Here is a 57,671-nt window from a genome sequence, read left to right as displayed (position 1 = left end):
GCCACCCCGACGCGCCTGCGCTCGACGACGGCGAAGTGCAGCTGACCTACGCCGAGCTCATCGCCGACGTCGAGGCCAGCGTGGCGTGGCTCGCGGCGCGCGGGATCGGACGCGGCGACCGCATCGGCATCCGCATGCCGTCGGGCAGCTACGCGCTCTACGTCGCCATCCTCTCGGCTCTGGCCGCGGGCGCGGCGTACGTTCCGGTGGACGCCGACGATCCGCAGGAGCGTGCCGACCTGGTCTTCGGCGAGGCCCAGGTGGTCGCCATCATCACCGACGCAGGCCTGGTCCGCGGGCCCGGTTCCTCCCGCGGCTGGCGCGCCGGGCCGCCGATGCCTCGCGACGACGCGTGGATCATCTTCACCTCGGGCTCCACCGGAACCCCCAAGGGCGTCGCCGTCACCCATCGCAACGCCGCGGCCTTCGTCGATGCCGAGGCCGAGGTCTTCCTTGCCGACAACCCGATCGGACCGGGTGATCGCGTACTGGCCGGGTTGTCGGTCGCGTTCGACGCGTCGTGCGAGGAGATGTGGCTGGCCTGGCGGTACGGCGCCTGCCTGGTGCCCGCTCCCCGCTCGCTGGTGCGCAGCGGCATGGATCTGGGCCCGTGGTTGGTGTCGCGCGACGTCACCGTGGTGTCGACGGTGCCGACGCTGGCGGCGCTGTGGCCGGCCGAGGCGCTCGAAGCGGTGCGGCTGCTGATCTTCGGCGGTGAGGCGTGCCCGCCGGAGCTGGCCGAACGGCTCGCGGTCGAGGGTCGCGAGGTGTGGAACACCTACGGCCCTACCGAGGCCACCGTGGTGGCGTGCCTGGCCAAGCTGGAGGGACGAGGCCCGGTCAGCATCGGGCTTCCGCTGCCGGGCTGGGATCTGGCGGTCGTCGACAAGGAGGGCTTGCCCGTCGCGGTCGGTGACGTCGGCGAGCTGGTGATCGGCGGTGTCGGCCTGGCCCGCTACCTCGACCCCGAGAAGGACGCCGAGAAGTACGCGCCGATGCCGACGCTGGGGTGGTCGCGGGCGTACCGCAGCGGCGACCTGGTCCGGCTGGAACGCGACGGCCTCTACTTCCAGGGCCGCGCCGACGACCAGGTCAAGGTCGGCGGCAGGCGCATCGAGCTCGGCGAAGTGGACTCGGCGCTGGTGCACCTGCCCGGAGTCAGCGGCGGCGCGGCGGCCGTGCGCAAGACCGCGAGCGGCACGCCGCTTCTGGTCGGCTACATCGCCAGCGCCGACCCGAACTTCGACCTGGCGGCCGCGCGCGTCGCACTGTCGGAGTCCCTGCCCGCGGCGCTGGTGCCACGCCTGGTGCTGCTGGACGAGCTGCCGACCCGGACGTCGGGCAAGGTCGACCGCAACGCACTGCCGTGGCCGGTCACCGGCGCCGCCGACGACGCCGACAACCCGGACCTCGGTGGGACGACGGGTTGGCTGGCCGGGCTGTGGCGCGACGTCCTCGCCGCGCCCGTCGCCGGACCCGAGGAGGACTTCTTCGCCCTCGGCGGCGGTTCGCTGTCGGCGGCCCAGCTGGTGGCCGCCCTGCGGGCCCGCTACCCGCAGGTGACCGTCGCCGACCTCTACGACCACCCGCGCCTGGGCTCGCTCGCCGGTTATCTCGACGATCTCGACCCGCCCGACGCCGTCGAGACCAGGGTCGTCGAGCCCGTCTCCCGATGGACGCAACTGGCCCAGCTGGCCGCGTCGGTGCCGTTGGCGACGCTGGCGGGCATGCAGTGGGTGGTGTGGCTGGCACTGCTGAACGAGTTCCTCGCCAAGGTCTGGCACCTGCCGTGGGCCGTGCCCGTCAACGGGTGGTTGGTGCTTGCCGGCTTCGGAGTCTTCGTCACGCCCCTCGGCCGGATGGCGATCGCCGTGCTCTGCGCCAGGATGCTGATCGGCAGCCTGGAGCCCGGCACCTACCGTCGCGGCGGGTCGGTACACCTGCGGGTCTGGCTGGCCGAGCGGCTCGGCGAGGCCAGTGGGGCCGAGAACCTCTCTGGCGCACCATGGTTGGTGTACTACGCCCGCGCGTTGGGCAACCAGGTGGGCAAGGGTGTCGACCTGCACTCGGCGCCGCCGGTGACCGGGATGCTGACGCTGGGGCACCGCTGCTCCATCGAACCCGAGGTCGACCTCACCGGGCACTGGATCGACGGCGACCTCTTCCACGTCGGCCCCATCACCGTCGGCAACGACGCCACCGTCGGAGCGCGCACCACGCTGCTTCCGGGCGCGGTGATCGGCAAGAACGCCGACGTGGCGCCGGGCTCCGGCGTGGTCGGCAAGGTCAAGGCCGGGCAGTACTGGAAGGGTTCGCCCGCCGTGAAGTCCGGCAAGGCCCGCCACCCGTGGCCCGACGAGCGCCCGCCCCGCGCTCCGATCTGGGTGGCGATGTACGGCATCACCTCCATCCTGCTCGGCGCCGTGCCGCTGCTGGCCCTCGGCGCCGGCCTCGCGGTGGTGGGCTGGGCCGTGCGCGGCACCGCGACGCTGACCGACGCGATCGTGCCCGCGCTGGCTTGGACGCCCGTCGCCACCCTGGTGGCCGTGGTGCTCTACGCGCTGCTGACGGTGCTCGGCGTCCGCCTGCTGGCGCTCGGACTGCGGGAGGGATACCACCCCGTGCGCAGCCGCGTCGGCTGGCAGCTGTGGGCCACCGAACGCCTGATGGACGCTGCCCGCAACTATCTGTTCCCCATCTACGCCAGCCTGCTGACTCCCCTCTGGCTGCGGCTGCTGGGCGCCAAGATCGGCCGCGACACCGAGATCTCCACGGCGCTGCTGACGCCGAAGTTCACCGTCGTCGAGGACGGCGCCTTCCTGGCCGACGACACCATGGTCGCGTCCTACGAGCTCGGCGGCGGCTGGATCCACGTCGCCACCGCGACGATCGGCAAGCGCGCGTTCCTCGGCAACTCGGGCATCACGCAGCCCGGGCGCCGGGTGCCCACCGACGGGCTGGTGGCCGTGCTCAGCGCGACGCCGCACAAGGCAAAGGCTGGGTCGTCATGGTTGGGCAGCCCGCCGATCCGCCTGCGCCGCCAGCCGACGGCCGCCGACGTACTGCGCACCTTCAACCCGTCGCGCAAGCTCAAGGTCATGCGCGGCATGGTCGAGACGTGCCGGCTGCTGCCGATGATGGTGACGTTCGCCATCGGCATCGCGGTATTGGGTGCGATGCAGGCGGTCGCTCTCGAATTCGGTTGGGTGCTGGCGGGATTGACCGGCGGACTGGTGCTGCTGATCGCCGGCGCGGTCGCCGGCGTCGTCGCCGTGGTGGCCAAGTGGTTGGTGGTGGGCCGCATCCAGGCCGTCGAACATCCGCTGTGGTCGTCGTTCGTATGGCGCAACGAGGTGTCGGACACCTTCGTCGAGACCGTGGCCGCACCGTGGTTCGCCAGAGCGGCGGCCGGCACGCCGGTGATGAACCTGTGGCTGCGGGGGCTCGGCGCGTCGATCGGCCGCGGAGTCTGGTGCGAGACGTACTGGCTACCCGAGGCGGACCTGGTCACCGTGGGTGACGGGGCGACGGTGAGCCGCGGCTGCGTCGTACAGACCCACCTGTTCCACGACCGCATCATGCGACTGGACACCGTCACCATCGAGGAAGGCGCGACGCTCGGACCGCACTGCGTGGCGCTGCCGGCCGCCAAGATCGGCGCCGGCGCGACCGTCGGCCCCGCCTCGCTGGTGATGCGCGGTGACGAGGTGCCGGCATCGTCGCGGTGGCAGGGCAATCCGATCGCGCCGTGGGGGACCCGGCGCAAGAAGCGGGGCGCCGCGCAGAAACCCGGCAAGAACACAGGGGAAAGCGCCGCGTGACGCGTTTGAAGAAGCCAACGAAGGGCACCCCACCGGTCATCGACCCCTACATCCCCAACGTCGGCAACTTCGGTTACCGGGTGTCGCGCTACGAACTCGACCTCGAATACAAGGTCAACATCAACCGGCTCGCCGGCTCGGCCACCATCACCGCCGTGACGCTCGCGTCGCTGAAGACGTTCAGCCTGGACCTTTCGGATGCCCTTGTCGTTGCCAAGGTTTCGGTCAACGGTCACCGTCCCGCCAACTTCTCCCGATCCAGGGGCAAGCTGGACGTCACGCTGTCCTCCGCGCTGCCCGCCGGCGCCGCGCTGAGCATCACCGTGCGCTACGCGGGCAACCCGAGACCGATCCGATCCCTCTGGGGCGAAGTCGGTTTCGAAGAACTCTCCAGCGGCGCCCTGGTGGCCGGCCAGCCCAACGGGGCCTCGTCGTGGTTCCCCTGCGACGACCATCCGAGCAGCAAGGCCAGCTATCAGATCGCCATCGCGTGCGAGAACCCGTATTACGCGCTGGCCAACGGCAAACTGGTCTCGCGCCGGACCAGGGCCGCGATGACGACCTGGACCTACGACCAGCCCGAGCCAACGTCGACCTACCTGGTCACCCTGCAAATCGGCAACTATCAGCAGCAGCGGCTGACCAAGTCGCCGGTGGTGATGAATGCCCTTCTCCCACAACGGTTGCGGCAGAACTTCGAATACGACTTCGGCCGCCAGCCGCAGATGATGAAGCTGTTCGTCAAGCTGTTCGGCCCGTACCCGCTGGCCAACGGCTACACCGTCGTCGTGACCGACGACGACCTCGAGATCCCACTCGAGGCCCAGGGCATCTCGATCTTCGGCGCCAACCACTGCGACGGGGAGCGCAGTGCCGAGCGGCTGATCGCCCACGAACTGGCCCACCAGTGGTTCGGCAACTCGGTGACCGCCCGCCGCTGGCGCGACATCTGGCTGCACGAGGGATTCGCCTGCTATGCAGAGTGGCTGTGGTCCGAGGAGTCCGGCGGGCGCACCGCCGACGACTTGGCCAGGCACTACCACCAGCGGCTGCGCCAGTCGTCGCAGAACCTGCTGCTGTCCGACCCGGGCCCCCGCGACATGTTCGACGACCGCGTCTACAAGCGCGGCGCGCTGACCCTGCACGCGCTGCGGAACTCGCTGGGCGACAAGAACTTCTTTGCGTTGCTCAAGGACTGGACGACGCGGCACCGGCATGCCACGGCCGTCACCGACGACTTCACCGGCTTGGCCGCCAACTACGCCGACGAACCGCTGCGGCCGCTGTGGCGGGCCTGGCTCTATTCGACGGCCGTACCCGACCTGTGACCGACGCGTCGACCGTCCCCAGCCAGGGACCGGTGACCAGGGGCAGCGTCGTCAAGGTCGGCGCGGCGACGGTGGTCAGCGCGCTCTGCGGGTACGCGGTGCTCTACCTCGCCGCCCGCGATCTGGAACCCGCTGGGTTCTCGGTGTTCGCCGTGTTCTGGGGTGCCTTCGGCTTGCTCGCCGGCGCCGCCAACGGACTGTTGCAGGAGTCGACGCGCGAGGTGCGTCAAGCCAGGGCGACGCCCACCGTCGACGGTCCGCGGATCCATCCGATGTGGGTGGCGCTGCTGGTCGGCGTGGTCGCCGCGGTGGTCGTCGTGGGCAGCGCGCCGCTATGGTCGGGCCACGTCTTCGTCGACGCGCGGTGGCTGAGCGTCGGCCTGCTCGGCGCGGGCATCGCCGGGTTCTGCATGCACGCCACCCTGCTCGGGGTGCTGGCCGGGGTGAACGGCTGGAGTCAGTACGGGACGCTGATCATGGGCGACGCCGTCGGCCGGGTGTCGGTGGCCGCGGCCACCTTCCTGGTCGGCTGGGGCCTCGGCGGCTATCTCTGGGCCACCGTCGCCGGGTCGATCGCGTGGCTGGTGCTGCTGCTGGTCTCCCCGACGTCACGATCGGCCGCGCGGCTGCCCACCCCCGGCACCATGCTGACGTTCCTGCGGGGGGCGTCGCACTCCATCGCGGCTGCCGGCGCCAGCGCGATCCTCATCATGGGCTTCCCGGTGCTGCTCAAGGCCACCTCGACGGATCTCGGCGCGGCCGGCGGCGTCGTCATCCTGGCCGTCACCCTGACCCGCGCGCCGCTGCTGGTCCCGCTGACGGCGATGCAGGGCAACCTGATCGCCCACTTCGTGGACCAGCGGAACCGGCCGCTGCGGTCGCTGGTGGCTCCGGTGGCGCTGCTGGCCGTGCTGGGCACCGCGGCCGTCCTCGTCGCGGGACTGCTTGGCCCGTGGCTGCTTCGCACCGCGTTCGGACCCGACTACCAGGCAGGCGGCGGACTCTTGGCGTGGTTCACCGCGGCGGCGGTGATGATCGCCCTGCTGACGCTGACCGGTGCGGCGACCGTCGCCGCTGCCAGGCACCGGGCCTACGCGGCAGGCTGGATCGGCGCGACGTTGGCGTCGACCCTGCTGCTCCTGTTGCCGCTGTCGCTGGACACCCGCACCGTGGTGGCCCTGCTGTGCGGTCCGCTGGTGGGAATCGCCGTCCACGTGGTTGCGCTCACCAGAGTGCCCGCCGCGAGCGTGTAGCTTGATCGGCATCGACGGCAATCACTACCCCCGCCATGACGACGTGTGGATCGTCATCCCCGCCTTCAACGAAGCGACCGTCATCTCCGACGTCGTCGCCGATGTCCGGTCGGTCTTCGACCACGTGGTGGTGGTCGACGACGGCAGCCGCGACGCCACCGCCGAGCGCGCCTGGCAGGCCGGTGCCCACGTCGTCCGTCACCCAGTCAACCTCGGCCAGGGCGCCGCGATCCAGACCGGCGTCGAATACGCCCGCAGTCAACCCGGGGCCGCGGTGTTCGCAACGTTCGACGCCGACGGGCAGCACCGCGTCCAGGACGTGCTGCGGATGATCAAACGCCTGGAGTCCGAGGATCTCGACATCGTCGTCGGCACCCGGTTCGCCGACAGCGCGCCCGTCGACATGCCGCTGCTGCGCCGGCTCCTGTTCCCGTTGCTCGCCAAGCTCAGCCCGGCCAGCCGCAGGCTGGGTCTCACCGATGCCCACAACGGGCTGCGGGTGTTCAACCGCACCGTGGCCGACGGGCTCGAGCTGACGATGAACGGCATGGCCCACGCCAGCGAGATCATCGCCGAGATCGTCGACAATGGCTGGCGGGTGGCCGAGGAACCCGTCGAGATCCTCTACACCGACTACTCCATGTCGAAGGGGCAACCGTTGGTCAACGGTGTCAACATCGTCTTCGACGGACTCCTGCGGAAGAGGATGCGCCGATGAACTGGATCCAGGTGCTGCTGATCGCGGCGGTCGTCACGCTGCTGGTCTACCTGCTACGATCGCGGCGCAGCGCCCAGGCCAAGGCGTGGGTCAAGGTCGGCTACGTGCTGTTCGTGATCGCGGCGGTCTATGCGATCGTCCGGCCCAACGACACCACCATCGTCGCGAACTGGCTGGGTGTGGCTCGCGGCGCCGACCTGCTGGAGTACGCCCTGATCGTGGCGTTCCTGTTCACCACGATCAGCACCTACATGCGGTTCAAGGACCTCGAGCTGAAGTACGCGCGGCTGGCGCGGGCGGTGGCGCTCGAGGGCGCGCGGGTCCCCGAGGCCAGGTAACCCCGCGAGTGTGAATCCGGCGACGGAATGGGGCCGCGAACCGTCGCCAGAGTCACACTCGGCGGTACTAGTCGTGCTCGCGGAAGAACTGCACGGTCTTGGCGATGCCGTCGGTCAGCCCCACCCGCGGTGACCAGCCGAGCACCTCGCCGGCTCGCCCGTTGTCCAGGCAGGAACGCCGCAGATCGCCGAGCCGCGGCGGGTGCATCTCGGGCTCGTCGGGTGCGCCGGCGGCGGCGGCGACGGCGGTGTGAAGCTCCCGCGTCGAGGTCTCCACCCCGGTGCCCACGTTGAAGCGCAGGCCGCTGCCCGCCTCACCGCCGGCGCGCACGAACGCGTCCACCACGTCGTCGACGAAGACGTAGTCGCGGGTGTCGGACCCGTCGCCGAAGATCTTCGTGGGCTTGCCGGCCAGCAGCGCCTTGGCGAAGATCGCGACGACGCCCGCCTCGCCGTGCGGGTCCTGGCGCGGGCCGTAGACGTTGGCCGGGGCGATGTGCGAGCAATCCAGGTCGTACAGGTTGCGGAACATGTTGAGGTACACCTCGCCGCACACCTTGCTCGCCGCATAGGGCGACGACGGGTCGACCGGCACGTCCTCGTTGGTCGGGTAGACCGGCGGCGTGCCGTAGATCGATCCGCCCGAGGAGGTGTGCACGATCTTGCGCACCCCGGCCCGGCGGGCGGCCTCGGCCAGCCGCACGGTCCCCACCACGTTGACGCTGGAGTCGAACTGCGCGTCGTCCACCGAGCGCTTGACCGAGATCTGCGCGGCCAGGTGGAACACCACCTCTGGCCGGGTGTCGGCGAGCAGCCCGATCAGGTCGGCGTCGACGATGTCCGCCTTGGCGAACTCGTAGGTGTCGTGGCGCTCGGCGCCGACGATGTTGACGCTGTTGCCCGAGCTGAGGTCGTCGACGCCGATGACGGTGTGACCGTCGGCCAGCAGCCGATCCACCAGTGTCGATCCGATGAAGCCTGCCGCTCCGGTGACGAGTGTCCGCACGTGGTCACGATACCGACACGTACAGTCGCTCCGGTGATTCGGCGGCTGGGAGCGTGGCGACCTGGGGCGCCCTGGGTGCTGTACGCCGCCGTCGCCCTGATCCTGCTGCAGCTGGCCGTCCGCGGCGTGCTGGCGTTCAGCGGCTACTTCTACTGGGACGACCTGATCCTGATCGCCAGGGCGGGCACGCACGGCCTGCTGTCGCCGGCGTATCTGTTCGACGATCACGACGGGCACGTGATGCCCGCGGCGTTCCTCGTCGCCGGCGCCATCGCCAAGGTCGCTCCGTTCCAGTGGCTCGGCCCGGCCATCAGCCTGATCGTGCTGCAGCTCGTCGCCTCTCTGGCGCTGCTGCGTGCGCTGTACGTGATCCTCGGGTGGCGCCCGGTGCTGCTGATCCCGCTGACCTTCGCGCTGTTCAGCCCGCTGGGTTTGCCGTCGTTCGCCTGGTGGGCGGCGGCGCTGAACGCGTTGCCGATGGTGGCGGCCATGGCGTGGGTGTGCGCCGACGCGATTCTGTTGGTCCGCACCGGCGATCGGCGCTACGCGATCGGGGGCACCGCGGTGTTCGTCGGCGGGTTGCTGTTCTTCGAGAAGGCCGCCGTGATCCCCTTCGTCGCGTTTGCGCTGACGGCGCTGCTGGCCTACGTCGGCGGTGACCGCTCGGCGGTGAAGACGGTGTGGCACCGCGGTCGTCGGTTGTGGATCGCCTCGGCTGCGCTGACGGCCGCGTGGGTGGGGCTCTACCTCCTGGTCGTCGACCAGCGGCGGTGGACGCTGGACCTTCCCATGACCGGTGACCTGCTGGTGCGGTCGGTGACCCACGGCATCGTGCCCGCACTGATCGGGGGGCCCTGGCGGTGGGAGCGCTGGGCGCCGTCCTCACCGTGGGCGCTGCCCCAGTGGCCGGTGATGGTGGTGGGCTGGCTGGTACTGCTGGCGGTGATCGCCGTTACGGTCGCCCGCAAGGAACACGCCCGGCTGCTGTGGTTCGCGGCGGCGGGGTACGTCATCACCTGCCAGGTGCCGATCTACCTGATGCGGTCGTCGCGGTTCACCGCCATCGAGCTCGCGCAGACGCTGCGCTATCTGCCGGATCTGGCCGTGGTGCTGGCGCTGCTGGCGGCCATCGGCCTGTGCGCCCCGAATCGGCCCGCATCGACCCGGTGGGACGCATCCCGGGTCAGGACCGGCGCGGTCCTGGTGACCGCACTGCTATTCCTGGTCAGCTGTGGTTACTCGACGGCGACGTTCGTCAAGAGCTGGCACACCAACCCGACCCGGGCATACGTCGCCAACGTGCTGGCCAGCCTCGCGACGGCGAACGCGGCAACCACGGCGCCACTGCTCGACCAGGAAGTCGATCCCCTGATCCTGCAGCGCTTCGCCTGGCCGGACAATCTCTTCAGCCACGTCTTCGCACTGGTGCGGGATCGACCCGAATTCGCCACCAGCACAACCGATCTGCGCACCTTCGACCGCAAGGGCCATCTCGTCGACGCCCAGGTGACCTGGGTTCGGCATACGCTGGCGGGGCCAAAACCTCAGTGCGGGTATCTGGTTCAGCCCGACGCGCCGGTCCGCATGCCGCTGGACGGCCCGATGTTGCCGACGGAGTGGACCGCCGAGATCAATTACCTGGCCAACAGCGACGGGTCGATGACGTTCGCCCTGTCCGACGGCGATGCCACCAGGGTCCCGGTCCATCCGGGACTGAACCGGGTGTTCGTCCGGCTGTCCGGGGCCGGAGACGCCATCCTGGCCAGTGCCAACACCTCGGCGCTGTCGGTCTGTCTGGCGTCCGGCCCCGTCGGCTACGTGGCGCCGCCCTGAAGTGCAGTAGTCGGGTGCCAAGAGATGTCAGATCAAGGCGACCTACGACCCGCACCGGGTGTTCTGCTACGGGCTAAGCATCGGCGCTACGGGATGGAACCGCGCCGGGGTGGAACGTGGGGCCGCCTTGGGGAATCGAACCCCAGACCTTCTCATTACGAGTGAGATGCTCTACCGACTGAGCTAAGGCGGCACGCCCCGTCAGCATGGGGCGGGACGAGTCTACGGCAGGCTCCCGCGCGCACCCAATTCACCGTCGGCGATCAGACCCGCAGCGCCTGGCCGACGGTCGCCACCAGCGCATCGACCGCGAACTTCGGCTTGACGTTCATCGCAAGCGCGTCGCGGCACTCCAGCACCGCCTCGATGCAGCGCAGCAGACGATCGGGCGGCACGTGCTCGGCCATCGCCGCCACCCGGTCCGCCATGTCGGGGTGATTTGCCTGGATGCCGCCGGCGCCCGAGGACACCAGCAGGGCGTCGCGGAAATAGGTGGCGAGGTCGATCAGCGCGCGGTCCAACGCGTCGCGCGACGCCCTGGTCTGGCGGGACTTCTGTCGCTTCTCCAGGTCCTTGAGCGCGCCCGTGGCCCCGCGCAGCGCACCCGCGGCGCCCTTGCCGGTGCCGCCGGCCCCCAGCGCCGTCCTGAGCTCCTCGGTCTCGGCCTCGTTGCGGTCACCGGTCAGCGCCTTGGCCTCGTCCTCGGCGGTGGCGACCAGCTCCTCGGCGGCGGCGTACGCCCGCGCCGGCGTCGCCGCGTCCCTGGCCAGGCCCAGAGCCCGCTCGCGGCGCTGCCTGGCCTGGGCGTCGGTCGCCAGCCGGCGCGCCCGGCCGACGTGTCCACCGCTGATCGAGGCCGCCCAGGTGGCGTCCTTCTCGGTCATCCCGTCGGTGTCGACCAGCACCTTGGCGATGGCGTCCAGCCGCGGCGTCACCAGCGCGACGTGGCGGCAGCGCGAGCGCAGGGTGATCGCGATGTCCTCCGGGTCGACCGACGGCGCGCACAGCAGGAACACCGTCGACGCGGGCGGCTCCTCGACGACCTTGAGTAGCGCGTTGGCGGCGCCCTCGGTCAACCGGTCGGCGTCCTCGACGATGACGACCTGCCAGCGCCCGGTGCCCGGCCGTCGCGACGCGATCTGGACGATGTCGCGCATCTCCCTGACGCCGATCGACAGCCCCTCGGGAATGATCCGTCGCACGTCACCGTGGGTACCGGCCATCGTCGTCGTGCAGGCCCGGCACTCGCCGCACCCGGGCGGCCCGTCCGACGTGCACTGCAGGGCGGCCGCGAAGCAGACCGCGGCGATGGACCGTCCCGACCCGGGCGGGCCGGTGATCAGCCAGGCGTGCGTCATCCGGCCGCCCATCGCGCCCGCGGCCAGCGGGCTGTGAGCCGAATCACCGCGGGCCGCCCAAGCCGCGCCAACCAGCTCCGCCTCGACGGCGTCCTGACCCACCAGACGCGAGAAAACACCGCTCATCGATCCCCGACTCTAGTGCTCCCGGGTGACCTTTCACCGAAGACGCCGGTGAACAGCGGCCATCTCCGTCCCCGTGGACCGATACGGTTGGGTGGTGACCACGAAGGCAGCACCGATGGGGCGAATCACCGCATTCGTCCGATGGGTCGCACGCACGCCGTGGCCGGTCTTCACCCTCGGCATGCTGCAGGCCGACATCATCGGCGCCCTGTTCGTGCTGGGCTTCCTGCGGTTCGGGCTGCCGTCGGAGGACCGCATCCAGCTCCAGGACCTGCCCGCCTTCAACCTGGCGATCTTCCTTGGCTATCTGTTCGTCTCGTTCTCCGTCGGGGTCTGGCTGACGCTGCGGCTGCTGCTGCCGGTGATCCGCTGGCAGCGCCGCGACAGCCTGCTCGGCGACGGTGACCCCGCCGTCACGGCGCTGGCCCGGGTCAGAGCCCTGCGAATGCCCTACTACCGGTCGGTCATCAGCGTCTCGAACTGGTGTTTCGGGTCGATCGTCTTCATCGCGGCCAGCTGGCCGGTCGCCAGCCGCTCGGCGCCCGTCGTCGCGGTCGCCACGGCGCTCGGCGCGACCGCCACCGCGATCATCGGCTACCTGCAGTCCGAGCGGGTGCTGAGGCCGGTGGCCGTCGCAGCGCTGCGTGGCGGGGTCCCAGAGAACTTCAAGGCCCCGGGGGTGATCCTGCGCCAGGTGCTGACCTGGGTGCTGTCCACCGGCGTGCCCATCCTGGCCATCGTGCTGGCGCTGGTGGCCAGCAAGTTCGAGATCCTCACCGCACCCGCCGAACGGCTCAACACCCCGATCCTGCTGCTCGCGATCGCCGCCCTGGTGATCGGGCTCTCGGGCACCGTGCTGGTCGCCATGTCGATCGCCGACCCGCTGCGCCAATTGCGCTGGGCGCTGGGCGAAGTGCAGCGCGGCAACTACAACGCCCACATGCAGATCTACGACGCCAGCGAATTGGGGCTGCTGCAGGCCGGATTCAACGACATGGTCCGCGATCTGGCCGAGCGGCAACGACTCCGGGACCTGTTCGGCCGCTACGTCGGTGAGGACGTCGCCCGGCGGGCCCTGGAGCGCGGCACCGAGCTGGGCGGCCAGGAACGCGACGTGGCGGTGCTGTTCGTCGACCTGGTCGGCTCCACCCAGCTGGCCTCCACGCGCCCCGCCGCCGAGGTGGTCAGCCTGCTCAACGAGTTCTTCCGCGTGATCGTCGACAGCGTGAACCGGCACGGCGGGTTCGTCAACAAGTTTCAGGGCGACGCCGCACTGGCCATCTTCGGCGCGCCCATCGAGCATCCCGACGCCTCCGGTGCCGCACTGGCCGCGTCCCGCGAACTGCACGACGAGCTCATCGAGGTGTTGGGGCAGACCGACTTCGGCATCGGCGTCTCGGCGGGCCGCGCCATCGCCGGGCACATCGGAGCCCAGGCGCGCTTCGAGTACACGGTGATCGGCGACCCGGTCAACGAGGCGGCCCGGCTCACCGAGCTGGCCAAGCTCGAGGAGGGGCACGTGCTGGCCTCGGCGATCGCGGTCAGCGGTGCGCTGGACGCCGAGGCGCTGTGCTGGGACGTCGGCGAGATCGTCGAACTGCGCGGGCGCAGCGCCCCGACGCAACTGGCGCGGCCGCTGAATCTCGCCGTGTCGAGCAACATCCCGAGCCGAGTCGAGCCGAGCCTTCTCGAGCCCTAGCCGTTCTGGAGCGCTCTAGCCCTTCTTGGCTGCGGCCTTCTTCGCGGGCGCCTTCTTGGAAGCGGTGGTCTTCTTGACGGCCTTCTTCGTCGGCGCCTTCTTCTTCACCGGTCCCCGCGCGCGGCGATCGGCCAGTAGCTCCGAAGCGCGCGCGTCGGTGATGGACATGACGTCGTCGCCCTTGCGCAGGCTGGCGTTGGTCTCACCGTCGGTGACGTACGGCCCGAAGCGGCCGTCCTTGATCACCATCGGCTTCTCCGACACCGGGTCGTTGCCGAGTTCGCGCAGCGGAGGCGTCGCCGCACCCTGCCTACCGCGCCGCTTGGGCTCGGAGTAGATCTTGAGCGCTTCGTCGAGCGTGATGTCGAACATCTGCTCTTCGGTGGCCAGTGAACGAGAGTCGGTGCCGCGCTTGAGGTATGGGCCGTAGCGGCCGTTCTGCGCGGTGATCTCCTCGCCGGTGGCGGGATCGACGCCGACGACGCGGGGCAGCGACAGCAGCCGCAGCGCGTCCTCCAGCGTGATGGTCTCCAGGTCCATCGACCGCAGCAGCGAACCGGTGCGGGGCTTCGGACCCGTCGGCTTCTTGCCCTTCTTCGCCGGCGTGCCGGCATCACCCTCGTCGGGTTCGTCGGGCTCGGGCAGCACCTCGGTGACGTACGGGCCGTAACGGCCGTCCTTGGCGACGATCTGGTGACCCGTCTCCGGGTCGACGCCCAGCGGGCGGCCCTCCTGCGGCGTGGAGAACAGCTTCTCGGCCAGCTCGAGGGTCAGCTCGTCGGGGGTCAGCTCGTCCTTCAGGTTGGCTCGCTGCGGGGTCGGCTCGCCGTCCTCGCCGATGACCATCCGCTCCAGGTACGGGCCGTTGCGACCGACCCGGACGTTGATGGCCCGGCCCTGATCGTCGTCGAACAGCTTGATGGAGTTGACTTCTCGCGCGTCGATCTCTTCGAGGTTGCCGCCGACCAGCTTCTTCAGGCCACCGGCACGGGCGATCGAACCGTCGACGCCGTGCTCGCCACCGAAGTAGAAGTTGTTGAGCCAGTTGGTCCTTCGCTCGTTGCCCGAGGCGATCTCGTCGAGCTCGTCCTCCATGGCCGCGGTGAAGTCGTAGTCGACCAGTCGGCCAAAGTGCTGTTCGAGCAGCCCGATCACGGCGAACGCCACCCACGACGGGACCAGCGCGCTGCCCTTCTTGTGGACGTAACCGCGGTCCTGGATGGTCTTGATGATCGACGAGTAGGTCGAGGGCCGGCCGATGCCGAGTTCCTCGAGCGACTTGATCAGCGACGCCTCGGTGAAGCGGGCGGGCGGGCTGGTGGTGTGACCGTCGGCGGTCAGGTCAGCGGCGTCGACGCGCTGGCCCTGCGTCAGGTTTGGCAGCCGGCTCTCGGCGTCGTCGGCCTCGCCGCCGGCCTGCTCGTCGAGGCTCTCGACGTAGGCCTTCAGGAAGCCGGGGAACGTGATGGTGCGGCCGCTGGCGTTGAACACCACCTGTTCACCCGACCGTGCCGCCCCCGCGATGCGCAGCGACAGCGTGGTGCCGCGGGCGTCGGCCATCTGCGAGGCCACGGTCCGCTGCCAGATCAGCTCGTAGAGCCGGAACTCATCGTTGTCCAGGGCGGAGTGCAGCTGGCCAGGAGTCTGGAACACGTCACCCGAGGGCCTGATCGCCTCGTGAGCTTCCTGCGCGTTCTTGACCTTGCGGGTGTACTGCCGCGGCGTGGGGTGGACGTACTCGTCGCCGTAGAGCTGCCTGGCCTGGTTGCGTGCCGCGTTGATCGCCGTCTCCGACAACGTCGTGGAGTCGGTACGCATGTAGGTGATGTAGCCGTTCTCGTACAGCCGCTGGGCGATGCTCATGCACCGCTCCGAGCTGAAGCGCAGCTTGCGGCCGGCCTCCTGCTGCAACGTGGACGTCATGAACGGCGCGTACGGGCGCCGGGTGTACGGCTTCTGTTCGACCGACGCCACGGACAGCTGGGCCCCCCGCAAGCCCCCGGCCAGTGCCGAGGCCGACGCCTCGTCGAGGACGACTACCTCGTCGGGCTTGCGCACCGCACCGAGGGAGTCGAAGTCGCGACCGCTGGCCACCCGCTTGCCGTCGACGCTGTTGAGCTTGGCGGTGAACTTCGGCGGCGTGGCCTGGGCGTCGGAGACGCTGGCGTCGAGCTCGGCCGTGACGTCCCAGTAGCCGGCGGTGCGGAACGCCATCCGCTCGCGTTCACGCTGGACGATGATCCGGGTGGCCACCGACTGGACGCGGCCCGCCGACAGCTTCGGCGCCACCTTCTTCCACAGCACGGGGCTGACCTCGTAGCCGTACAGCCGGTCGAGGATGCGGCGCGTCTCCTGAGCGTCCACCAGGTCGATGTCCAGATCACGCGGGTCGTTGGCGGCCGCCTGGATCGCGGACTCGGTGATCTCGTGGAAGACCATCCGCTTGACCGGGATGCGGGGCTTGAGCGTCTCGAGGAGGTGCCAGGCGATGGCCTCGCCCTCGCGGTCACCGTCCGTTGCGAGGTAGAGCTCGTCGACGTCCTTGAGCAACGCCTTGAGCTCGGTGACGGTGCTCTTCTTCTCCGGGCTGATGATGTAGAGCGGCTCGAAGTCTGCGTCGACGTTCACCCCGAGGCGGGCCCACGGCTCTGTCTTGTACTTGGCGGGCACGTCGGCCGCCGCCCGCGGCAGGTCGCGGATGTGACCACGCGACGACTCGACGATGTAGCTGGATCCGAGGTATCCGGCGATTTTGCGCGCCTTGGTGGGCGACTCGACGATGACTAGTCGCCGAATCCTGCCGTTGCCGCTGCCACCGTCCTGGTCAGCCAACCTGTCTACGCTCCACTTCTATGTCGCCAATCGGCGCGGAAACACTGAATCAGTGGTCCCACCGGCCGATGGCAACTGACAATTTCGCACTCCGGGCGAGCCTACGCAAACTGGCTCCGGTGCCGGGAGCCATCACGTGCGCGGCCACTCCTGGAACGCCTCGGCACTGTCCGGAGGTTCCCCTACGTTCTCTACCAGGCGCGATAGCCGTCTGCGTCCGCTGATTCGCAGGGCCGGGTGCGCCCCTCGGGTACCGATCAAGGTCGGTGCGATTCCCACCCGCATCATGGCCGAGGCGAGTGCGGAATGCGTGTCCGGCGCGTGCGGGTCCAGACCCAGCAGGTAGCGGTCGGCCTCGGGAGTGCCGGCGGCCAGCGTCCACGCCCGCAGCTCGCGGGGGCCCGGCAACCACTGGGGCGGGACCGTCTTGACCGCACCGCGTGTCCAGTTAGCCGCGATCGTGGCCAGCCGGTGATCTGGCACCGTCCGCACCAGGGGGGTGTTCTCGTCGGTGTGACCGATCTCGGGCTCCAGACCCGCGTCGGCGATCATCTCCGCGAGCGCCTCGGCACGCCACAGCCGATCGACCACCACCGAAAGGCGGGCGGCACGCTCGTCGCCCTGGCCGACCACCACCACCTGTCCCGGCGCAGCCAGAATCCCGGTGAGGTCGGCGACCGCCGGGGGCACCGCCTCTGCCGAGAAGAAGGACAGCTGGCTCACGATGCCGACACTAGGCCAGCCACGCCTTCGTCCGGCGGCACCGTGCCGCGTGCCCCGTCGACCAGTTCTCCCCCATCGCCTCCAGAACGACGAAAACCCCCGCGGAGTTCGTCGGCGCGACGATGCGAGGGTTCTTCTCGATGGGGTCCCGGTTCAGATGGTGCGGACGCTCACGGCCTGCGGACCCTTGGGGCTCTGTTCGATCTCGAACTCCACCCGCTGCTTCTCCTCGAGGGTGCGGAAGCCATTGGACTGAATTTGCTTGTAGTGGACGAACACATCACCGGAGCCGTCCTCCTGCTCGATGAAGCCGTAACCCTTCTCCGGGTTGAACCACTTGACGATCCCCTGGGGCATTTTCCGTCGTTCCTCTTCGTTCCTCGGGGTGCGACACACCGGCTTCCGGTGCGCCGGGCGCTGTTTCGACCGCCATCCGTCACGAGCGTCGTCGGAGTCGCCCCGACCCGGAACCCCCGCAGGAACCGCGGCCGCAACGTCGTTCCTGCGAGTGCGTTCACAGAAGCTGCGACCGTGCATAGTCAATCATGTAAGGGGCCCTCGCGCGACAGACCGAGCGGCCCGAATCGGCTGCACCACGGGGCAGGGAAATCGGAGGGGCGACGGTGTCGGAGGCGGTGGACTTCGGCCGCGAGCTGCTGGCCTGTGCCGTGGAGGGCACCGACCCCGACGAGCATCCGCTGCGCCACGTGGCCGACCTGGCACCCCGCCGCGCCCGGTCTCGGCCATGGCCGCAATGGGCCGATCCCGACGTCGTGCGCGCGTTCGCCGACCGCGGCATCACCGGGCCGTGGAGCCATCAGGCCGAGGCCGCCGACCTCGCCCACTCGGGGCGCCACGTGGTGCTCAGCACCGGCACCGCCTCGGGCAAGTCGATGGCCTACCAGCTGCCCATCCTCACCGCGCTGGCCGAGGACCCGCGGGCCAGGGCGCTGTACCTGGCTCCGACGAAGGCCCTCGGCCACGACCAGCTGCGCGCCGCGCAGTCGTTGACGGGCGCGGTGCCTCGCCTGGCCGACGTCGCGCCGAGCCCGTACGACGGGGACAGCTCGACGGACGCCCGACGGTTCGCCCGCGAACGGTCGCGATGGATCTTCTCCAACCCCGACATGATCCACCTCTCGCTGCTGCGCAACCATGCCCGCTGGGCGGTCTTCCTGCGCCATCTCCGGTATGTGGTGGTCGACGAATGCCATTACTACCGAGGCATATTCGGATCCAACGTGGCGATGGTGCTGCGCCGGCTGATCCGACTCTGCGAACGCTACGGCGCCGGGCCGACGGTGATCTTCGCGAGCGCGACGACGTCCGCGCCGGCGGCCACCGCCTCGGAGTTACTCGGGCACACCGTCGCCGAGGTCACCGACGACGGTTCCCCGCAGGGCGGCCGGACGGTGGCACTGTGGGAACCAGCCTTGCGGAACGACGTCACGGGCGAGAATGGTGCTCCCGTAAGGCGTTCCGCGGGTTCGGAGGCGGGCCGCGTGATGGCCGACCTGATGGCCGAGGGGGCGCGCACGCTGACGTTCGTGCGGTCGCGGCGCGGAGCGGAGTTGACGGCCCTCGGTGCGCGGGACCGCCTCGAGGACGTCGCACCCGACCTGGTCGGGCTGGTGGCGTCCTATCGCGCCGGCTATCTCGCCGAGGACCGCCGCGCCCTGGAACGGGCGCTGATGGACGGCGAACTGCGCGGCCTGGCCACCACCAATGCGCTGGAGCTCGGTGTCGACATCGCCGGACTGGACGCGGTGGTGCTGGCCGGTTTCCCCGGCACCGTCACGTCGTTCTGGCAGCAGGCCGGGCGGGCCGGCCGCCGCGGCCAGAGCGCGCTGATCGTGCTCATCGCCAGGGACGATCCGCTGGACACCTTCCTGGTGCACCATCCTGCCGCCTTGCTGGACCGGCCGATCGAACGCGTGGTTATCGACCCGTCTAACCCGTATGTCCTTGGGCCCCAACTACTTTGCGCGGCCGCCGAGCTGCCGCTCACGCCGGCCGAGGTGCGCACCTGGGATGCCGAGGCGGTGGCCGACGCGCTGGTCGACGACGGTCTGCTGCGGCGGCGGCCGGCGGGTTACTTCCCCGCACCGGGCCTGGATCCACATCCGGCCGTGGACATTCGCGGCTCGTCGGGTGGACAGATCGCGATCCTGGAGTCCGGCACCGGCCGGATGCTCGGCAGTACCGGTGCGGGCCAGGCGCCGTCCTCGGTGCACCCCGGCGCGGTGTACCTACACCAGGGCGAGAGCTACGTCGTGGAATCGCTCGACTTCGAGGAGGGCATCGCCTTCGTCAGGGCCGACGATCCCGGGTACTCGACCTCGGCCAGGGAGGTCACCGACATCTCCATCACCGGTCCCGGCGAACGCCGGACCGTCGGCGCGGTCACCATCGGGCTGGTCCCGGTATCGGTCAGCCATACCGTGGTCGGGTTCCTGCGCCGGCGCCTTGGCGGCGAGGTGATCGACTTCGTCGATCTCGACATGCCCACCCATAGCCTGCAGACGATGGCGGTGATGTGTGCCATCGAGCCGGAGGCGTTGCAGCGGGCGGGCATCGCCGACACCAGTGTGCCGGGATCGCTGCACGCGGCCGAACACGCCGCGATCGGGCTGCTGCCCCTGGTGGCCAGCTGCGACCGCGGCGACATCGGCGGGGTGTCGACGGCCGTCGGTCCCGAGACGGGAACGCCGACGATCTTCGTCTACGACGGCCATCCCGGCGGCGCGGGCTTCGCCGAACGCGGTTATGAGCAGATCAGGACTTGGTGGGATGCGACGGCCTCGGCCATCGAGGCGTGCGAGTGTCCGGCGGGCTGTCCATCGTGCGTGCAGTCGCCCAAGTGCGGCAACGGCAACGATCCGCTCGACAAGGCGGGGGCGGTGACGGTGCTGCGGCTGGTGCTCGACGAGTTGGCCACCGCGTGAGCCGGCCCGTGGAGACGACCCACCCCTCGACGGTCGTCTCCACGGCTCGGCATGGGCGCCAGGCGATGCGCGCCACCCACGTAGAAGACTGCGAGGTACGGACGGACTTACGCGTTCCGCTCTCATTCCCGGCGAACCGGGCGCCTTCGAAAATTACCACTTGGCGTTCGGCGGCGCGACCACATTGAGGCCGATTGCGGCTCGTCAGACCGTTGCCGAGCCGCCGCCCGGCACGGGTTTGGTCGCGCGCTGTCGCCATGGCCAACTGTTACGCAAAGGTAAGATGTCACGATGACCCACGACTGGTTGCTCGTGGAGACGCTCGGTGTCGAACCCGCCGTGGTCGCACAGGGGCAACGCACCAAGAACCTGGTCCCGGTCAGTGCATTCCTGCGGCGCAATCCCAACCTGATGGCCATCCAGACCGCCATCAACGAGACCGTTCAGGCCGGAAAACCCCTGAGTAGCCTGACGCCAAAGAGTGACCGAGTCATCCGCACCGAGGTGGTGCAGATGACCGACGGCCGCATCCATGGCGTCCACGTATGGATCGGGCCACTGGACGAGGAGCCACCCGACCGGGTGATGCCCGGACCGCTGAAGTGGGACCTGACCAACGGCATCGCCACCGACACCCCGGAGTCGCTGATGAACAGCGGCCTCAACCCGGCCGCCGAGGCCACGCAGGGCCGCGCCTTTGCCGAGGACCTGCCGGCCCGCGCGCTGAACCCGAGCGAGGTGGAGGTGCTGCGGGTCGCGATCAAGCCAGAGGTGGGGCGCACCTTCTGCAGCACCTGGGACGTCACCGACTACCGGGGCAGACCGATCACCGTCGGGTTCGTCGCGCGGGTGCTCGAGGAGCCCGACGACGGTGGACGCGACGCGCTGATCTGCCGGGCCATGAATTGGCGCGGGGTGAGCGAGGGGACCGCGACACCCGTCGAGGACCTCGGTCAGCGAATCGTCGCCGGTCTGGCCCGCCCCGGCGTGCACCGCGCGCTGGTCGACCCGAAGACGTGGAAATTGCTCAAGTGGCTCGACGACCCGTGCCCGTTCTACGACTGGCATGACCAGGCCGACGGCGAGCCGCTGGTTCATCCCGACGATGCGCCCGAAGTCGAATCGATGGCAAGGGACTTCCGATCCGGCGAGGCGTCGCGGGTGCTGCGATTGCGGGCCGTCGGCGGTGGGTGGACGCCGATCCACGTCACGGCCCACCGCGTCGAGATCGGCGACGACGTCGTGGCAGGACTGCTGTCGCTGCGCCTGCCCACCGAGGATGACGTGAACCCACCCCCGAGCAAGCTCTCCCGCCGCGACCGCGCCCGCACCGAGCGGGCCACGCGGTCCTGAGTCAGACCGGCCCGGCGCGGGCACTCGCGCGGGCCGCGTGCACACCCCACCGCCCCAGGCGCACCGGCACCTCGGCGACCACCACGACGTCGAGATCGGTCACCGTGCAGGCCGACACCGTCGCCCGCATCGCCGCAGCCAGCCCGGCGGCCGTCGCGCACGCCGCCTCGGGACCCCACATCAGCCGGTTCGCCGCGGCCAGCGCACCCAGATCGGCGACGGCCTGAGCCCGGTGCCGGGCAATCACCACCGACCCCACCACCGCGCCACCGCAGGTCAGCGCCAGCATCGCCGCCATCGCCAGGGCCGCCAGCACGCTGGCCGCCCCACCGTCAGACGCCAGATTCGACCAGCGCCTGGGACTCCGCGGTGATGGTGAGACCCGGCAGCGGCAACGCCAGCGACGTGACGCGAGCGACGACGAACCCCCCGTCACGGTGCAGCACCAGCTCCGCGCCCGCCGGGCCGCCGCGACGCACCGCATCGGTTGCCGCCGCCTCGTCACCGCGAGCCGCCAACCGCGCAGCCTCGCGAGAGGCGTCGACGCAGCGCACCTGCAGCGCGACTGCGACGAGACCGCCCACGCACAGCACCAGGACCACGGCCAGCGCCGCGACCGCGAACGCCGCCTCGACCGTGGCGCCACCGTCGTCTGCACTCAGACGTTGGTGTTGAGCGCCCTGGTGATGATGTTGGTCAGCGCACTGACGATGGAATCGCCGGTCACCACCGTGTAGAGGATCGCCCCGAACGCGGCGGCGGCGATCGTCCCGATCGCGTACTCGACGGTGGACATGCCGGACTCGTCGACTGCCAACAGCATCAACCGCGCCCGTAGCCATCGAAACAGGTTGTCTCCCATGCACTTCCTCATTCCTTCCCACCCCGTGGTCGATCCACGAGTCTCACCAGATGCCCGACTGCAGCACGTCACCGGCAAGGCCGGCGACCACCGGGACGATGCCGAGACACACGAAGGCCGGCAGATAGCACACGCCCAGCGGACCCGCGATTAGGACCGAGGCGCGTTCCCCGGCTGACGTCGCAGAATCGGCCGCATCGGAGCGCGATTGATCGGCGAGTTCCGAGACCGCTTGCGCCAGAGCCATTCCCGAAGATGCGGAGCGGCGGGCAAGCCGGCACAATGCGTCGACGTGGTCGTCACCGGTGGCGCCAAGGCTCGACCACGCCGTCGTCGGATCGCTGCCGAGGGCGAGCAGGTCCGCGGCGCGGCCGAGGACGTCGGCCAGTGGCCGCGGAGCGAACGGTGCCGTCGCCCTCGCGGCGCCCGCCACCGCCATGCCGGCGGACAGACAGGCCGCGAACACGTCCAGGCTGGACGCGACGGCGAGCGGATCGCCCGCGTCCCCCATCACGGGTGTCGGCGCGGCGGCTGCCCGGGGCCGCATACGCGTGCGCGCCGGTCGGCCGTTGAGCAGCAGCGCCATCGCGAGGAGCACTGCGGCCAGGCTCATCCGAGCACCCGGTCGGTGATGCGATCGGACCACCAGAGCCCGGCGCACGCCAGCGCCACGCCGATCAGTAGCAGCCAGCCGCCGACGCCACCGGAGAGCAGGAACCGCACCGGTTGCGCGCCGATCAACTGGCCAAGCCCGACTCCCAGTACCGGCAGGCCGGCCAGGATCGCGGTGGTGGCCCGCGCCCCGGCCATGCCGGCCGCGACCCGCGAGGCGAAGCGCTCGCGTTCGACGATGTCGCGTTCGGCGGTGCGCACCAGCGCCACGATCGCCAGGCCCTGCGTCTGCGCCAGCGACCAGCACACCGACAGCCGCTCCCAGTAGGACGGCACCGCCGAACCTGCGGCCACCGCGCGCAACCCCGCCGCGACGTCCGCACCGAGCCGCGCCCGTGCCGCGACGGCGCGTAGCGAGGTTGCGACCGCGCCGTCGGTCTCAGCCGCCGCGGATTCGAAGGCCACCACCGGGTGCACCCCCACCCGCAGCTCCCCCACCAGGACGCTCATCGCACCCTGGAGCGCCGCGGACTCCATCCGCCGACTGGCCCTCGCACGGGCCGCTCGGCGGCGCCCCGTCAGCGTGGCCGCGACGAGACCGGCGGCCAGCGTCGCGGCCACCGGTGCGACCACCGCCAGGACCACCCCGCCCGCCACGCCCACCGCCAGCGGTACCCCGGGCCGGGCACGGCGGGTGAGGCGTCGTGGTCCAACACCCCGCCGTGGCGAACCGGGAGCCACCACCAGCGCCAGGGCCAAGGCCAGCGCCGCGAGCGTCACCGGGTACCCACCAGAGCGGCCAATGCCGGCATGCCGCAATCGAATCCGCGGTCGGCGTGCCAGGCGGGCACCGCGGTCACCATGCCGTCGTCCGCTCGGCGCAGCACGGCGATTTCCTGAAGCCGTCGCATCCCGTCGCGGTTCCTGCCGACGTGCAGAACCACGCGGACCGCGGCGGCCAGTTGGCTGTGCAGCGCCGCGCGGTCCAGCCCGCCGACGGCGGCGAGCGCCTCGAGCCGGGCGGGCACCTCGGCCGGGCTGTTGGCGTGCACGGTGCCGGCCCCGCCGTCGTGCCCAGTGTTCAGGGCGGCGAGCAGATCGACGACCTCGCCGCCGCGCACCTCTCCGACCACGATGCGATCGGGACGCATCCGCAATGCCTGCCGGACAAGGTCACGAACCGACACCTCGCCAACCCCCTCGACGTTGGCGTACCTGGCGACCAGGTTGACCAGGTGCGGGTGAGTCGGTGCGAGCTCGGGCGCATCCTCCACGCAGACGATCCGCTCCCCGGCGTCGACCGCAGACAGCGCCGCGGCCAGCAGCGTGGTCTTGCCTGCACCCGTTCCGCCCGAGACGAGGAAGGCCAGACGGGCTGCGATGACGTCGCGTAAGACGGGCGCGGCCTGCGGCGCGATGGCCCCGGCCGCGACGAGCGCCGCGAGGTCCTGCGTCGCGGGCCGCAACACCCGAAGGGACAGGCAGGTCCCCGCCGGGGCGATGGGTGGCAGCACCGCGTGCAGGCGCACGGTGAACTCGCCCGACCCCAGTCCCGTCAGCTGGCCGTCCACCCACGGTTGCGCCTCATCGAGCCGCCGCCCCGCGGCCAGCGCCAACCGCTGCGCCAGGCGACGAACCGCGGCCTCGCCGTCGAACCTGACCGCGGTGCGGCGCAGACCCCGACCGTCGTCCACCCACACCGAATCGGGCGCCGAGACCAGGACGTCGGTGGTGCCGTCCGCACACAGCAGAGGCTCGAGGATTCCCGCCCCGGTCAGCTCGGTCTGCAGCAGCCGCAGGTTGCTCAGGACGTCGGTGTCCCCGAGCACTCCGGCAGACTCCGCGCGGATGGCGTCGGCCACCACGTTTGGCCGTAGCGGTGCCGATTCCGCCGCCAGCCGTTCCCTGACCCGCTCGATCAGCGAGGAGCTCATGCGGCCCGCCGCTCCTCGATGCTGCCCGGCTGCAGGTGCAGCACGTCGAGCACCCGGCGCGCTGCCGAGGTCAGTGGAGAGCGCCGGCGCGGGCGGAACCCACCCTGCTCCAGCTCGGCGGCCAGGCCCGGTTGCGGCCGCATCGCCGCCAGCAGAGGCAGCCCCGCGGTGCGGGCCACGTCCGTCGGCCGGAGTCCCCCCGGCGCGGGTCCCCTGACGACGAGGCCCACGTTCGGATTGGTCTCGATCAACCAGCTGCGCAGCGCCGCCGCCGCCGCCGAGGACCGCACGTCGGCCGGTGTCACCACGACGACGAGATCCGCCGCGTCGAGGGCGATCCCGACGGCGGCGGTGGCGCGCCTCGGCAGGTCGCACACGACCGTCGCGCCGCCGCGACAACCGCCGTCGAGCACCGCGGCGAGCGCACTCGGGTCGATGTCGTGACCCGTGCGGCCCGCTGCGAGGACCGCGACGCCGTGCCGCGACGGCAGCGCATCGTGAAGGGCCCGATAGCCGATCCGACCACCGCCGAGGGCGAGATCTGGCCAGCGCAGCCCGGCGTCGTGCTCGCTGCCCAGCGTCAGGTCGATTCCGCCGCCCCACGGATCCACGTCGACCAGCAGCGGGCGGGGTGCGGCGTGCGCGAGCGCCGTCGCGAAGACCGAGGCGCCAGCCCCTCCGCGCCCTCCGACGACGCCGATCACCGTGCCCCTCGTCCCGTCGTCCCGCGCGGCGTCGACCGCGTCGGACAGCTCCGAGACCAGCTCCGCCTCACCCGCGGGCAGCACGAGCACGCGTTGCGCCCCGACCGCGATGGCCACCTGCCAGTCGGCGGCGGTGGGCTCGGCGGGGGCGATCACCAGCACCCGGCCCCGTCTTGGCAGATCGGCTTCGGCACAGGCACGAGCACCCGGCACGTCGAGCACGACCGCCGACGCCGACGTCCACGCCTTTCGACCGACGACCTCGCCACCGTGGACCACCCGCACCCCGGCCGCAGCCGCCACCCGCTCGACGTCGCCACGCAGCTCGGCACCCGCGACGAGGGAGAGGATGCCTCTGCGGGAGGGAGCCGGTGCAGTCTCGTTGGCGCTCATGCCCCCAACCCTGGGGCCATCCTGGGGCGTCCCGCCATGCCCCGCGGCCAAATTGTGGATGAGCACGCGACTGTGGATGAAGACTCCGGCACACGCAGACTTCGCAAACAGCGGCGAGGAAGGCGGGCGGCGCAATGCGGGGCTGGCGAAATCCGGCGAATTTGCCCTGAAAAAGGGACGACCCCCGCCAGGGGGGAGGAGGCGGAGGTCGTCGTGTATCAGCCCCGGGGGGTCGGGCTGATGCACACCCGGCATAAGCCGAGTAATGCTTACTATACACACGAACACGATGAGCAGCGCAAGACCTCGTCGCCATATGAATCCACTGTGAAATCGACCGGTGACCTGGAAGCCTTCGGCTCCGGACAGGTGGCCGAATCAGTCACTTCGACGATTTCGGCGACTCGCCCGCCACACCCCCCGCATAGACTGGAGCAGTGACCGCTCCCGGTGCCGCCTCAGCCGACGCGTCCGAGCAGCCGCCGGCCGACACCCCGATCCGGACCGCAGCGTTCTTCGATCTGGACAAGACGGTCATCGCCAAGTCGAGCACCCTTGCGTTCAGCAAACCTTTTTTCGATCAGGGGCTGATAAACCGCCAAGCGGTGCTGAAGTCGACCTATGCCCAGTTCCTCTTCCTGATGGCCGGCGCCGATCACGAGCAGATGGACCGGATGCGGTCCTACATCACCACGATGTGCACCGGCTGGAACGTCGAGCAGGTCAAGTCGATCGTCGGCGAGACGCTGCACGACATCGTCGACCCGCTGGTCTTCGCCGAGGCGGCCAACCTGATCGCCGACCACAAGCTGTGTGGCCGCGACGTGGTGGTGGTCTCCGCCTCGGGCGAGGAGATCGTGGCCCCGATTGCACGGGCCCTCGGGGCCACCCACGCGATGGCCACCCGAATGGTCGTCGAGGACGGTAAGTACACCGGCGAGGTGGCCTTCTACTGCTACGGCGAGGGCAAGGTGGAGGCCATCGAGGAGTTGGCCGCCCGCGAGGGGTACGCGCTCGATCACTGCTACGCGTACTCGGATTCGATCACCGATCTGCCGATGCTCGAGGCCGTCGGCCACCCGACCGTCGTGAACCCCGACCGTGCGCTGCGCCGCGAGGCGGCCGGCCGCGACTGGCCGGTGCTGACCTTCTCCAGGCCCGTCTCGCTGCGAGACCGCATCAGCACGCCGTCCGGTGCGGCGGTGGCGACGACGGTGGCCGTGGGCGCGAGCGCGCTGGCCGCGGGTGCGATGACGTATTCGTTGCTGCGCCGCTTCGTGTTCTGACCCCAGGGCCTGCCGTTGCTGCACAGTCGCAGTAACGATCTGGCGACTCGGCCCAATATTACCCTTGATGTGACCGCGGTCACGGAGTACAAAGGAGTCACGGAAGCCGGGCGAGGCCAAGGCCGAGCCAGAAGAGAAGGTTCGTCCTCCCGAGTTCGGCTACCTAGCACGGAACCTGCGAACCCACGCGGAGCACACGCCGCTAAAATGGCAAAAGTGTTGCGGGCCTGCGTAAGTGCGGAGAGCGGACGACGGCGAGGATCCCTTGGGTGGGATCGGCCATCGAAGCGCATCGCACGGACGCCGAGGCCACCCACGCAGCCCACCGAGCACGCTTGGTACCCAGCGTTCCGTGCTAGCGGGCGGCGAGCCGAATCATCTTCGGAGCGCCGCCCGCTTCGTTTTGCTGACGCTCACTTCGCGGCCGCCGCCTCGGCGATGGCGATGGCCTCCCTGGCGCCGGCCCGCAAGGCCCGACTGCAGTTGATGAGCCAGGCCGCCAGCCCCTCGCGCGTGCCCGATGCGAATCCCTCGGCCGCCGTCCGGTAGTCACCCGGCTTCTGCATCCAGGACTTCTCCGGGACGCCAAGGCCATGCGTATCCAGCCCGCTGGCGATGGTCGCCAGCCGCGCCACTCCGCGGGCCACCACACCGTCGGCGATGCCGAAGGGTGCCAATGTCAGCAGTTCGCCGTGCACGACGGCGGCCACCACGGGCGCGGGCGCCCGCGTGTCGGTCACGACGTCGGCGAGGATCTCGAGTCGGCGGCCCACACCGGCGTCCGCGCGCGGCCGGCCCAGCCGGTCGTCGTCGGTCAGGTCGGCGGCGGCCAGCGCATGCAGCCGGGCAATCGCCTGCAGGGGGGCCCGCTGCCACACCCCCACCAGCGCCGTCGCTCCACCTTCGAGCGCCTCGGCCACCCGCAGCGCCCCGGCCAAAACCGCGTCGGGCTCACCCTCGGGCCCGAGCACCAGCGACCCGCCGTCCAACACCGACGACGCCCGCGCCGCGCGCATTGCCGCCTCGGCGGCCGTCGCGGGCCAGCCTCGCCGATTCGACTGGTGGCGATGCGCCAGCGCCAGCGTCTCCCGCGCCTCCTCGCCCGCCTCGCGCACACCCGGCAGGTCGAGCAGCGGGGCGAGGGGATCGGCAGCGGGCATCAGGACACGCTAGCCGACCGGCGAACCCGCCCCCATGCGCGTTCGCATCGGCACGACCGTCGTCCAGCCCGTCGTCACGGACGGTGACTAGGCTCACGAGCATGCACGATAGTGATGCCGAGGTTCCGTACTCCTATCCGCCCGCCGCCGATTTCGTCGCGCAGGCCAATGCGACTGCCGCCCTGTACGACGAGGCCGAGCGGGACAGGTTGGCGTTCTGGGGTGAGCAGGCCAATCGGCTGGCGTGGGAGACGCCGTTCACCGAGGTGCTGGACTGGTCGCAGCCACCGTTCGCCAAGTGGTTCGTCGGCGGCAAGCTCAACGTCGCCTACAACTGCGTGGACCGCCACGTCGAGGCCGGCCACGGCGACCGCGTCGCCATCCACTGGGTCGGCGAACCCGTCGACGACCAGCGGTCCATCACCTACGCCCAACTCAAGGACGAGGTGTCCAAGGCCGCCAACGCCCTGACCGACCTCGGCCTGGTCGCCGGCGACCGGGTGGCGATCTACATGCCGATGGTCCCCGAGGCCATCGTCGCCATGCTGGCCTGCGCCCGGTTGGGGGTGATGCACTCGGTGGTGTTCGCGGGATACAGCGCGTCGGCGCTGGCGTCCCGCATCTCCGACGCCGAGGCCAAGCTGGTCATCACCACCGACGGGCAGTACCGCCGCGGCAAGGCGGTATCGCTGAAGGACGCCGTGGATGCCGCGGTCACCGACCAACCGTCGGTCGAGCACGTTCTGGTGGTGCGGCGCACCGGGATCGACGTCGACTGGACCGAGGGCCGGGATCTGTGGTGGCACGAGGTGGTGGACGGAGCGTCGAGCAGCCATACCCCGGAGGCCTTCGACAGCGAGCACCCGCTGTTCCTGCTGTACACCTCGGGCACCACCGGCAAGCCCAAGGGCATCGTGCACAGCACCGGTGGCTACCTCACCCAGGCCAGCTACACCCACTACAACGTCTTCGACGTCAAACCCGACACCGACGTCTTCTGGTGCACCGCCGACATCGGCTGGATCACCGGGCACACCTATCTGGTGTATGGACCGCTGTCCAACGGGGTCACGCAGGTGGTCTACGAAGGCACGCCGACCTCGCCCACCGAGCACCGCCACTTCGAGGTCATCGAGCGCTACGGCGTGACGATCTACTACACCGCCCCGACCCTGATCCGCACCTTCATGAAGCTGGGCCGCCAAATCGCCGCCGAGCACGACCTGTCGAGCCTGCGGCTGCTCGGGTCGGTCGGCGAGCCGATCAACCCGGAGGCCTGGCGCTGGTATCGCACCGTGTTCGGCGCCGACCGCACGCCGATCGTGGACACCTGGTGGCAGACCGAGACCGGCGCCATCATGATCTCGCCGCTGCCCGGCGTCACCGCCACCAAGCCCGGCTCGGCCATGACACCGCTGCCCGGCATCTCGGCCAAGATCGTCGACGACGAGGGCACGCAGCTGCAGCCCGGTACCGATCACGGTGAGCAAGCCAGCGGCTACCTGGTGCTCGACAAGCCGTGGCCGTCGATGCTGCGCGGCATCTGGGGCGATCCCGAGCGGTTCAAGGAGACCTACTGGTCCCGGTTCGCCGATCGGGGCTGGTACTTCGCCGGCGACGGCGCCCGCTACGGCAAGGACGGCGAAATCTGGGTGCTCGGCCGCATCGACGACGTCATGAACGTCTCCGGTCACCGCATCTCCACCGCCGAGGTCGAATCCGCGCTGGTGGGCCATGCCGGGGTGGCCGAAGCCGCCGTCGTCGGCGCCACCGACGACCACACCGGACAGGCCATCTGCGCCTTCGTCATCCTCAAGGCACGCGCGGCCGACGAGGACCGCGACCAGATGGTCGCCGAGCTGCGCCAGCAGGTGGCCACCGAGATCTCCCCGATCGCCAGGCCCCGCGAGATCCACGTCGTCCCCGAACTACCCAAGACCCGCAGCGGCAAGATCATGCGCCGACTACTGCGCGACGTCGCCGAAGGCCGCGAACTCGGCGACACCTCGACCCTGGTCGACCCCAGCGTCTTCGAGGCCATCCGCGCCAGCAAGTAGCCGCCGATCGAGGACGAAAGACCACGTCCGCCGCCTCCCCGCGTCGACTATGGTGACGGCTACGTGCGGCGTGACACGCGTCGCGAGGAGCGTGGTCACAGGTGCGTTCAGCGAGGACGTTCGGGGGCGGGGCAGCAGCCCTCGTCCCGGCCTCCGAGGTGCGCGCGGTCCACGAGCTCTTCGTCGCCGGCGAGGTCGACGCGTCGTACCTGGACTCCAGCCCACTGCGCCGCATAGTGGTCGAGAGCTGGCAGCGCAGCTTGGCCAGGGGCGTGGATCCGGACCGCGGTGCCGTGCAGTCCGCCGACCTCGAGCAGAGCGTGGCCCGGATGCGCGAGACCCATCCGCTGGCGCCGACCCTTCCCGTCATCCGGCGCCTGCTCGTCGAGGACGCGACGTCCTCCGGGGTGATGGTCGCGGTGAGCGCCGCCGACGGCACCCTGCTGTGGGTCGAGGGCGATGCGACGGCCCGCCGCAAGGCCGAGGCGATGAACTTCGTCCCCGGTGCCGACTGGAGTGAACGCGCCGCGGGCACCAATGCACCGGGCACCGCACTCGCGCTGGACGCCGAGGTGCAGATCCACGGCAACGAGCACTTCTCCCGCCTCGTCCAGCCGTGGAGTTGCACCGCCGTTCCGGTCCACGATCCGGTCACCGGGGTCGTGATCGGCGCGATCGATCTGACGGGTGGGGACGAGGTCTCCTCGTCGCAGACGCTGGCGCTGGTGCGGGCCACCGTGGTGGCCGTCGAGAACCACCTGGCGCTGCTGCGATTCACCGAGGCGTCGCGCCCCGAGGTCACCGCCGGGCCCGCCCGGCTGACGGTGCTCGGCGGCGACCGCCCGCGCTGGGAGTACACCGACGACCGCGGCCATCTGCACCGCAGCGTCCTCACCGGCAGGCACGCCGAGATCCTGGTGCTGCTGAGCCGCCACCCCGAGGGGCTGAGCGCCGATCACCTCGCCACGCTCCTCGACGACAAGCACCTCGACGTCGTCACCGTGCGGGCGGAGATGTCGCGGCTGCGCAAGGTGGTCGGTGCGAACCTGCTGTCCTCACGGCCGTACCGGTTGACCGAGCCGATCGCTAGTGACCTCGCCGACGTGTTCGACGCGCTGGCCGCCGGCCGGGTGGCAGCCGCCCTCGACGCGTACCGGGGACCGCTGCTGAGTCAGTCGGTGTCGCCGTCGGTCGGACGGCTGCGCACCGAGCTGAGCGCCAGCCTGCGCGGGGCGGTGCTGGCCACTGGGAACCTGACCCTGCTGCGGCGCTGGCTGCAACTGCCCGACGGCCGCGACGACCGCGCCGGGTGGCGACTGCTGCACGAGCGGGCCGGTGCGGCGCCCGTGTTGCGGGCGCAAGCGAGTGGGCATCTCGCGGGCCTGGACTTCGAACTCGGATAGCTCGCAACCTTTCGCGTTCGATGCAACCGTGATGCAACCCTGTTTGGCCTACCGTCAGTGACGACCGACACATTGTGTCGCTGCGATGAAGGCGTGTCGCACTGATGAAGGAGGAAGTCCCATGACCGTTTACGCGCGTCCCGGCGCCGAAGGCTCGCTGATGACCTTCGAGCCCCGCTACGACAACTACATCGGCGGCGAGTGGGTGGCCCCCACCGCGGGCCGCTACTTCGAGAACCCGACGCCGGTGACCGGCAAGACGTTCTGCGAGGTGGCCCGCTCCGATGCCTCCGATGTCGAGAAGGCCCTCGACGCCGCCCACGCCGCGGCGCCCGCCTGGGGCAAGACCACACCGGCCGAGCGGTCGATCATCCTCAACAAGATCGCCGACCGCATCGAGGCCAACCTCGAGTCGATCGCGGTGGCCGAGTCGTGGGACAACGGCAAGCCGGTCCGCGAGACGCTGAACGCCGACATCCCGCTGGCCATCGATCACTTCCGCTACTTCGCCGGTGCGATCCGCGCCCAGGAGGGGTCGCTGAGCCAGATCGACGACGACACCGTCGCCTACCACTTCCACGAGCCCCTCGGCGTCGTCGGGCAGATCATCCCGTGGAACTTCCCGATCCTGATGGCGGTGTGGAAGCTGGCGCCCGCACTGGCCGCCGGCAATGCCGTCGTGCTCAAGCCCGCCGAGCAGACCCCAGCCTCGATCCTCTACCTGATGTCGGTCATCGGCGATCTGCTGCCCCCCGGAGTCATCAACGTGGTCAACGGCTTTGGCGTCGAGACCGGCAAGCCGCTGGCCTCGAGCAACCGGATCGCCAAGATCGCCTTCACCGGTGAGACCACGACCGGCCGGCTGATCATGCAGTACGCCAGCCAGAACCTGATCCCGGTGACGCTCGAACTCGGCGGCAAGAGCCCCAACATCTTCTTCTCCGACGTGATGGCCCAGCTCGATGACTACCAGGACAAGGCGCTGGAGGGCTTCACTATGTTCGCCCTCAACCAGGGCGAGGTGTGCACCTGCCCGTCGCGCTCGCTGATCCAGGCCGACATCTACGACGAGTTCCTCACCCAGGCCGCCATCCGCACCAAGGCCGTCCGCCAGGGCGATCCGCTGGACACCGAGACGATGATCGGCGCGCAGGCCTCCAACGACCAGCTCGAGAAGATCCTGTCCTACATCGAGATTGGCAAGGACGAGGGCGCCAAGGTCGTCACCGGCGGCGAGCGCGCGGAGCTCGGCGGTGACCTGTCCGGTGGCTACTACGTGGCGCCGACGATCTTCACCGGGCACAACAAGATGCGGATCTTCCAGGAGGAGATCTTCGGCCCGGTGGTGGCGGTCACCTCGTTCACCGATTACGACGACGCCATGTCGATCGCCAACGACACGCTGTACGGACTGGGCGCCGGGGTGTGGAGCCGGGACGGCAACACCGCCTACCGTGCCGGCCGCGACATCAAGGCCGGCCGGGTGTGGACCAACTGCTACCACGCCTACCCTGCGCACGCGGCCTTCGGCGGCTACAAGCAGTCGGGCATCGGGCGCGAGAACCACAAGATGATGCTGGATCACTACCAGCAGACCAAGAACCTGCTGGTGTCCTACAGCAACAAGGCCCAGGGCTTCTTCTAAGTCCGACAACACCTTTCGCGACGCGGCGGCGGTGCATCGACGATGCGCCGTCGTCGCGGCGTGCCCGCCTGCCCACCCGACGATTGGAACGAACGATGACTCAGACCATGCACTCGGCGCTCGACTCCCACGACGCGCCCCGCGCGTATCCGCCCGCCGCCGATTTCGTCGCGCAGGCCAATGCGACTGCCGCCCTGTACGACGAGGCCGAGCGGGACAGGTTGGCGTTCTGGGGTGAGCAGGCCAATCGGCTGGCGTGGGAGACGCCGTTCACCGAGGTGCTGGACTGGTCGCAGCCACCGTTCGCCAAGTGGTTCGTCGGCGGCAAGCTCAACGTCGCCTACAACTGCGTGGACCGCCACGTCGAGGCCGGCCACGGCGACCGCGTCGCCATCCACTGGGTCGGCGAACCCGTCGACGACCAGCGGTCCATCACCTACGCCCAACTCAAGGACGAGGTGTCCAAGGCCGCCAACGCCCTGACCGACCTCGGCCTGGTCGCCGGCGACCGGGTGGCGATCTACATGCCGATGGTCCCCGAGGCCATCGTCGCCATGCTGGCCTGCGCCCGGTTGGGGGTGATGCACTCGGTGGTGTTCGCGGGATACAGCGCGTCGGCGCTGGCGTCCCGCATCTCCGACGCCGAGGCCAAGCTGGTCATCACCACCGACGGGCAGTACCGCCGCGGCAAGGCGGTATCGCTGAAGGACGCCGTGGATGCCGCGGTCACCGACCAACCGTCGGTCGAGCACGTTCTGGTGGTGCGGCGCACCGGGATCGACGTCGACTGGACCGAGGGCCGGGATCTGTGGTGGCACGAGGTGGTGGACGGAGCGTCGAGCAGCCATACCCCGGAGGCCTTCGACAGCGAGCACCCGCTGTTCCTGCTGTACACCTCGGGCACCACCGGCAAGCCCAAGGGCATCGTGCACAGCACCGGTGGCTACCTCACCCAGGCCAGCTACACCCACTACAACGTCTTCGACGTCAAACCCGACACCGACGTCTTCTGGTGCACCGCCGACATCGGCTGGATCACCGGGCACACCTATCTGGTGTATGGACCGCTGTCCAACGGGGTCACGCAGGTGGTCTACGAAGGCACGCCGACCTCGCCCACCGAGCACCGCCACTTCGAGGTCATCGAGCGCTACGGCGTGACGATCTACTACACCGCCCCGACCCTGATCCGCACCTTCATGAAGCTGGGCCGCCAAATCGCCGCCGAGCACGACCTGTCGAGCCTGCGGCTGCTCGGGTCGGTCGGCGAGCCGATCAACCCGGAGGCCTGGCGCTGGTATCGCACCGTGTTCGGCGCCGACCGCACGCCGATCGTGGACACCTGGTGGCAGACCGAGACCGGCGCCATCATGATCTCGCCGCTGCCCGGCGTCACCGCCACCAAGCCCGGCTCGGCCATGACACCGCTGCCCGGCATCTCGGCCAAGATCGTCGACGACGAGGGCACGCAGCTGCAGCCCGGTACCGATCACGGTGAGCAAGCCAGCGGCTACCTGGTGCTCGACAAGCCGTGGCCGTCGATGCTGCGCGGCATCTGGGGCGATCCCGAGCGGTTCAAGGAGACCTACTGGTCCCGGTTCGCCGATCGGGGCTGGTACTTCGCCGGCGACGGCGCCCGCTACGGCAAGGACGGCGAAATCTGGGTGCTCGGCCGCATCGACGACGTCATGAACGTCTCCGGTCACCGCATCTCCACCGCCGAGGTCGAATCCGCGCTGGTGGGCCATGCCGGGGTGGCCGAAGCCGCCGTCGTCGGCGCCACCGACGACCACACCGGACAGGCCATCTGCGCCTTCGTCATCCTCAAGGCACGCGCGGCCGACGAGGACCGCGACCAGATGGTCGCCGAGCTGCGCCAGCAGGTGGCCACCGAGATCTCCCCGATCGCCAGGCCCCGCGAGATCCACGTCGTCCCCGAACTACCCAAGACCCGCAGCGGCAAGATCATGCGCCGACTACTGCGCGACGTCGCCGAAGGCCGCGAACTCGGCGACACCTCGACCCTGGTCGACCCCAGCGTCTTCGAGGCCATCCGCGCCAGCAAGTGACCCCACCCCGAATGTGGACAGAAGTCCACATTCGGCGGCAGGTCAGGGGGTGCGCAGCGCTCGGACCGCGGGGGCGGTCGAGGCGGGCAGCAACGTCGCCCGGTCCGGCGGGTAGCACACGTCGACGACGGCCGCCGGCGGGAAGCGGTAGGGCCGTCCCTGCACCAGCCCCGCGAGTTGCTTTCGCAGGCGCGACATCTCGGCTCGGACGGTGACGACGCGGGAGCGGTCGCCGTAGAGGTCGCCGGCCAGTTCCGGAGCGGACCGGCCCTCGCGATGATTGGCCAGCACGAGCAGGATCTCGGCATGCCGCGGCGAGATGTCGTGACGCCAGCACCCGAACTGGCCGACCATCTCCAGCGCCGGCGCACCGGAGTCCCGCACGTCGAGCGTCACGCGGGCGATGCCAGGAGCGGTGTCGTCCTCGGTGGGCCGCACCAGCCAACCCCCTGGCAGCAGCTCGATCTCGCACATGCCAAGCGGCGGCACCCAGGTGCGCCCCGGTGCGGTCTCCTCCGGCAGCAGGATCCGGTTGTGCAGCGGCAGCGAGTCGACGGCGGCCACCCAGCCGTCGTGGTCGACGGCCAGCGCAGGCGCCCCGATGCGGGCGAGGATGGGCGCGGCCACCGAGCGCAGCCGGTTCAGGGTGCGGTCGTGCTGCTCACGCAGGCGTGACTCCGCGAGCCGGGCGACGACGTCGACCAGCGCCACGGTCGTCGGGTGCACCGTCGCCGCGGGTCCCGACACGTCGACCACGCCGATGACCTGGCCCGTTCTGGGGTCCTTGATAGGCGCTCCTGCGCACGTCCACGGATGGTGGCTGCGCTGATAGTGCTCGGCCGAGAACACCTGCACGGCCCGGTTGGAGGCCAGTGCGGTGCCGATGGCATTGGTGCCGACGGCGTTCTCACCCCAGTGCGCACCTTCGACGAAACCCAGCCGGTCGGCGCGGTTGAGCACCGACGCCGACCCGCTGCGCCAGAGCACCCTGCCGCGCGCATCCGCGATGACGAGGATGTTGTCGCCCTCGACGATCAGGGTCTCCAGGTTTCGCGACACCTCGTCGAGTACCGCAAGCAGGCCCGACGACCGCCGCAGCATCTCCAACGCGCCGAGCTCCACGACGGGCGTGGCCAGGCGCTCGGGGTCCAGGCCGCTGGCCATCATCCGCTGCCAGGAGTCCTGGATCACCGGCCGCGGGCGGGCAGGCGCCCGCGTGCCCGCCATCGTCGCGTCGTACACGGCCGACATCAGCCGGGCGTAGTGCCGCGGATCCTCACCGACCGCGACGGCCGGTTCTGGAGCAGAAGGGTCTTGCATCACTCTGATTGTGCTCCCGATCACATCGATGCGCCATGGCCCCCAACGGGCGCCCGGTCATCGCGGCCATCGACCCTTCGCCCGAACACTCATCGAAAGACCAAGCCGCCGTCGATGAGACCCGCCTGGCCGGTCATGTAGTCGGCGTCGGGGCTCGCCAGGTACGACACGAACCCCGCGACGTCGTCGGGCGTCTCGGCGCGGCCGAGCGCGATGCCCCCGACGAACTTCTCGTAGGTCTCGCCCTCGGCGGCCCCGGTGAGGGTGGCGAACCGCTTGTCGATCTCCACCCACATGTCGGTGCCCACCACACCGGGGCAGTACGCGTTCACCGTGATGCCGTCGGCGGCGTGTTCCTTGGCCGCCGCCTGGGTCAGCGCGCGGACGGCGAACTTGGTGGCGCTGTAGACACCGAGCATGGCGAAGCCGTCGTGGCCGGCGATCGACGAGGCATTGATGACACGGCTGATCCTTCCTTCGGCCTTGTTGTCGAGTTCCTTGAACTTCGTCACCGCCGCCTGGATGCCCCACAGCACGCCGTCGACGTTCACCGCCCAGATCTTCGCGACGTCCTCCGGGGTGGTGTCGATTAGTGGGGCGACGAGCGCGATCCCCGCGTTGTTCACCATGATGTCGAAGCCGCCCAGTGCGGACGCGGCGTGGTCGACAGCGGCGAACACCTGGTCGCGATCGCTTACGTCGGCCACGAAGGTGGTTGCCTTGCAACCGATCTCGCTGATCTCGGCGGCGACGGCGTCGATGCCCTCGGCGCCGAGGTCGACGAGCGCGACGTCGGCGCCGTCGCGGGCCAGCCGCAGCGCGATGCCCCGCCCGATGCCCCGGCCTGCGCCGGTGACCAGGGCCACCTTGCCGGCGAGCCGCCCGGTCACGCCGACGCTCCCGCGATGGCCGGGTCGACGAGGACCTTCATCTTGGTGCCCGCGTGCAGCGCCTCGAACCCCTCGTCGATGACGTCGTCGAGGGCGATCGGCGTCACCCAGCCGGTGGTGTCGTAGGTGCCCCGCGCCATCAGGTCGATGACGGCGGAGAAGTCGGCCGCGGTGTAGCACAGCGATCCCTGAATGCGGGATTCGTTCATCACCAGGTTGAGAAGCGGTGTCATCAAGGGTTTCTCGTAGATCGCCACGCTGACCATGGGCCTTCGTGCCCCGACGCAGGCCAGCGCGGTCTCGACGGCGGGCGTCACCCCTGCGGCATCGAAGACCGCGTCGGCACCCGCGCCGTCGGTGTGGTCGGCGATGAAGGCCGGCACGTCGACCGCGGTGGGGTCCAGGGTGCGCGCGCCGAGCGCCTCGATGGACGCGCGCCGGGTGGCCGACGGTTCTACCACGAAGACGTCCTCGACGCCCTTGCCGCACAACGCAAACCACAGCCCGATGCCGATCGGTCCGGCGCCGAATACCATCGACGTCCCGTCGGGGCTCGGCTCGCCGAGGGTGGCGGCGTGGTAGGCCACCGACATCGGTTCGACGAGGGCGCCCAGCTCGAGGGAGACGTCGTCAGGCAACCGGTGCAGCATGTCGGTGGGGACGACGGTGTATTCGGCCATGCCGCCGTCGGACATCAGGCCGTGGAAGCCGATCTGCTGACAGATGTTGTAGTTGCCGGCGCGGCATGGTCCGCAGTGCCCGCACCGGTACAGCGGCATGATCGCCACCCGGTCACCGGCGGAGTAGTCGGTGACACCCTGCCCGACCTCGGTGATGACGCCGGAGAACTCGTGGCCCAGGGTGAGCGGCAGCTGCTGGCCGGTCAGCGGGTGCGGCTCGGTCGGCACGAAGATCGGCCCCGCGTAGTACTCGTGCAGATCGGTGCCGCAGATGCCGTTGAAACCGACCTTGACCTTCACGGTGCCGGGGCTGGGCGTCGGCTCGGGGACGTCGGCGACTTCCAACTTGTTCGGCCCGTAGTACACAGCTGCTCTCATGGAGCCATGTCTATGTGACCGGAGCCACAGTCCGAAAGAGTTGCAGCCCGTTGCATGACCCGACTGACGCGCAACCCGTTGCAACCCTTGTGCAGTCCAGCCCCACTGGTGTGCCCTGAGTCACATGACCGAAACGATCGAAAAGCCGGCCACCGCCGCACTCACCCCCCAGGCCCGCGTGGACGCCTGGCTCGCCGATTTCGAGGCCGCCTTGGCCGCCCGCGACGTCCCCCGCGCGGTGGCGAAGTTCGCCGTCGACGGCTTCTGGCGCGACCTGGTCTCGTTCACCTGGAACATCAAGACCGTCGAGGGGCGCGACGGCGTCGCCGACATGCTCGCCGCTCGTCTGGACGACACCAGCCCCGCGGGCTTCCGGACCCGCGAGGAGCCGATCGAGGACGGCGGCGTCGCGTCGGCGTTCATCGAGTTCGAGACGGCCGCGGGCCGGGGCACCGGACACCTCCGACTCAAGGCCGACTCGGACGGAAACGACGTGGCCTGGACCCTGCTGACCGCCTTGCAGGAACTCAAGGGCCACGAGGAGCGCAAGGGGCCGACGCGCGTCATGGGAGCCGTGCACGGGTCCGACGAGGACACCCGGTCGTGGGCCGAGAAGCGGGCGGCGGAGGATGCCGAACTCGGCCGCAGCGTCCAGCCGTACACCCTGGTGGTCGGGGGCGGGCAGGGTGGCATCGCACTCGGTGCCCGGCTGCGCCAGCTCGGCGTGCCCACGATCGTCGTCGACAAGCATGACCGCCCCGGTGACCAGTGGCGCAAGCGCTACAAGTCGCTGTGCCTGCACGATCCGGTGTGGTACGACCACCTGCCCTACCTACCGTTCCCGCAGAACTGGCCGGTGTTCGCGCCGAAGGACAAGATCGGCGACTGGCTGGAGTTCTACACCCGGGTGATGGAGGTGCCCTACTGGTCTCGGACGTCGTGTCTGTCGGCGACGTTCGACGAGGACGCCAAGCAGTGGACCGTCGAGATCGACCGCGACGGCGAGCGCCTGACGCTGCACCCGACGCAGCTGGTGCTGGCGACCGGCATGTCGGGCAAGCCCAGCGTCCCGACGCTGCCGGGTCAGGACGTCTTCCGCGGCGACCAGCACCACTCCAGTGCCCACCCGGGGCCGGACGGTTACGTCGGCAAGCGCGCCGTGGTGATCGGGTCCAACAACTCCGCCCACGACATCTGCAAGGCGCTCGTCGAGAACGGCGTCGACACCACGATGGTGCAGCGGTCATCGACCCACGTCGTCAAGTCCGATTCGCTGATGGAGATCGGTCTTGGCGACCTGTACTCCGAGCGCGCGGTGGCCGCGGGCATGACGACCGAGAAGGCCGACCTGACGTTCGCCTCGTTGCCGTACCGCATCATGCACGAGTTTCAGATCCCGATCTATGACGCGATTCGCGTGCGAGACAAGGACTTCTACGACCGGCTGGCAGCCGCCGGCTTCGAATTGGATTGGGGCGACGACGATTCCGGGCTCTTCATGAAGTACCTGCGCCGCGGCTCGGGCTACTACATCGACGTCGGCGCCTGCGACCTGGTGGCCGACGGCACCATCAAGCTCGCGCACGGCCAGGTCTCGCATCTGACCGAGGACTCGGTGGTGCTCGCCGACGGCACCGAGCTAGCGGCCGACGTCGTGGTCTACGCCACCGGCTACGGCTCGATGAACGGTTGGGCGGCGGACCTCATCGGCCAGGACGTCGCCGACAAGGTCGGCAAGGTCTGGGGTCTCGGCAGCGACACCGCCAAGGACCCGGGCCCGTGGGAGGGCGAGCAGCGAAACATGTGGAAGCCGACGCAGCAGCAGAACCTGTGGTTCCACGGCGGCAACCTGCACCAGTCGCGGCACTACTCGCTGTACCTCGCGTTGCAGCTGAAGGCGCGCTACGAGGGCCTACCCACCCCGGTGTACGGGCTGCAGGAGGTCCACCACCTCAGCTGAGCCGTTCGGGAAGCTAGGCGATCGGGACGAAGCCGGTGCCGGGCCGGTTCTTCGCGGCGATGTCGGCGAGGACCGAGGTCATCGACATGGTGACCGCCGGCGTGTGCAGGGGAACGAACTTCACCACGCACGTCGGCAGGTCCTCGCTGAAGGCCCCGTGGATCATGCCGACGAGCATGTTGTTCACGGTGACCGGCGCACCGGAGTCACCGGGTTGCCCGCACACCTGGTTGAGGATGGTGCCCGGTTTGTCACCCGGACCCCAGGTGACCCCGCAGGACTGCCCGGTGGTGCGGCCCAGCTTGCAGGCGACCTCGCCGAACGCGGGGTCGGGCCCGAGCCCGTCGATCTCGAAGCCGTCGACGGACTTGACGGGCTGCACCTTGCGCGGGTCGAACTGGATGACGGCGTAGTCCAGGCCCTCGTTGCCGGCCACCATGGTGCCGACGACACCGCTGCCCTGGGCGGCTTCGGACGCGACCTGCGCGCCGGGGCCGCCGCAGTGTGCCGAGGTGAAGCCGATGAGGTCGCCGCGGGCGTCGTGGCCGATCGTGGTCAGGGTGCAAAAGGTGTCGCCGTCGATCACGATGCCCGAACCGCCGCCGAGCACCACGGGATCGTCGGCGTGCGCAGGCGCGACCCGAGACGTGGTCAGGGAGGTGAGCAGCAGGACCATGACGACGGACACCAGGAATGTGCAACGGTAACTCCGTCGTACCTGCAAGAAACCCCCTAGGGACGACCCCGACCGATGACCAAACCAGGTCAGTCTAACGTCGGCCGGAATCGTTGCGTCGGCCGCGACATGGCAACATGGGCCACGAGTACACCCGGTGGGAAGGACGTGTCCGTGAGCAATGGCGACCGCAAGAGCGGCGTTCCGACTACGGTGACTTCGATTCCGTTGGTCGATCCGCATGCGCCCAAGCCAGATCCGTCCATCGGAGAGCTGGTCAAGGACGCGACGTCGCAGGTGTCCACGCTGGTGCGCGCCGAGGTCGAGTTGGCCAGGGCCGAGATCACCCGCGACGTCAAGAAGGGCCTCACCGGCAGCGTCTACTTCATCCTGGCGCTGGTGGTGCTGTTCTACTCGACGTTCTTCTTCTTCGCGTTCCTGGCCGCCCTGCTGCACGAGTGGCTGCACTTCTACGTGTGGTCCGGGATCCTCATCGTCTTCGGTCTGATGCTGGTGACCACCGGGCTGTTCGCCTTCCTCGGCTACCGCAAGGTCCGCAAGATCAGGGGCCCGCAGCAGACGATCGAATCCGTAAGGGAGGCCAGGGTCGCGCTGGTGCCCGGCGGCGACAAGCCCTCCGACCGGGCATCTGCCAACGGCGTCACCTCGACCGCAGATCCATCCGGCTGGTAATGGCCGGCAGCCGTGCACGCGGCGCCACCAGACAGCCGCCGCCCGATCCGTCGGTCACGCGCATCACCGGTCCGTGGCGTCACATGGACGTGCACGCCAATGGGATTCGCTTCCACGTAGTCGAGGCCAACCCCGTCGAGGCCGAACCCCGCATTGCGTCGGGTGCCGAGCAGCCGCTGGTGATCCTGCTGCACGGCTTCGGATCCTTCTGGTGGTCCTGGCGCCATCAACTGCGCGGCCTGTCGGGTGCCCGGGTGGTCGCCGTCGACCTGCGCGGCTACGGCGGCAGTGACAAGCCCCCCAGGGGATACGACGGCTGGACGCTGGCCGGTGACACCGCCGGCCTGGTACGGGCACTCGGGCACGAGTCGGCCACGCTGGTCGGACATGCCGACGGCGGCCTGGTCTGTTGGGCCACCTCGGTGCTGCACCCGCGGGCGGTACGGGCCATCGCGGTGGTCAGTTCCCCGCACCCGGTGGCGCTGCGGGCCTCGGCGTTGACCCGTCGCGACCAGGGCCTGGCGCTGCTGCCGTGGATGCTGCGCTACCAGCTGCCGTTCTGGCCGGAGCGCGCGCTCACCCGGCGCGACGCCGCCGAGCTCGAGGCCGTGGTGCGCAGGCGCGCAGGCGCCAATTGGCTTGCCTCCGATGACTTCTCCGAGACGATTGGCCATCTGCGCCGGGCCATCCAGATCCCCTCGGCCGCCCACTCCGCGCTGGAATACCAGCGCTGGGCGGTGCGCAGCCAGCTGCGCGGTGAGGGCAGGCGCTTCATGAAGTCGATGAAGCGGCCGCTCGCGCAGCCCGTGCTGCACATGCGTGGCGACGCCGACCCGTACGTGCTGGCCGACCCGGTGTACCGCACGCAGCGCTTCGCCCCGCACGGACGCTACGTGTCCGTCGCAGGAGCGGGGCACTACGCGCACGAGGAGGCGCCGGCACTGGTCAACGAACAGCTGACCCGATTCCTGTCCGGCGTCTACGGGGGCTGACTCAGGAGATGCAGTTGTCGGTGGACACCCGCTGGGTGTTGCCCACCTTCGCCATCTGCTTGGCCACTTCGTTGGAGGTCAGCACGAAGCCGGTGTCCGCATCGTCGACCGCGGCGCCGAACACCACACCGAGCACCTTGCCGTCCTTGTCGATCAGCGGGCCGCCCGAATTGCCTTGGCGGACAGTGCCCCTGATGGTGTAGACCTCACGGGTCACAGTGGTGGTGTGGTAGATGTCCGGCCCGTTGAGCTGGATGATCTCGCGGATCCGGCCGGGGGTCGCGGTGAACTCCCCGCCGCCGGGGTACCCCATCACGACCGCGTCGGTTCCGGTCGGCGCCTCCTGCATGTCGAATTGCAGCGGGGCAGCAGGCAGACCCGGGACGTCGAGGATCGAGATGTCGGCGTTCGGGTCGTAGGACACCACGGTGGCGTCGTAGGTCTTGCCGTCGGATTCGACGGTCACGCTCTCCGAGCCCGCCACCACGTGCGCGTTGGACATCACCCGGTTGGGGGCGACGACGAAGCCGCTGCCCTCGAGCACCTTCTGACAGCTGGTCGCCACACCGCGGATCTTCAGCACGCTCGGCCTGGTGTTGGCGACCACCGGGTCGGTGACCAGCGCGGCGTTCGGAGCGTCGACGTTGACGATCGGGGTGCGACCGAACGGCTGCAGCACGTCGGGCAGCCCGGAGGTATCCAGCAGCGACGACAACCGGGTCGGGACCCGCTTGAGCCACCCCGGGGCGGCCTCGTCGACGGTGGACAGCACCCGCGAGCCGCGCACGGCGGCCGCCAGGTTCGGCTGGTCCGACGACGTCAGCGGGGTGGCCAGCAGCCAGGCCGCCACCAGCACCGCGACCAGTTGCAGCCCGACCCCGATGACCGAGTCGATCGTGCGCAGCCCACGGTTGCGGATCGCGCCGCGCACCGCCCGTCCCAGCACGACGCCGGCGATCTCACCGATCACGACCAGCCCGAGGATCAGGAACAGCGCCACGAACAGCTTGGTCCGCGGGCCGTCGACGTGGCCGACCACGTGCGGTGCCAGCAGCACGCCCGCGACTGCACCGAGGATCACGCCGACGAAGGACAGCAGCGAGCCAAGCGCCCCCGAGCGCCAGCCAGAGATGGCGGCGACGAAGGCGATGGCGAGGACGGCCAGATCGAGCCATTGCGACGATGTCATTGTTGGGCCTCACGGTAATCGCTGCCGTCGCCGACGAGCGCCATTGCCGCGTCCAATTCACGCACGTCGCTGCTGTCCCAGGGCTCGGCCCAGCCGGCGACGTCGAGAATCGCCGAGATCACCTGGCCGGTGAATCCCCAGACGAGCATCTGGTTGAGCAGGAACGCCGGGCCGGCGAATCGGCGGGTGTTCTCCTTGCGGTACACCATGAGCCGGTTCTCCGGGTTGACGAAGGCCCGCACGGGCACGCGGGCGACGATCGCGGTCTCGCTCTCGTCGACGACGCCGACGGGTCCGGGGTCCGGCGAATAGGCCAGCACCGGGACGACGTGAAATCCCGACGGCGGGATGAACATCCGCTCCAGCGTGGTAAGCGGTTGCAGCCGGCCAGGGTCGACGCCGGTCTCCTCGCGGGCCTCGCGCAGCGCGGTGCCAACCGGACCACCGTCGCCGGGGTCGGCCGCACCGCCGGGGAAGGCGGCCTGGCCGGCATGCTGGCGCAACGTGGACGCCCGGACGGTGAGGAGCAGGTCGGCGTCCGGGGGCAGCGCGGCCGACGGCGAGTCCGGGGGTCCGGAGAAGAGCACCAGGACGGCCGCGTCGCGCTTGGCGTCGGCGGCCTCGGCCGAGGACCTCGCCTCGGTGATCGCCGCAATCACCTCGGGGGGCACGCGCCTGCGGTAGGCGCTTGGCACGTCGCCGACGTTGCGCAGCAGCGGTTCGAGCCAGACCGGGGCAGCCGAGGCGTCCAGGAGCGCCTGCGACGCTCCGTCACCGTTGCCGTTCAACCCCGCACTCCCATCCGTGGATTCACCGCCGCCGCGATCTCATCGGCGCTGGTGAACGAGCGCGGCAATATTTCGGCCACGGTACCGTCCGAACGTAGGACCACGGTGGCGGGCATGACGTTGGGCACCGCGAGGGCGGCCGCCACCAGTCGCCGGCCGTCCTGCAGCGTGGGCAACCGCACCCCGAGCTCGGCCAGCCGCAGCAGCGCCGCAGTCTCGTTCTCGTCCTGGTGCACCGTCACCACGGTCACCGCCGGGCCCATCCGGCGCTGGTACTCGGCCATCGCGGGCAGTTCGTCCGCGCAGGGCCCGCACCAGTAGGCCCACAGGTTGAGCACCACGTTGCGGCCGGCGACCAGGTGCGCCACGTCGACGGGAACGCCGTTGGCCGCGCATTCGACCGTGACGTCGTGCAGCGCGGCGGGGCTGGTGCCCGTCCCTGGCGCGGGGCACGGCGGGAGGTCGGCCTTGGCGCGTGGACCGGAAAGCGCCTGCGGCGTGTCGGCGTCGCGGTGCTGGCGCGCGACACCCGCCGCCGTCGACGACGACCCGCCGGCGTCGGAACCGCCCGGATCACCCACTTCCCGCCAGAGCGCGACGATCAGCGCCGCCACGACGACGAGCACCGCCACGGTCCACCGGGTCGACGTGCGCATGGAACCGGCGGTGCTCAGAGTCCGGCCAGCGCCAGCAGGTGCTCCGTCTCGGGACCCTTGACCAGAGCTGCGGCCGCCAGCGGATCGGTGGGGCCGAGACCGAAGGATGGGCAGTCCTTCGCAAGCACGCACACGCCGCACGCCGGCTTCTTGGCGTGACAGACACGCCTGCCGTGGAAGATCACGCGGTGGCTCAGCAACGTCCACTCCTTGCGCGGGATCAACTCGCCGACCGCGAACTCCACCTTCACCGGGTCCTCGAGGTCGGTCCAGCGCCAGCGGCGGACCAGCCTGCCGAAGTGGGTGTCGACCGTGATGCCGGGGATGTCGAAGGCATTGCCGAGGATCACGTTGGCGGTCTTGCGGCCCACGCCGGGCAGGGTCACCAGCTCCTCTAGCGTGTTCGGAACCTCGCCATCGAAACGCGCGACGAGCTCCTGCCCAAGCCGCATCAGCGAATTCGCCTTGTTCCGGTAGAAGCCGGTGGTGCGGACCAGGGCTTCGAGTTCCTCGCGATCGGCACCCGCATAGTCCGCTGCCGTGCGGTATTTCGCGAACAGCGCGGGGGTTGCCAGGTTCACGCCCTTGTCCGTGCTCTGCGCCGACAGGATGGTCGCGACGGTGAGCTCCAGCGGGTTGGTGAAGTCCAGCTCGCAGTACACGTGTGGAAACGCTTGGGCGAGTGTGCGATTCATTCGTCGAGCTCGACGAACCAGACCAACGTGCGTCTCACCGTCGTACTTGGCCCACCTGGGAACCGTCACCTCGCCTCTTGCCACCCACCCAGCCTACTGACGGAACCGACAAGTGTAAGCGCGGACCGGTGGCATTTCGTGATCCCGCTGAGACCTTCGGCGTGTTTACTTCCTCTCGTGTCGTGGTTGCTCGTTGCATTCATCCCGGGGTTGCTCATGCTGGCAACCTTCGGGCTGGACCGTCTGGAGGCGGAAATCGAAGGCGACGCCGTCTCCGCCGCGGACGTCAACGGCTATCTCGAACAGGCCAAGGCCGTCTGCGCTCGGCCGGCCGCCAACAGCCACCCGGTGCGGACCTACCAATTGCTCGACGACGTCTACGACGACGAGTACGACGAACACGTCGTGACCGAGTCGCCTCGGGGTTTGCCCGCGCGGGTATTCATCCACCACGGATCGAATCCGGAATTTCAGCCGACTCGCCACGCATATCGTGTGTAGCGTTGGCACGTCGCGAAGCTGCTTACGCTTAGACTGATTTCGCCATCCGGTACGGGTGGCCTTCGCGTGTCATATTTTCCGACGGCTTAAGAGGGGCAACGTGGACGAGATCCTGGCGAGGGCCGGAATCTTCCAGGGAGTCGAACCGACTGCGGTCTCCGCGCTGACCAAGCAACTGCAGCCAGTCGACTTTCCGCGTGGGCACACAGTGTTCGCCGAGGGTGAGCCCGGTGATCGGCTCTACATCATCATCTCCGGCAAGGTGAAGATCGGCCGGCGTTCGCCTGACGGTCGCGAGAACCTGCTCACCATCATGGGACCGTCGGACATGTTCGGTGAACTGTCCATCTTCGACCCGGGCCCGCGCACGTCCAGCGCCACCACCATCACCGAGGTCCGTGCCGTCTCGATGGACCGCGAGGCGCTGCGCGCCTGGATCGCCGATCGCCCCGAGATCGCCGAGCAACTGCTGCGCGTGTTGGCCCGTCGCCTGCGCCGCACCAACAACAACCTGGCCGACCTCATCTTCACCGACGTACCCGGCCGCGTCGCCAAGCAGCTGCTTCAGCTCGCTCAGCGGTTCGGTACCCAGGAGGGCGGCGCGCTGCGCGTGACGCACGACCTCACCCAGGAGGAGATCGCCCAGCTGGTCGGCGCTTCGCGGGAGACCGTGAACAAGGCACTGGCCGACTTCGCTCACCGCGGCTGGATTCGCCTGGAGGGCAAGAGCGTCCTCATCAGCGACTCCGAGCGCCTGGCGCGACGCGCCCGCTAGCGCGACGCGGAATTCACTCGCGCAGGTAGTTCAGCTGCGCCTGCACCGACCACTCGGCGTGCGGCCATAGCTTCTCGTCGACGTCGGTGTAGACGTGTTCGACGATCTGCCGGGCCCCGGCGTCGTCACCGAGCACCCGCAACGCGTCGCGCACCTGGTTCAGCCGCTCCTCGCGGTGGGTCAGGTAGGTCTGCGTAATCGCTTCCAGGTCACCGAGATCCGGGCCGTGGCCGGGCAGGACCGCGCGCCGGCCAAGACCCTGCAGCCGCCGCAACGACTCCAGGTAATCCCGCAGGCTGCCGTCCTCGTCGTCGATGACGGTGGTGCCGCGGCCGAGCACCGTGTCCGCAGTGAGCACCGCATCGTCGAGGACGAACGACAGCGAGTCCGCCGTGTGCCCCGGCGTGGCCATCACGGTGATGCGCAGCCCGGCCGCGTGGATCACCTCGCCGTCGGACAGCGGACCGCCGAGGCCTCGAAGGAAACCGCTGCCGACCGCACGCACGGTCGCACCCGTGCGCCGAACCAGCGCGTCGATCGCATCGGTGTGATCGCCGTGCTTGTGGCTGATGAGCACCAACGCGACCTTGCCGAGGGCGGCCAGGCGTTCGACGTGACCGTCGTCGTCGGGACCCGGGTCGACGATCACCAGCTCGTCGCTGCCCGGCCCCTGCAGCACCCAGGTGTTGGTGCCTTCCAACGTCATCAGACCCGGGTTGTCGCACAGCAGCACCGACGCGGTGTCGGTCACGCGCCGCAACTGCCCATAGGCCGGGTGCTCCGGAATCGGTTGCAGCGTCACGCGACCTCCGTTCAATCGTCGCTCACGCGACCTCCGTTCAATCGTCGCTCACGCGACCTCCGTTCAATCGTCGCTCACGCGACCTCCGTTCAATCGTCGCTCACGCGACCTCTACGACGATCTCCACCTCGACCGGCGCGTCCAGCGGCAGTTCGGACACCCCGACCGCCGACCGGGCATGCGCTCCGGCATCGCCGAACACCTCACCGAATAGTTCCGACGCACCGTTGACGACACCGGGCTGGCCGTTGAAACCGGGTGCGGACGCCACGAATCCGACGACCTTCACCACCCGCACCACGGCGTCGATGCCGACGAGGGCGTGCACCGCGGCCAGTGCATTGAGCGCACAGGTCCGCGCCAGCTCCTTGGCGTCCTCGGCGCTGACGTCGGCGCCCACCTTGCCCGTGACGCCCAGCTTGCCCGCGACCACCGGCAGCTGTCCCGAGGTGTAGACCAGGTTGCCGGTTCGCACTGCGGGGACGTACGCCGCGAGCGGGGCGACCACCTCCGGCAGCTCGATGCCGAGCTCGGAGAGGCGGTGCGAGGTGCTCACTTGGGCCGCTTCATGTAGGCGACGAGCTGCTCACCGGTGGGTCCCGGGACTACGGAGACCAGCTCCCAGCCGTCCTCGCCCCACTGATCGAGGATCTGCTTGGTCGCATGCGTCAGTAGTGCCACGGTCACGTATTCCCACCGGGTGGATTCGCTCATGGGCCGAGCTTATCGGGGACCGTCGGCGCGGTGGATAGCATGCAGTGGTGACCACCGACGTTCCGGAATTCGCCAGCGATCGCTCCGTCGGTTGGCCGTCGCGGCTGAACGAGGCACGTCTGCACTTCGTGACGGGCAAGGGTGGTACCGGCAAGTCGACGATCGCCGCCGCCCTGGCGCTGGCCCTGGCCGCTGGCGGCCGCCGGGTGTTGCTCGTCGAGGTCGAGGGACGGCAGGGCATCGCGCAGCTCTTCGACGTCCCACCGCTGCCGTACGAAGAGGTGAAGATCGCGACGGCCGACGGGGGCGGGCAGGTCAACGCGCTCGCCATCGACACCGAGGACGCCTTCCTCGAGTACCTCGACATGTTCTACAACCTCGGCATCGCCGGCCGGGCGATGCGGCGCATCGGCGCCGTCGAGTTCGCCACCACGATTGCCCCCGGCCTGCGCGACGTGCTCCTCACCGGCAAGATCAAGGAGATCGTGGTCCGCAACCCGACCGAGCGCACCAAGGGCAGGCTGCAGGGGTACGACGCCGTGGTGGTCGACTCTCCGCCGACGGGACGCATCGCCCGCTTCCTCGACGTGACGAAGGCCGTGTCCGATCTGGCCAAGGGCGGGCCCGTGCACTCGCAGGCCGACGGCGTGGTCAAGCTGCTCCATTCCGAGCTCACCGCCATCCACCTCGTCACCCTGCTCGAGGCGCTCCCCATCCAGGAGACACTGGAGGCCGTCGACGAGCTTCGGGAGCTCGACCTGCCGATCGGCAGTGTCATCGTCAACCGCAACATCCCCGCGTACCTGGCGCCCGAGGACCTGGCCAAGGCTGCCGAGGGCGTGATCGACGCGGACGCGGTGCGAGCCGGCCTGACCGAGGCCGGCATCACGCTGACCGACTCCGAGTTCGCCGGCCTGCTGACCGAGACCATTCAGCACGCGACTCGAATCAGAGCTCGCGCGGAGAGTGCGGCACAGCTCGAGGCCATCGACATCGCCCGGCTCGACCTGCCGGCGATCTCCGACGGAGTCGACCTCGGCAGCCTCTACGAACTCGCCGAGGCCCTCGGCCAGCAAGGAGTCCGATGAGTACCGCACCCAAGGCCCTCGACCTGGGCTCGATCCTCGCAGACCGAGCCAACCGGGTCGTAGTGTGTTGCGGCGCAGGCGGAGTCGGCAAGACCACCACCGCGGCGGCCATGGCGTTGCGGGCCGCCGAGTACGGCCGCACCGTCGTCGTCCTGACCATCGACCCCGCCAAGCGGCTCGCGCAGGCGCTTGGCATCAAGGACCTCGGCAACACACCGCAGCGGGTTCCGCTTGCACCCGAGGTCACCGGCGAGCTGCACGCGATGATGCTCGACATGCGGCGCACGTTCGACGAGATGGTGATCCAGTACTCGGGAGGCGAACGCGCCGAGGCGATCCTGGAGAACCAGTTCTACCAAACAGTGGCCACGTCGCTCGCCGGCACGCAGGAGTACATGGCGATGGAGAAGCTCGGGCAGCTGCTCGGCGAGGACAGGTGGGATCTGGTCGTCGTCGACACGCCCCCGTCGCGCAACGCACTGGACTTCCTCGACGCCCCCAAACGCCTCGGCAGCTTCATGGACAGCCGGCTGTGGCGACTGCTGCTCGCCCCTGGCCGCGGCATCGGCAAGCTGGTCACGGGCGCGGTCGGCCTGGCGATGAAGGCGCTGTCCACTGTGCTCGGTTCGCAAATGCTTTCGGACGCAGCAGGTTTCGTACAAGCCCTGGATACGACGTTCAGCGGCTTCCGTGAGAAGGCGGACCGCACCTACGAATTGCTCAAGCGGCGAGGCACTCAGTTCGTGGTGGTCTCGGCCGCCGAGCCAGACGCCCTTCGCGAGGCGTCGTTCTTCGTCGACCGGCTGTCCCAGGAGCGGATGCCGCTGGCCGGTCTGATCCTCAACCGCACGCATCCTACGCTGTGCGATCTGAAGGCCGATACGGCCCGCGAGGCGGCCGACCGGCTCGACGCCCATGGCGGGTCCAACGACTTGGCGGCGGGGGTACTGCGCGTCCACGCCGACCGGGCGCAGACGGCAAAGCGTGAGGTGCGGTTGCTGTCCCGTTTCACGGGCGCGAATCCGCACGTGGCGATCGTCGGCGTGCCTTCGCTGCCGTTCGACGTATCCGATCTGGATGCACTGCGGGCGATCGCCGATCAGATCACCGGCGACACCAACCCAGCCTGAGGTCTAGACGGCGCTGCGGTGTTTGCGCTGCGCGGCGAAGAACTCCGCCCAGGACACGACCTCGGGGTGCTGCTTGAGCAGCGCGCGGCGCTGGCGTTCGGTCATGCCGCCCCAGACGCCGAACTCGACGCGGTTGTCGAGGGCGTCCGCGCCACATTCGGTGATGACCGGGCAATGGCGGCAGATGACGGCCGCCTTTCGCTGGGCCGCGCCGCGGACGAACAACTCGTCGGGGTCGGCCTGCCTGCAGCGCGCCTGGGAGACCCAGGCGATGCGTGCTTCGGCCTCGGCGCCGACGACGACGCCATTGACTGGGGAACTCGTGACTGTCCTGCGCGCCGCGGGCCGTGTTCCTGACACCAGCGATCCCTTCGTCCTGCCGCCCCCTGCGACGGCCAAATGCTCGGTAGAACGCTAGTGCGATCTACGCCACATTGCGATCGTGGTGTTATCTGGATCGCACTGTCAGTCAAAGCTAGGTGGTCAGGGGGGTTTTGCGCAACAGTCAGTTCGCAAATTTGTGGGACGACCGTGCCGTGATGCATCTTTCCGCACTTGCAGCGGTTGCGCAGCCCCTGCGGAGGCGTTAATTGGGCGGCTGCGGCGCTGGTGGCGGCGGACGTCGCTACTCTGTAGCCATGTCCGACCGATCACCGGCGACGCCGCCGCCGAGGCGCGTCCCTGCAACGGTCACGGTCATCAAGCTCGCCTGGTGCATTCTGTTGGCCAGCGTCGTCGCCGCCGGCCTGATGTTCCCGCTCATCGGCGGCCTCGGTCTGATGTCCAATCGTGCCTCCGACGTCGTTGCCAACGGTTCGGCCCAGCTCGTCGAGGGCGAAGTCCCCGCCGTGTCGACGATGGTCGATGCCAAGGGCAATCCGATCGCGTGGCTCTACACCCAGCGCCGCTTCGAGGTGCCCAGCGAGCAGATCGCCAACTCGATGAAGTTGGCGATCGTCTCCATCGAGGACAAACGGTTTGCCGAGCACAACGGCGTCGACTGGAAGGGCACGCTGACCGGCCTGTCCGGATACGTCTCCGGAGCGGCCGACACTCGCGGCGGGTCGACCATCGAGCAGCAGTACGTCAAGAACTACCAGTTGCTGGTCATCGCGCAGACCGACGCCGAGAAGCGTGCGGCGATCGAGACCACGCCCGCGCGCAAGCTGCGCGAGATCCGCATGGCGCTGACGTTGGACAAGACGTTCACCAAGTCCGAGATCCTCACGCGCTACCTGAACCTGGTCTCGTTCGGCAACGGCGCCTTCGGCGTGCAGGACGCCGCGCAGACCTACTTCGGCATCAACGCCTCCGAGCTCAGCTGGTCCCAAGCCGCGCTGCTGGCCGGCATGGTGCAGTCCACCAGCACGCTGAACCCGTACACCAACCCCGAGGGTGCCCTGGAACGCCGCAACGTGGTGCTGGACACCATGATCCAGAACGTGCCCCAGGAAGCCGACGCGCTGCGGGCGGCCAAGCAGGAGCCGCTCGGGGTCCTTCCGCAGCCCAACGAGCTGCCTCGGGGCTGCATCGCTGCCGGCGACCGGGCGTTCTTCTGCGACTACGTCCTGGACTACCTGGCCAGGGCGGGCATCAGCAAGGACCAGGTCGCCAAGGGTGGCTACCTGATCAAGACGACCCTCGACCCCGACATCCAGAACCAGGTCAAGTCCTCCATCGACGACTTCGCCGCCCCGGACCTCGACGGCGTCGCCAGCGTGATGAGCGTGATCCGTCCCGGCAAGACCACCCACCCCGTGGTGGCGATGGCGTCCAACCGCACGTACGGCCTGAACACCGACGCCGGCGAGACCATGCAGCCGCAACCGTTCTCCCTGGTCGGTGACGGGGCCGGCTCGATCTTCAAGATCTTCACCACCTCGGCCGCACTCGAGATGGGCATGGGCATCAACGCCCAGCTCGACGCGCCGTCGCGCTTCGAGGCGAAGGGCCTTGGCAGCGGCGGGGCCAAGAACTGTCCACAGGCCACCTGGTGCGTGCTCAACGACGGCAACTACCGCGGCACCCTCAGCGTCACCGACGCCCTGGCGACCTCACCCAACACCGCGTTCGCCAAGCTCATCTCACAGGTCGGCGTGCAGCGCACCGTCGACATGGCGGTCAAGCTGGGTCTGCGCTCGTACGCGCTGCCTGGCACCGCGCGGGCGTACGACCCGGAGAGCAACGAGAGCCTGGCCGACTTCGTCAAGCGACAGAATCTGGGCTCGTTCACCCTGGGCCCCATCGAGGTGAATCCGCTGGAGCTATCCAACGTGGCGGCGACCCTGGCCTCCGGCGGCACCTGGTGCCCGCCGAACCCGATCGACAAGATCTTCGACCGCACCGGCAAGGACGTCTCCGTGACGACCGAGACCTGCGAGCAGGTGGTGCCGGAGGGATTGGCGAACACCCTGGCCAACGCCATGAGCAAGGACGACCAGAGCGGCACCGCGGCCGGCGCGGCGAGTTCGGCGGGGTGGACGCTGCCGGTCTCGGGCAAGACGGGCACCACCGAGGCGCACCGCTCCTCTGGCTTCTTCGGCTTCACCAGCGCCTACGCGGCCGCCAACTACATCTATGACGATTCGACGGCGCCGTCGGATCTGTGTTCGTTCCCCTTGCGCCAATGCGGCTCCGGCAACCTCTACGGCGGTAACGAGCCCGCCCGCACCTGGTTCACCGCGATGAAGCAGTTCACCCCGGGTGACGTGCAGCTGCCTCCGACCGATCCGCGCTACGTCGACGGCGCCCCCGGTTCCAAGGTGCCCAGCGTCGCCGGCATGACCCCCGACCTGGCCAGACAGCGACTCAAGGACGCCGGTTTCCAGGTCGCCGACCAAGCCACTCCCGTCAACAGCGGCGCCCCCGCGGGATCGGTCGTCGGTACCTCGCCGTCCGGCCAGACCGTGCCGGGCTCGATCATCACCATCCAGACCAGCAACGGCATCGCGCCCGCGCCGCCGCCGATCGTGCTGCCGCCGGGCGTGGACCCCAACGATCCCAACGCGTTCCCCGCTCCCGTCGGCTCGACGGTCGTGAACATCCCGGGGCTGCCACCCATCACCGTTCCGGTGCTGGGTCCGCCGCCACCGCCACCGCCACCGTGACCGGTGCGGCGGTGACTCCCGGGTGGCTGCCATCGTGTGGCAGTAGGCTGCGTTCATGCTCGCCCGTTCGACGGTCCTGAATTCGACGGTCCTGAAGAAGTCCGCTTCGCTGGCAGCTGGTTCGCTGGCTGCGGGAATCGCCTACGCCACGCTGATCGAACGCAATGCGTTCGTGGTGCGCGAGACCACCATGCCGGTGCTGACGCCGGGGTCATCGCCCCTGCGGGTGCTGCACCTCAGCGACTTCCACATGATGCCGGGCCAGCGCCGCAAGCAGGCGTGGGTCCGCGATCTCGCCGGCTGGCAGCCCGACCTCGTCATCAACACCGGTGACAACCTGGCTCACCCCAGGTCCGTGCCGTCGGTCGTGCAGGCGCTCAGCGACCTGTTGGCGGTGCCAGGCCTGTTCGTGTTCGGCAGCAACGACTACTTCGCGCCCAAGCCGAAGAACCCGACGAACTACCTGTTCAAGCCGTCGCATCGGATCACCGGTGAAGCCCTTCCCTGGCAGGACCTGCGCGCTGCGTTCACCGAACGCGGCTGGTTGGACATGACGCACACCAAGCGCGAGATCGAGGTCAAGGGTCAGCTGATCGCCGCGGCCGGCGTCGATGACCCGCACCTGTCCCGCGATCGCTACGACACCATCGCCGGGCCCGCGAACGCGGCGGCCAACCTCACCCTCGGCCTGGTGCACGCGCCGTACACCCGAGTGCTGGATCGCTTCGCCGGCGACGGTTACCAGTTGGTGCTGGCGGGCCACACCCACGGCGGGCAGCTGTGTCTGCCCTTCCGAGGTGCCGTCGTGACCAACTGCGATCTGGACCCGTCGCGGGCCAAGGGGCCGTCGCGGTGGGGTGCGCACATGCAGTTGCACGTGTCCGCCGGGCTCGGCACCTCGCCGTACGCGCCGTATCGGTTCTGCTGCCGCCCGGAGGCCACGCTGCTGACGCTGGTGGCCGCGCCGACCGGTGGGGGCAGTCTCGGCAGCCGCGCCGACGTGTCGCACCCAGCAGTATCTGCGCGTTGACCGACGACACCTCCGTCGCCGTCCGACGCCACCCGCGCGACTGGGTGGACAACGCGGTCCGGCTCATCGAGGCCGACGCCCGGCGCAGCGCCGACACCCATCTGCTGCGCTATCCGCTGCCCGCGGCGTGGTGTGACGGCGTGGGTGACGTTCGGGTGGCGCTGTATCTGAAGGACGAGACCACCCACATCACCGGCAGCCTCAAGCACCGGCTGGCGCGGTCGTTGTTCCTGTACGGCCTGTGCAACGGCTGGATCGGCGAGGGAACCACGGTGATCGAGGCGTCGTCGGGGTCGACGGCGGTCTCGGAGGCCTACTTCGCGGCGATGCTCGGCCTTCCGTTCATCGCGGTGATGCCGTCCTCGACCAGCGCGGCCAAGATCGCGCTCATCGAATCCCAAGGCGGGCGTTGCCATTTCGTCGCCGAGTCATCCCAGGTCTACGCGGCGGCCGAGCGCCTCGCCGAGGAGACCGGCGGGCACTACCTCGACCAGTTCACCAACGCCGAGCGTGCCACCGACTGGCGTGGCAACAACAACATCGCCGAGTCGATCTTTCATCAGATGCACGACGAGGAATTCCCCATCCCGGAGTGGATCGTCGTCGGGGCGGGCACCGGTGGAACCAGCGCGACGATTGGGCGGTATCTGCGGTACCGGCGCTACGGCACCGAGCTCTGCGTGGTGGATCCGGAGAATTCGGCGTTCTTCCCGTCGTACGTCCAGGGCCGCCGCGACGTCGCAGGCGCCTCGTCCCGGATCGAGGGCATCGGACGGCCCCGGGTAGAACCGTCGTTCTTGCCTGGCGTCATCGATCGAATGCTCGTGGTGCCTGACGCGGGTTCGATCGCGGCAGCTCACCACGTGAGCGCGGTGCTGGGGCGCAAGGTCGGGCCCTCGACGGGAACCAATGTCTGGGGGGCGTTCCGGCTACTGGCAGAGATGATCGCCGAGGGACGCAGCGGATCGGTGGTGACGTTGCTCGCCGACAGCGGCGATCGCTACGTCGACACCTACTTCGACGAGGAGTGGCTCAGCAGTCGCGGGCTGGACCCGTCCGAATCGGGTTCGGTGCTCCACGAATTCGAGCGCACCGGCCGCTGGACCTGATCGCCACGCGAGAGCGCGCCGCGGCCGAACCGGTCGGACGTCGCAAACAGCCACAATGCGGCGATGGCGAACAATCCGAAGTAGATCGTGGCACCCAACCCGGTCATGTGATGGCCTTCCTTGCGTCGATGTGTAGTGGAACTCGCTGGTGGTAACGTCGCCGGCGCCGGATTGCATTCCTGAGCGCCGTGCACCTGGTCTACCCATCGACGCCGGGGCTAATCACGAAGGTGGCCTGACCCACCCGCAGCACGGTCGTCGAGATGCCCGCAGCGCTGGGCGTTTGGCTTCCGCCTGGCTCGGTGCGATACGCTGTCGAGGCTCAAACGCGGGGTATGGCGCAGCTTGGTAGCGCGCTTCGTTCGGGACGAAGAGGTCGTGGGTTCAAATCCCGCTACCCCGACAGCGTGAATGCAGATCGTGAATGCAGAAGGCCCCAGCCGGGTGATCCGGCCGGGGCCTTCTGCGTCAGCGCATCAGGGTCGAACGCAACGGGTCATGGCATCAGGATGTAGGACATCCCCGGGACGTTGCGGACGTCGCGATCGTTGAAGATGCCGACGCCACCCATCGCCACGTTGTTCATCTCGGTCACGTGGATCGACTGGCCGTCGGCGGACACCGAATCGACCCATGCGACGTGGCCGTAGCCGCCCGCCCCGGAGACCCCGGGCTGGAAGACCACCATCGATCGGTCCTGCGGCTGATCGACGACGGTGTAGCCCGCCGCGGCGGCCGAATCCCGCCAATCCAGGGCGTTGCCGCGCATCGCCGGATAGGACCCGCTGGCCTCGAACCACTTCTGGGCGGCACCCCAGGTGCACTGTCCTTCGGTACCGGGGTTGATGCTCTGCGTGCGGCCTGCCGTGCGGACCGCGCTGGCACTGACCGTCTGGTAATCGGTGGCTGCACCCACGTCGGCGGTCGCGACCGCGGCCCCGGTGAACGCTTGGGTGGCGACGACGGTGCCGGCGACGACGGCCGCCATTCCGTATCGGATGACGGCGCCGGGGGCCGAGGGCCCATGGGCGTCCTGACGA

General features: G+C 69.5%; 50 protein-coding genes and 2 tRNA genes (2 of these 52 cut by a window edge). 25 read left to right on the top strand and 27 right to left on the bottom strand.

Features of this window, described 5'->3' with window-relative positions; translation table 11 throughout:
- The 5 genes in view from SBI80_RS09620 to SBI80_RS09600 are tightly spaced (at most 1 nt apart) and all read left to right on the top strand, a layout consistent with a single transcriptional unit that may run on beyond the window.
- Window positions 1-3,821, top strand: partial view of a Pls/PosA family non-ribosomal peptide synthetase gene (locus tag SBI80_RS09620; protein WP_318974225.1) — the 3' portion only. Its footprint begins 103 nt before the window's first position; the window shows 3,821 of its 3,924 coding nt (coding positions 104-3,924); its start codon lies beyond the left edge, outside the window; it ends in the stop codon at window positions 3,819-3,821.
- Window positions 3,818-5,149, top strand: a complete 1,332-nt coding sequence (locus tag SBI80_RS09615) for a M1 family metallopeptidase (RefSeq protein WP_318974224.1) — start codon at window positions 3,818-3,820, stop codon at window positions 5,147-5,149. The genes SBI80_RS09620 and SBI80_RS09615 overlap by 4 nt, the downstream gene beginning before the upstream one ends.
- The gene (locus SBI80_RS09610; RefSeq protein ID WP_318974223.1) at window positions 5,146-6,402 is read left to right on the top strand and encodes a hypothetical protein; all 1,257 of its coding nucleotides are present in this window, start codon (window positions 5,146-5,148) and stop codon (window positions 6,400-6,402) included. Before SBI80_RS09615 ends, SBI80_RS09610 begins: the two co-directional genes overlap by 4 nt.
- 1 nt (window position 6,403) lies before the next feature.
- On the top strand, window positions 6,404-7,120 hold the full coding sequence (locus SBI80_RS09605; protein WP_413232683.1) for a polyprenyl-phospho-N-acetylgalactosaminyl synthase PpgS: 717 nt from the start codon (window positions 6,404-6,406) through the stop codon (window positions 7,118-7,120).
- Window positions 7,117-7,458 (top strand): DUF2304 domain-containing protein, encoded by a 342-nt coding sequence (locus SBI80_RS09600; protein ID WP_318974222.1) that lies wholly within the window; start codon window positions 7,117-7,119, stop codon window positions 7,456-7,458. The genes SBI80_RS09605 and SBI80_RS09600 overlap by 4 nt, the downstream gene beginning before the upstream one ends.
- A 67-nt stretch (window positions 7,459-7,525) precedes the next feature.
- Here SBI80_RS09600 and SBI80_RS09595 read toward each other — a convergent pair whose 3' ends face one another.
- Window positions 7,526-8,464: an NAD-dependent epimerase/dehydratase family protein gene (locus SBI80_RS09595; RefSeq protein WP_318974221.1), complete on the bottom strand. Its 939-nt coding sequence runs from the start codon at window positions 8,462-8,464 to the stop codon at window positions 7,526-7,528.
- Between the two features lie 33 nt (window positions 8,465-8,497).
- Here SBI80_RS09595 and SBI80_RS09590 point away from each other — a divergent pair, with 33 nt between their 5' ends.
- On the top strand, window positions 8,498-10,297 hold the full coding sequence (locus SBI80_RS09590; protein WP_318974220.1) for a hypothetical protein: 1,800 nt from the start codon (window positions 8,498-8,500) through the stop codon (window positions 10,295-10,297).
- Window positions 10,298-10,414: 117 nt separating this feature from the next.
- Here SBI80_RS09590 and SBI80_RS09585 read toward each other — a convergent pair.
- Both SBI80_RS09585 and SBI80_RS09580 read right to left on the bottom strand, forming a co-directional pair.
- Window positions 10,415-10,490, bottom strand: a tRNA-Thr gene (locus SBI80_RS09585).
- Window positions 10,491-10,560: 70 nt separating this feature from the next.
- Window positions 10,561-11,781 carry a DNA polymerase III subunit delta' gene (locus tag SBI80_RS09580; RefSeq protein ID WP_318974219.1) on the bottom strand — a complete coding sequence of 407 codons (1,221 nt, stop codon included), beginning with the start codon at window positions 11,779-11,781 and terminating at the stop codon, window positions 10,561-10,563.
- A 115-nt stretch (window positions 11,782-11,896) separates the two neighbouring features.
- Between SBI80_RS09580 and SBI80_RS09575 the strand changes: the two genes are divergently transcribed.
- A complete protein-coding gene (locus tag SBI80_RS09575) occupies window positions 11,897-13,480 on the top strand; it encodes an adenylate/guanylate cyclase domain-containing protein (RefSeq protein ID WP_413232692.1) in 1,584 nt (527 codons plus the stop codon).
- Between the two features lie 15 nt (window positions 13,481-13,495).
- Here the strand turns inward: SBI80_RS09575 and topA are convergent, their stop codons facing one another.
- The 3 genes from topA to SBI80_RS09560 form a co-directional block, all read right to left on the bottom strand.
- Complete coding sequence (gene topA, locus SBI80_RS09570; RefSeq protein ID WP_318974217.1) at window positions 13,496-16,312, bottom strand: type I DNA topoisomerase; 2,817 nt, start codon at window positions 16,310-16,312, stop codon at window positions 13,496-13,498.
- Between the two features lie 132 nt (window positions 16,313-16,444).
- Window positions 16,445-17,035 (bottom strand): hypothetical protein, encoded by a 591-nt coding sequence (locus tag SBI80_RS09565; protein ID WP_318974216.1) that lies wholly within the window; start codon window positions 17,033-17,035, stop codon window positions 16,445-16,447.
- Window positions 17,036-17,188: 153 nt separating this feature from the next.
- Window positions 17,189-17,392, bottom strand: coding sequence for a cold-shock protein (locus SBI80_RS09560; protein WP_318974215.1), 204 nt, complete (start codon window positions 17,390-17,392; stop codon window positions 17,189-17,191).
- 266 nt (window positions 17,393-17,658) lie between these two features.
- Here SBI80_RS09560 and SBI80_RS09555 point away from each other — a divergent pair, with 266 nt between their 5' ends.
- The gene (locus SBI80_RS09555) at window positions 17,659-19,980 is read left to right on the top strand and encodes a DNA 3'-5' helicase SftH (protein ID WP_318974214.1); all 2,322 of its coding nucleotides are present in this window, start codon (window positions 17,659-17,661) and stop codon (window positions 19,978-19,980) included.
- A 291-nt stretch (window positions 19,981-20,271) separates the two neighbouring features.
- The gene (locus SBI80_RS09550) at window positions 20,272-21,333 is read left to right on the top strand and encodes a PAS domain-containing protein (RefSeq protein ID WP_318974213.1); all 1,062 of its coding nucleotides are present in this window, start codon (window positions 20,272-20,274) and stop codon (window positions 21,331-21,333) included.
- A gap of 1 nt (window position 21,334) precedes the next feature.
- Here SBI80_RS09550 and SBI80_RS09545 read toward each other — a convergent pair whose 3' ends face one another.
- From SBI80_RS09545 to ssd, 7 genes are all read right to left on the bottom strand, one after another.
- The gene (locus SBI80_RS09545; protein WP_318974395.1) at window positions 21,335-21,676 is read right to left on the bottom strand and encodes an Rv3654c family TadE-like protein; all 342 of its coding nucleotides are present in this window, start codon (window positions 21,674-21,676) and stop codon (window positions 21,335-21,337) included.
- Complete coding sequence (locus SBI80_RS09540; RefSeq protein WP_318974212.1) at window positions 21,666-21,917, bottom strand: TadE family type IV pilus minor pilin; 252 nt, start codon at window positions 21,915-21,917, stop codon at window positions 21,666-21,668. The genes SBI80_RS09545 and SBI80_RS09540 overlap by 11 nt, the downstream gene beginning before the upstream one ends.
- A 74-nt stretch (window positions 21,918-21,991) precedes the next feature.
- The gene (locus SBI80_RS09535; protein WP_318974211.1) at window positions 21,992-22,195 is read right to left on the bottom strand and encodes a DUF4244 domain-containing protein; all 204 of its coding nucleotides are present in this window, start codon (window positions 22,193-22,195) and stop codon (window positions 21,992-21,994) included.
- Between the two features lie 43 nt (window positions 22,196-22,238).
- On the bottom strand, window positions 22,239-22,808 hold the full coding sequence (locus SBI80_RS09530) for a type II secretion system F family protein (RefSeq protein WP_318974210.1): 570 nt from the start codon (window positions 22,806-22,808) through the stop codon (window positions 22,239-22,241).
- A complete protein-coding gene (locus tag SBI80_RS09525) occupies window positions 22,805-23,587 on the bottom strand; it encodes a type II secretion system F family protein (RefSeq protein ID WP_318974209.1) in 783 nt (260 codons plus the stop codon). The genes SBI80_RS09530 and SBI80_RS09525 overlap by 4 nt, the downstream gene beginning before the upstream one ends.
- The gene (locus tag SBI80_RS09520) at window positions 23,584-24,741 is read right to left on the bottom strand and encodes a TadA family conjugal transfer-associated ATPase (protein WP_318974208.1); all 1,158 of its coding nucleotides are present in this window, start codon (window positions 24,739-24,741) and stop codon (window positions 23,584-23,586) included. The genes SBI80_RS09525 and SBI80_RS09520 overlap by 4 nt, the downstream gene beginning before the upstream one ends.
- Window positions 24,738-25,838, bottom strand: coding sequence for a septum site-determining protein Ssd (ssd, locus tag SBI80_RS09515; RefSeq protein ID WP_318974207.1), 1,101 nt, complete (start codon window positions 25,836-25,838; stop codon window positions 24,738-24,740). Before ssd ends, SBI80_RS09520 begins: the two co-directional genes overlap by 4 nt.
- Window positions 25,839-26,275: 437 nt before the next feature.
- Between ssd and SBI80_RS09510 the strand changes: the two genes are divergently transcribed.
- Entirely contained in the window at window positions 26,276-27,124 is an 849-nt protein-coding gene (locus SBI80_RS09510) for an HAD-IB family hydrolase (RefSeq protein WP_318974206.1), read from the top strand.
- 413 nt (window positions 27,125-27,537) lie between these two features.
- On the opposite strand, the gene SBI80_RS09505 is transcribed toward SBI80_RS09510, so the two are convergent.
- The gene (locus SBI80_RS09505) at window positions 27,538-28,284 is read right to left on the bottom strand and encodes an oxidoreductase (protein WP_318974205.1); all 747 of its coding nucleotides are present in this window, start codon (window positions 28,282-28,284) and stop codon (window positions 27,538-27,540) included.
- Window positions 28,285-28,385: 101 nt separating this feature from the next.
- Between SBI80_RS09505 and acs (SBI80_RS09500) the strand changes: the two genes are divergently transcribed.
- The 4 genes from acs (SBI80_RS09500) (at window position 28,386) to acs (SBI80_RS09485) (ending at window position 35,458) form a co-directional block, all read left to right on the top strand.
- Complete coding sequence (gene acs / locus SBI80_RS09500) at window positions 28,386-30,341, top strand: acetate--CoA ligase (protein WP_318974204.1); 1,956 nt, start codon at window positions 28,386-28,388, stop codon at window positions 30,339-30,341.
- A gap of 101 nt (window positions 30,342-30,442) precedes the next feature.
- Entirely contained in the window at window positions 30,443-31,744 is a 1,302-nt protein-coding gene (locus SBI80_RS09495) for a helix-turn-helix domain-containing protein (RefSeq protein ID WP_318974203.1), read from the top strand.
- Between the two features lie 121 nt (window positions 31,745-31,865).
- Entirely contained in the window at window positions 31,866-33,389 is a 1,524-nt protein-coding gene (gene adh, locus SBI80_RS09490; RefSeq protein WP_318974202.1) for an aldehyde dehydrogenase, read from the top strand.
- A gap of 95 nt (window positions 33,390-33,484) precedes the next feature.
- Window positions 33,485-35,458 (top strand): acetate--CoA ligase, encoded by a 1,974-nt coding sequence (acs, locus tag SBI80_RS09485; protein ID WP_318974201.1) that lies wholly within the window; start codon window positions 33,485-33,487, stop codon window positions 35,456-35,458.
- Between the two features lie 42 nt (window positions 35,459-35,500).
- On the opposite strand, the gene SBI80_RS09480 is transcribed toward acs (SBI80_RS09485), so the two are convergent.
- The 3 genes from SBI80_RS09480 to SBI80_RS09470 all read right to left on the bottom strand — a co-directional run bounded on the left by SBI80_RS09480 (window position 35,501) and on the right by SBI80_RS09470 (window position 38,726).
- A complete protein-coding gene (locus tag SBI80_RS09480) occupies window positions 35,501-36,778 on the bottom strand; it encodes a helix-turn-helix domain-containing protein (protein WP_318974200.1) in 1,278 nt (425 codons plus the stop codon).
- Window positions 36,779-36,867: 89 nt separating this feature from the next.
- A complete protein-coding gene (locus SBI80_RS09475) occupies window positions 36,868-37,668 on the bottom strand; it encodes an acetoin reductase (RefSeq protein ID WP_318974199.1) in 801 nt (266 codons plus the stop codon).
- Complete coding sequence (locus SBI80_RS09470; RefSeq protein ID WP_318974198.1) at window positions 37,665-38,726, bottom strand: 2,3-butanediol dehydrogenase; 1,062 nt, start codon at window positions 38,724-38,726, stop codon at window positions 37,665-37,667. The genes SBI80_RS09475 and SBI80_RS09470 overlap by 4 nt, the downstream gene beginning before the upstream one ends.
- A 124-nt stretch (window positions 38,727-38,850) precedes the next feature.
- Here SBI80_RS09470 and SBI80_RS09465 point away from each other — a divergent pair, with 124 nt between their 5' ends.
- Window positions 38,851-40,686: an NAD(P)-binding domain-containing protein gene (locus SBI80_RS09465; RefSeq protein ID WP_318974197.1), complete on the top strand. Its 1,836-nt coding sequence runs from the start codon at window positions 38,851-38,853 to the stop codon at window positions 40,684-40,686.
- Between the two features lie 13 nt (window positions 40,687-40,699).
- On the opposite strand, the gene SBI80_RS09460 is transcribed toward SBI80_RS09465, so the two are convergent.
- Window positions 40,700-41,362: a chymotrypsin family serine protease gene (locus SBI80_RS09460; protein WP_318974394.1), complete on the bottom strand. Its 663-nt coding sequence runs from the start codon at window positions 41,360-41,362 to the stop codon at window positions 40,700-40,702.
- 174 nt (window positions 41,363-41,536) lie between these two features.
- Between SBI80_RS09460 and SBI80_RS09455 the strand changes: the two genes are divergently transcribed.
- Window positions 41,537-42,055 (top strand): phage holin family protein, encoded by a 519-nt coding sequence (locus tag SBI80_RS09455; RefSeq protein WP_318974196.1) that lies wholly within the window; start codon window positions 41,537-41,539, stop codon window positions 42,053-42,055.
- Window positions 42,055-43,047 carry an alpha/beta fold hydrolase gene (locus SBI80_RS09450; protein WP_318974195.1) on the top strand — a complete coding sequence of 331 codons (993 nt, stop codon included), beginning with the start codon at window positions 42,055-42,057 and terminating at the stop codon, window positions 43,045-43,047. Before SBI80_RS09455 ends, SBI80_RS09450 begins: the two co-directional genes overlap by 1 nt.
- 1 nt (window position 43,048) lies before the next feature.
- Here SBI80_RS09450 and marP read toward each other — a convergent pair whose 3' ends face one another.
- Genes marP through nth form a run of 4 tightly spaced genes read right to left on the bottom strand, consistent with a single transcriptional unit; the run spans window position 43,049 to window position 46,459 of the window.
- Window positions 43,049-44,236, bottom strand: a complete 1,188-nt coding sequence (marP, locus tag SBI80_RS09445) for an acid resistance serine protease MarP (RefSeq protein ID WP_318974194.1) — start codon at window positions 44,234-44,236, stop codon at window positions 43,049-43,051.
- Complete coding sequence (locus SBI80_RS09440; RefSeq protein ID WP_318974193.1) at window positions 44,233-45,024, bottom strand: NUDIX hydrolase; 792 nt, start codon at window positions 45,022-45,024, stop codon at window positions 44,233-44,235. The genes marP and SBI80_RS09440 overlap by 4 nt, the downstream gene beginning before the upstream one ends.
- The gene (locus SBI80_RS09435; protein WP_318974192.1) at window positions 45,021-45,680 is read right to left on the bottom strand and encodes a TlpA family protein disulfide reductase; all 660 of its coding nucleotides are present in this window, start codon (window positions 45,678-45,680) and stop codon (window positions 45,021-45,023) included. The genes SBI80_RS09440 and SBI80_RS09435 overlap by 4 nt, the downstream gene beginning before the upstream one ends.
- 14 nt (window positions 45,681-45,694) lie before the next feature.
- The gene (gene nth, locus SBI80_RS09430; protein ID WP_413232682.1) at window positions 45,695-46,459 is read right to left on the bottom strand and encodes an endonuclease III; all 765 of its coding nucleotides are present in this window, start codon (window positions 46,457-46,459) and stop codon (window positions 45,695-45,697) included.
- Window positions 46,460-46,552: 93 nt separating this feature from the next.
- Here nth and SBI80_RS09425 point away from each other — a divergent pair, with 93 nt between their 5' ends.
- Together SBI80_RS09425 and crp are read left to right on the top strand one after the other, a co-directional pair.
- A complete protein-coding gene (locus SBI80_RS09425) occupies window positions 46,553-46,876 on the top strand; it encodes a hypothetical protein (protein WP_318974190.1) in 324 nt (107 codons plus the stop codon).
- Between the two features lie 100 nt (window positions 46,877-46,976).
- Complete coding sequence (gene crp / locus SBI80_RS09420; protein WP_263997190.1) at window positions 46,977-47,651, top strand: cAMP-activated global transcriptional regulator CRP; 675 nt, start codon at window positions 46,977-46,979, stop codon at window positions 47,649-47,651.
- A 13-nt stretch (window positions 47,652-47,664) separates the two neighbouring features.
- Here crp and SBI80_RS09415 read toward each other — a convergent pair whose 3' ends face one another.
- The 3 genes from SBI80_RS09415 to sp36 form a co-directional block, all read right to left on the bottom strand.
- Window positions 47,665-48,453, bottom strand: a complete 789-nt coding sequence (locus SBI80_RS09415; protein ID WP_318974189.1) for an MBL fold metallo-hydrolase — start codon at window positions 48,451-48,453, stop codon at window positions 47,665-47,667.
- Between the two features lie 100 nt (window positions 48,454-48,553).
- A complete protein-coding gene (locus tag SBI80_RS09410) occupies window positions 48,554-49,009 on the bottom strand; it encodes a RidA family protein (protein WP_318974188.1) in 456 nt (151 codons plus the stop codon).
- Entirely contained in the window at window positions 49,006-49,167 is a 162-nt protein-coding gene (gene sp36, locus SBI80_RS09405) for a Sp36 family protein (protein WP_318974187.1), read from the bottom strand. The genes SBI80_RS09410 and sp36 overlap by 4 nt, the downstream gene beginning before the upstream one ends.
- Window positions 49,168-49,214: 47 nt before the next feature.
- On the opposite strand from sp36, the gene bagA reads away from it, so the two are divergent.
- Window positions 49,215-50,255, top strand: a complete 1,041-nt coding sequence (gene bagA, locus SBI80_RS09400; RefSeq protein WP_318974186.1) for an ATPase BagA — start codon at window positions 49,215-49,217, stop codon at window positions 50,253-50,255.
- A complete protein-coding gene (bagB, locus tag SBI80_RS09395; protein WP_318974185.1) occupies window positions 50,252-51,385 on the top strand; it encodes an ATPase BagB in 1,134 nt (377 codons plus the stop codon). Before bagA ends, bagB begins: the two co-directional genes overlap by 4 nt.
- Before the next feature lie 3 nt (window positions 51,386-51,388).
- Here bagB and SBI80_RS09390 read toward each other — a convergent pair whose 3' ends face one another.
- Complete coding sequence (locus SBI80_RS09390) at window positions 51,389-51,745, bottom strand: WhiB family transcriptional regulator (RefSeq protein ID WP_318974184.1); 357 nt, start codon at window positions 51,743-51,745, stop codon at window positions 51,389-51,391.
- Window positions 51,746-52,023: 278 nt separating this feature from the next.
- Between SBI80_RS09390 and ponA2 the strand changes: the two genes are divergently transcribed.
- The 4 genes from ponA2 to SBI80_RS09370 all read left to right on the top strand — a co-directional run bounded on the left by ponA2 (window position 52,024) and on the right by SBI80_RS09370 (window position 57,034).
- A complete protein-coding gene (ponA2, locus tag SBI80_RS09385) occupies window positions 52,024-54,492 on the top strand; it encodes a transglycosylase/D,D-transpeptidase PonA2 (RefSeq protein ID WP_318974183.1) in 2,469 nt (822 codons plus the stop codon).
- 55 nt (window positions 54,493-54,547) lie between these two features.
- Window positions 54,548-55,522 (top strand): metallophosphoesterase, encoded by a 975-nt coding sequence (locus tag SBI80_RS09380; protein ID WP_318974182.1) that lies wholly within the window; start codon window positions 54,548-54,550, stop codon window positions 55,520-55,522.
- Window positions 55,519-56,631: an L-cysteine desulfhydrase Cds1 gene (gene cds1, locus SBI80_RS09375; protein ID WP_318974181.1), complete on the top strand. Its 1,113-nt coding sequence runs from the start codon at window positions 55,519-55,521 to the stop codon at window positions 56,629-56,631. The genes SBI80_RS09380 and cds1 overlap by 4 nt, the downstream gene beginning before the upstream one ends.
- Window positions 56,632-56,960: 329 nt before the next feature.
- Window positions 56,961-57,034 (top strand) — tRNA-Pro (locus SBI80_RS09370).
- Window positions 57,035-57,127: 93 nt separating this feature from the next.
- Here the strand turns inward: SBI80_RS09370 and SBI80_RS09365 are convergent.
- Window positions 57,128-57,671: the 3' portion of a CHAP domain-containing protein gene (locus tag SBI80_RS09365; protein ID WP_318974180.1), read on the bottom strand. It continues 29 nt past the right edge of the window; 544 of the gene's 573 nt are visible here — the last part of the coding sequence; the start codon falls outside the window, past its right edge; its stop codon occupies window positions 57,128-57,130.

Source organism: Mycolicibacterium sichuanense, assembly GCF_033741125.1.
Lineage (GTDB): Bacteria > Actinomycetota > Actinomycetes > Mycobacteriales > Mycobacteriaceae > Mycobacterium.
This window is presented reverse-complemented; position numbering and strand designations above follow the sequence as displayed.

What these genes read in the sequence shown, in the direction of transcription:
- acs (WP_318974201.1), top strand. Translation starts at nt 33,485, where the DNA reads ATGACTCAGACCATGCACTCGGCGCTCGACTCCCACGACGCGCCCCGC.
- SBI80_RS09465 (WP_318974197.1), top strand. Translation starts at nt 38,851, where the DNA reads ATGACCGAAACGATCGAAAAGCCGGCCACCGCCGCACTCACCCCCCAG.
- adh (WP_318974202.1), top strand. Translation starts at nt 31,866, where the DNA reads ATGACCGTTTACGCGCGTCCCGGCGCCGAAGGCTCGCTGATGACCTTC.
- bagB (WP_318974185.1), top strand. Translation starts at nt 50,252, where the DNA reads ATGAGTACCGCACCCAAGGCCCTCGACCTGGGCTCGATCCTCGCAGAC.
- marP (WP_318974194.1), bottom strand. Translation starts at nt 44,236, where the DNA reads ATGACATCGTCGCAATGGCTCGATCTGGCCGTCCTCGCCATCGCCTTC.
- SBI80_RS09380 (WP_318974182.1), top strand. Translation starts at nt 54,548, where the DNA reads ATGCTCGCCCGTTCGACGGTCCTGAATTCGACGGTCCTGAAGAAGTCC.
- SBI80_RS09505 (WP_318974205.1), bottom strand. Translation starts at nt 28,284, where the DNA reads ATGCCCGCTGCCGATCCCCTCGCCCCGCTGCTCGACCTGCCGGGTGTG.
- SBI80_RS09460 (WP_318974394.1), bottom strand. Translation starts at nt 41,362, where the DNA reads ATGGTCCTGCTGCTCACCTCCCTGACCACGTCTCGGGTCGCGCCTGCG.
- ssd (WP_318974207.1), bottom strand. Translation starts at nt 25,838, where the DNA reads ATGAGCGCCAACGAGACTGCACCGGCTCCCTCCCGCAGAGGCATCCTC.
- SBI80_RS09480 (WP_318974200.1), bottom strand. Translation starts at nt 36,778, where the DNA reads ATGCAAGACCCTTCTGCTCCAGAACCGGCCGTCGCGGTCGGTGAGGAT.
- ponA2 (WP_318974183.1), top strand. Translation starts at nt 52,024, where the DNA reads ATGTCCGACCGATCACCGGCGACGCCGCCGCCGAGGCGCGTCCCTGCA.
- SBI80_RS09600 (WP_318974222.1), top strand. Translation starts at nt 7,117, where the DNA reads ATGAACTGGATCCAGGTGCTGCTGATCGCGGCGGTCGTCACGCTGCTG.
- acs (WP_318974204.1), top strand. Translation starts at nt 28,386, where the DNA reads ATGCACGATAGTGATGCCGAGGTTCCGTACTCCTATCCGCCCGCCGCC.
- SBI80_RS09580 (WP_318974219.1), bottom strand. Translation starts at nt 11,781, where the DNA reads ATGAGCGGTGTTTTCTCGCGTCTGGTGGGTCAGGACGCCGTCGAGGCG.
- SBI80_RS09435 (WP_318974192.1), bottom strand. Translation starts at nt 45,680, where the DNA reads ATGCGCACGTCGACCCGGTGGACCGTGGCGGTGCTCGTCGTCGTGGCG.
- SBI80_RS09560 (WP_318974215.1), bottom strand. Translation starts at nt 17,392, where the DNA reads ATGCCCCAGGGGATCGTCAAGTGGTTCAACCCGGAGAAGGGTTACGGC.
- SBI80_RS09520 (WP_318974208.1), bottom strand. Translation starts at nt 24,741, where the DNA reads ATGAGCTCCTCGCTGATCGAGCGGGTCAGGGAACGGCTGGCGGCGGAA.
- SBI80_RS09535 (WP_318974211.1), bottom strand. Translation starts at nt 22,195, where the DNA reads ATGGGAGACAACCTGTTTCGATGGCTACGGGCGCGGTTGATGCTGTTG.
- SBI80_RS09550 (WP_318974213.1), top strand. Translation starts at nt 20,272, where the DNA reads ATGACCCACGACTGGTTGCTCGTGGAGACGCTCGGTGTCGAACCCGCC.
- SBI80_RS09530 (WP_318974210.1), bottom strand. Translation starts at nt 22,808, where the DNA reads ATGAGCCTGGCCGCAGTGCTCCTCGCGATGGCGCTGCTGCTCAACGGC.
- SBI80_RS09450 (WP_318974195.1), top strand. Translation starts at nt 42,055, where the DNA reads ATGGCCGGCAGCCGTGCACGCGGCGCCACCAGACAGCCGCCGCCCGAT.
- SBI80_RS09470 (WP_318974198.1), bottom strand. Translation starts at nt 38,726, where the DNA reads ATGAGAGCAGCTGTGTACTACGGGCCGAACAAGTTGGAAGTCGCCGAC.
- SBI80_RS09575 (WP_413232692.1), top strand. Translation starts at nt 11,897, where the DNA reads ATGGGGCGAATCACCGCATTCGTCCGATGGGTCGCACGCACGCCGTGG.
- sp36 (WP_318974187.1), bottom strand. Translation starts at nt 49,167, where the DNA reads ATGAGCGAATCCACCCGGTGGGAATACGTGACCGTGGCACTACTGACG.